Here is a 55,016-nt window from a genome sequence, read left to right as displayed (position 1 = left end):
TGGCGTCGCCTGAGAAGTGCGCCCCGTCGAACACGGCGTTGCCGGAGAAGTGCGCCCTGTAAAACCAGGCGACTCCGGAGAACTGCGCCCCGTCGAACTGGGCGTGGCCGACTTGGTGCCGACCGGTGGCGGGATCATGCAGTTGATGTAAGAGCTGCTCCAGCAGCTCACCTGAGACGGGGGTGCCGCGGTGGTCAAGGTCGCTGCCTAGATCCAGTGTACGGAGGTAGGCGGTCCGTTCATCGTCTGCTAGGTGAGCCAGGCATGCAGCGTACGGCTCTACCGTGCGGCCCCGGCAGCCGACCGGGTCGCTTCCGGGGTCCGCCCCATGTGTGCAGTACGGCCAGTCTGGCATGGGCCGCGGAAACGGCGTGCCGCGTGTCGTCATGCCCGCTGGGACGATCTGAACCGCGGCCCGGTTGCTCCAGCGCAACTTTCCCGCTCGATCTCGGGCGATCAGGATGGGATTCGCAATGCAATCTCGCGGCACCTATCACGGGGTGGGAGCTCCGAGATCGCAGGTAGTCGCATTCCGTCGGTGACCCTCACTGGCTTCGTTCACCCATCCGCCTCGCCCCGGGCGAGCTCGGCGAGGTCCCGGCCCACAGCCGTAGGAAAGGCGCCGAACTGCGGGCCGCGAAGACCCGTCGAGCCGTCGGTCGGCCGAAGACGGCCCTCACCGTCACGGAACTCGGCGAGGCGCAGGGCCTGCAGCGTCATCCGCGTCACGTAGTTGACCTTGGGAGTGAAGGCTCCGTCCGCCCCCACCTGCTCGCTCAGAGCACGCCACTGGGCGCGGGTCAGGACCGCGCGGCGCCCTGGCAGCGTGATACGCCATGTCGTCACGCCGTCGTAGTCGAGCGCGTTGGCGTCCGCGATCCGGTATCCGTCGGCGTCCGCGCGGTAGATGTAGCCCGCGTCGAGCATCGCCTTCAGCAGGCGCGTGGACACTCCATCGGGCAGGAGCCCCTTGGGGTCGCGGCAGGCCTTCTTCAGGTGGGCGGTCTCGGTACTCGTGGGGGTACGCGGTGGCACGGGCATGAAATCTCCAAGTGGGTTGGAACGTACGCGGGTCGGGGCATGCGCCCGGTGGTGCGGGTGGGGATCGGGTTCAGACCAGCAGGGCCCGGTAGGCCTGCTCGCGACAGCGGTGGCCAGCCGCGAGCGACTCGAGGTGGCGTTGACGGGCGCGGAGTTCGCGCAGCTCCCGGCGGTACATGCCGCGCTGGTAGGGGGCCTGGGCCTTCGCCGCGGCCAGTTGGAGCGCCTCGACGTCACCACGCGCGAGGTAGCGCAGGGCGAGCACACGCAGGACCGCAGAGGTGCGCTGCCGGGTGGGCCACGCCGGGCGCATCCCGGCTCGGACCCCGGTGCTGGCCCGCGCCGGCAGGTCCTCCGGCGTGGTGGGCGTGATTCCCTCCGCGACGTCCAGGTCCCAGAAGCTGTTGATGCACACGCCGTTCACCCACGGCGCATGCTCCCGCTCGTGCGTGAAGTGGTCGTTGGCGGACTGGACGTGGCCGAAGGTGACGCGCAGGCCGACCGGGACCGGGAGCGGCCGGAAGTGCTCGCGGCCGACCGTGAAGCGGCCGTTCAGCCTGTGACCCGTCACCTCGTACACCACCGTCCCGGCGACCTGGTCGTTCACCGCGACTTCCCGGACCGTGACGGCGCCCAGGGACTCGCCCTTTCCGGTGACGATCGGCACCTTCACGCCCAGCGGGTCGGCCGGCCGGACGGTCAGCGCGCGCCGTCGGATGACGCCGAGCACCTGGTTCAGGCGCGTCCGCGCCAGCTGCCGCTGTGCGGCCAGCTCGCGGATCTCGGCCTCCAGGACCTCCGCCTTGCCCGCCTCGTGCTTAGCCAGGTAGTCGCCCTCGCGCCGAGCCGCCGCAGTGATCAGCTCGGTACGGTCCGGTCGCACGGCCCAGTGCCGCACGAGCGCCCGGAGCACGCTCTCCGTACGCCGCCGCACCCCAGTGCTCAGCTCGCGCTGGACCCCGTTGTCGCGCAGGCAGGTCGCATAGCGGTCAAGGAACCAGCCTGCGGGCGGCTCGTCGGGGTTGATGCGCTTTGCCCAGCCATGAATCCGGACATTGAAGACGACCGGCTCGTCGGGGCGCGGATACGAGTAGAACGACCCATCGCCGTCGATCGGCTCGCCGTGGTCGCCGAACTGGACACGCACCGTGCTGGGCAGCAGCGTCCCATCGGCCAGCGCCTCGGGGATCACCACGAAGGTCCCCCTCAGATGGGGGCCGCGGACGGTGTACCGGACATGTCCGTGATCGAGGCGGGTCACCCGCATCGCCAGCTGGCCGACACCGGGCAGGTCCAAATCGGCGCGGACGGTGGGGAATCGGGGGATCAGGATCACTTCCAGGCAGGTAGACGGAGAAGCAGAGAACGGGCAGCGCCCGAACGGCTACGCGGCGAGCTGACCGTGCACCTTGCCGAGCCGCTGCTCGATGTCGGCCACGGCACGGCGCGCGAGGGCGAGCGCGGCGCGATGGGAGTCGAGCTGGGCGGCGTAGCTGTCCAGGAACTCTGCTGCGGCCAAACGCCGTGCGGCTGAGGTCAGTTCTGCGAGGTCACCCCGGCTTGGCCAGGCGCCGCATGCTCGCCGGGTGACGCCTATAGAGTACCGATCAATGAGCAGGCGGGCAAGTTATACGCGTCATTGCGGGTGAGGTGTGGATGCCCGCTGCGGTAGGGGAGCGTTCTCAAGGTTGGTGTGGTTCCCGGCCTCGGGCAGCGTCGCCTGATGCCTGTTCCTGCCGGGCGAGCGGGCGACGACCTGGCCGACGATCGTGCGGGGGGCCGGCGCGAGTTCGCGCGGGGCAGGGCTCACGGCGTGCGGCATGACCCTCCCTTCCAGAGCGTCCCGCGGATCGAGCAGGGCCAGGATGCGCAAGGCCAGCGCGGTCGGCACTTCGGACATCTTGATGTCCATCGACTGGGCATCGGTGCTCAGCTTGACCTCCCCCTGGGCGATAGCGGGACGCGGATCGAGACTCCGCACCCCGCCTGGCCAGTAGGACCTCTTGCGGTCGGTCGCCTCGTGCGGCGAAATGTGCCCGCGGGAGATGTTGGGCAGGACCTGCGTGAGGCGCTCGTTCATGACAACGCGGGCCTGGCGGTGGCGCTCCGCCTCGGCGGCCTCCTCAAGGGCTTCGCCGATCTTCGCCAGGTATCCGGGAAGGACGCGGCGGATGATGTCCCTGGCCAGTCGCTCGGGCGGACGGTGAGTGCCCAGGGTGATGGTGTCCGAGCTCAGGGCGGACCCCACGCCGGGGAAGATCCCGCCTACGGTCAGCCGCTCGTGGGTGTTGATCTGGTAGACGGCGATGCCGATGCCTGAGGGGTGGAGCAGCCGGACGTGGCCGAAGCGCGTCCACCCTCGTTCCACCTCATGGATCCACCGGCCGCCCTCGACCTGGAGATCGTTGAAGACGACGGCCAGGGCCTGGCCGAGGCGGTCGAACTGGGCGTGTAGTGCTGCTTCGACTTCTGTGTTGGGGATGACGGTCCTCCTTGATGGACAACTGGGAACTGGGCGGGCGTGAGAGGGGCGGCGCGGCAGGCGGTCGGCCGCGGAGTGGGCGGCTATGCGAGATCGGGAGTCTGCGCGGCGATCCGCAGGATCTCGGCGGTCTCGATCACGCTCTGGTTGTTGAGGACGAGGGCCACGTCGCCGCGACCGAATGGGGAGCGAGTCGCCGTACCGCGGACGGTGCCGCCAATGTCGAGGAGCTTGATCTCCGTGTCGCGCGGCAGGTCCTGCACTGCAGGCCACGGATCCTCGAGGCACGTGCACTCCTCGTCGTGGAAGCACTCCTCGAGCAGGTGCTCACTGATGCGCTCGTACGCCGCAGGGCTGACCGTGATGTCCGACTGCGCGCGATCGCCGTCAGATTCCGGGACGATCCGAACCGTCCCGAAGCGGGAAGTGACGCGGCTGTTGAGGGCGCCGGGCGACCGGAGGTACTGGCGTACGTCTCCGTCGCAGGCATCCGCCAGCACGGCGAGGGCGACCGTGCGGGCCGTCTCGCGCGCGTGGCCGACTCCGTCCATCGCCGCGCGGAAGGCCGCGGCGGAGGCCGCAGGCACGGCGTGGGGTTCGGGTGTGTGCATGTCTGCCTTTCGACTGTCGACCGGGAGGGGCGGGGGAGGTCAGCGGATGCCGTGGACGACCAGCCGGTCTTGGCGGAACCGCTGGATCAGAGGAAGGCGGCCACTGGCTTGGAGGAGGACCGGCAGGTCGGCAGACGCGGGCTGTCCGTCCGCGACCATGTGGGCGTAGGCGATGGCCTCGATGAACGCCGTCAGGTACGGGCGGAGGTCCGCGGTCTTACGGCGCCGCAGGAGCCTGCCCCAGGGGGTGCGCGCCTGGCCGACGTAATTCGCGTTGCGCTCCTGAACTCGCCGGAGCAGCAGGTGGCCGCGGATCAGCGAGTTGCGAGCGCGGAGGCCGACGCCGGGGCCGGGCGCACCGAGAACGCTCATGGGCAGGAGAGCGGCGGCCGCGCCGTCGACGGCAGAGGCGATGGCCTTCCAGGCGTCAACGTGGCGCGGGGGCTGGCCGGCTTGTTCGGTGCGGTGGGCAGGCCGGGAGAACGAGAAGCGGAAGTGCGGCACGGCCGATATGGCGGCGGAGCTCATCGGAGGAGTCCTTTCGGGGAGGCCAGGGCTGGGCGGGGTGAGGCGGAAGGGGGCGCCGGCCAGAAGATCGAGTGACGCGTAAAAAGTAACTTCAAGTTTCACCTGCGGTCAAGTTTTACGCGTGATACCGTGTGGTGGAGTCGCCGGGCCCTGGATTGTCAGTGGGGCCTGGCAGCATGACTGCGAGTCTTCAATCAGGAACAAACCACACGGAGTGCACATATGAACCGCAGCGATTTGGTGACCGCGCTGTCCGACCGCGCCCAGGTGACCCGCAAGGACGCCGACGCCGTACTGGCCGCGCTCGCCGAGACCGTCGGCGAGATCGTCGCGAAGGGCGACGAGAAGATCACCATCCCCGGGTTCCTCAGCTTCGAGCGCACTCACCGTGCCGCTCGCACCGGCCGCAATCCCCAGACCGGTGCCCCGCTCACCGTGCCCGCCGGGTACAGCGTGAAGGTGTCCGCGGGCTCGAAGCTCAAGGAGGCGGCGAAGGGCTAGCAGCCCTCGCCCGCCGTGCACAGTGCGGGACGGGGCGGCCCTGGCCGCCCTGTCCGGCTGTGACGCACAACTCCCGCCTTACTAAGCTCCCAAGCACTCAGGGGCACGGAGCGCCTTCCCCAGACTTCGAACCACGACCGCAAGGGCAGGAAGCATGATGGCTGGCGTACGCCTGGCCGGCTGTGACGGCTGCATCGGCTCCGACAAGCCGGGGTGGATCGTCGAGTGGGTCCAACGCGGCACCCGGATGCAGAGCGAGTGGAAGCGCTGCCCCAAGGCGTGCACCCCGCAGTCCCGGGCCGCGAAGATCGAACAGTTGCAGCGTCTGCGCGCGGAACAGCAGGCCCCCGTGCCTCAGGCCGTCGCTCCTGCGGACACGAGTACGAGCCGTTCTCCCGTTCAGGAACAGCCGGCACGCCACCTGGCCAGCCCGCGGCCGGCCCCCGCGTACCAGGGCCGCGCCCAGGGAACTCCCGCGCGTCGAGGAGGCCGCAGCGCTGCGCCTCGCTCGACCAGGACCACCGCGCCCGTGGTGAAGCGCCCCATCCGCTGGCCCGCCGTCGCCCTCGACAGCAGCACCGACGGCTGGATGCTCGACGTCGACCAGGTGCCGGCGCCCGCGGGCACGAAGCTGGCCGACTGGTTCCACTGGCTCGGCACCGGCCTGCCGCTGCGCATCGACCGGATCCACGACGCCGGTCGTCCCGGCGACGGCATGGTGTGCCTCTCGGCTGCCACGCTCAAGACCCTGGGCCTGCCCGCCTCGTTCCCGACCACCGACAAGGCCCTCGCCGCCCTCCAGAAGAAGCTGGCCACCGCCGCGAACACCGCCGGCATGGAAATCTCCGAGGAGATCGGCCCGACCTTCCAGGCCTACCGCCGCCCGGGCGCCCCGGGCGGCCTCAAGACTTCGATTCGCGTGGTGGTCGCTCCCTGGCTCGGCCAGGGCAACGAACGCCAGCAGAAGACCAGCGAGATGATCGTCCAGCTCGCCACCACCCCCGACGGCGAACTCGACGCGGCCACGCTCGCCCGCCGCGTCCGTGCGTACGTCGCCGACCTCGGAATCGCCCCCGGCATCACCCCGGCCACCACCAGCAAGCTGCTCCTGGACGCCGTCCGCCCGCGGTTTGAGCCGTACGAGAACGACCAGGGCGAGCGCCGGTACCGGCTGCGAGAGGGCGCCCTGCCCGATCAGGACACGACCATCCCCTGGGCGGCCGGCGCCCGCCACCCTCTCACCGTTCAGGCCCTCGCAAAGGGCGAGGCCGTGTGCGAGGAGGAGGACTTCAAGTGGTGGGCCAGGCCCCTCACCGAGAACGAGTCCGCCATGCCGTACGCGGTGGCCGTCGACGTGTGCGCCTCCTACCTCTCGGTCACCACGTCCCTACGCCTGCCCGTCGGCCCCCTGGAGTACGTGAGCAATCCCGCCTGGGACCCCAAGTCCCCGCCGGCGGGCCTGTGGTGGTGCGACTTCACCGCCCTGGAGGTCGAGGAGCTGCTACCGCACCCGGCCACCTTCCACGGCAGGCGCCCGACCGGCCCCGGCTGGTACGCCACCCCGACCGTCACCTACATGGCGGCCGAGTACGGCTTCGACCCGACCACCATCACCGACGCCTACCTCTCCACCCTCACCCTGCCGATCCTCAAGGAGTGGACGAACCGGCTGCGCGAGGCCTACAAGCGCGCCTACGCCGCTCTCGGACTGCGCGACGGCCAGGACCCCGAGGAGTTCCTCGCCGCGTACGCCGCGCACAAGCAGATCGACCCGGCCGACACCGAGGCCGGCGACGCCCTGATCCTCGCCACCCTCTACAAGGCGATCTACAAGGGCGGCATCGGCAAGTGGGCCGCCTCCGCGAAGTACATGGACGACGAGACCTGGATGAAGAAGGTCGTCGAGGACTGGTCCTACCGCCCCGAGCTGCGCCACCACATCATCGCCGCGGCCCGGATCGCCAACCACCGCCGCATGCGCAAGACCCTCAACAAGACCGGCCGGGCCCCCTTCGCTGTCAACGTCGACTCCCTCATGTACGCCACCGAGGAGCCCTCGGCCCTCGAGCTCCTCACCCCGCCGGAGCAGGGCAAGCCGGTCCTGGGTGTGATCCGGCTGGGCATCGGCCCGGGCCAGTTCAAGCACGAGGCCAGCATCCCGATGCCCGCGGTGCGTGAACTGATGGAGCGGGAGAACGAAGAAGACCGTGAGCATCCCGGACGGCTCACCCACCACTTCAGCACGGACGGACTGCCGCTCGCCGACGAGGACATCGACGACGCTGAGCACGATGAGGACCAGGAGGACGGCGCATGACCGGGCAGCAAGAGGGCGAGGGCCCCGGCGTCAACGGCAAGGTCAAGGAGTTCATCTTCCCCTCCCGCAAGGCGCCCGCACGATCTACCACCCAGGCCGCGCACGTCCGTGACCGCAAGTACGACGGAAGCACGGCGGCGATGGCGGCCGCGTACAACGTTTCCCCGCGCACCGTCTCCCGGTGGATCGACGGCAGCCGTACGCCCAAGAAGCACGCCGACCAGCTGAAGAAGGAAGCAACCGAAGTCCAGACCACCGAACGGGGCCGCGAGCGCCGCGCCCGCGAACTGGAACGGCGCGGCAGTGATGTCGGATCCTCCGGGATGGGCGCCACCGTCCCCCGGGTCGGCACCTTCGAGATCCGCGGCTCCAACGCGACCCGCAACCGGGACATCGGCATCGCCCTGTCGGGGAAGCAGGCCGCCGAACTGGCGCGCACCATGGACGAGGCGGAGATCAAGAAGGTCATCGGTCAGGGGATCGCCCACTACATGAACGGCGGCAGCTCCTTCGGGGGGTTCCGTGCCGACGACTTCGAGTTCGACGTCAACAGCGTCTCCTTCAAGGGCATCTAGCCCGCGCCCCGCGCTGTCAGTCCCGGCGGGCAGACTGAACTCATGGAGACGACGGTGAGCACCGACGCAGCCGCACCGCGGATAGTGCCGGCGCTGCCGACGTCCGACCCCGAACTCGGCGAGATCCGGTGGGAGCGCTGGGAGCCCGCCCTTCTGCTCACCCACCACGACCCCGGCTGCTCCACCTGCGCCTTCCCCGGCCCGCTCGCGACGGCCTTCGGGATGACCTGGTACACACCGGAGCCGACCTGGACACGCAAGGCCAGATCAGGCCCGGGCGCGCGGTCGCAGTGGGTACGCGCCCAGCCCAACTCCTACTGGTGCAACACCCATTGGGCCGTGCGGTGCCCGCAGTGCGACGAGATGCGCGTCTACCGGCGCAGCGACTGGACGGAAATCCACTACCGGCCGCCCACTACGGAGCGGGCCGTCCCGCCGACCGACGACAACGTCCTGTTCTGACGGACGGGCTCCTGGTCCGGGCCCGCGTACGGCGCCGGCCGCCGAGGACTTCGGGCGCGCGGGGGGCCTGGGCGGGCTACGGGGCGTCGTCCGGCCAGACGACCGTCGGCTTCACCCGCACAGCGCGACCGTCGATCACCGCGACACCCCACATGTCGCTCCAGTGGTTGTCGCCGATGCACTGGAAGCGCCCGCGGAACGTGTGCCCGGGGAACGCGTCGATCAGCTCCTGCAGGTCGTCGTCGAGCCGTTCGAGGCTCTCCTGGTCGTCACCGTCCGGCAGGACTCGCCGGACAGTCTGCTGCTGATCCACTTCAGGCACCTTCGAGTCCCGCTTACGCGGCACATCCAGCAGCACCGCCCGGTTTCGCTGCGGGCGCCACTCGGCGAACCGGCTGCCGTTGAACTCGGCCCAGACCAGCGGTGGTTCGATCGTGACCTGGCCGGTGACGTACGTGTCGTAACTCAGAGCGCAGCCCCGGTGGCCGCCGCAGTCCGCGGTGCGATCTGGAGATGCTGGGTGGCCTGCGCGTTCAGGGCGCGCAGCCTGGTGAGGACGGAGATGGCGTGTGCCGGTCCGTCCGCGCTGGCGAGCCAGGACGCGACGGTGGTGCCGTCCGGCAGGCCGGACAGCGTCGTGACCATGTGGTCGAGCCGGAGCACCGGGCGTCCCTGGCCGTCGCACTCGGTGTCGAGGACGCCGAGGCGGGGGACATGGCCAACGTAGTGTCCGATCTCGTCGAAGGCGTCCTGCCACAGCTCGAAGGTGGCACTCGGAGCCTGCTCAAGCAGGGCGCGGGCGAGGTCGGTTGACGTCCCCAGCGGTGCGTCGTGATTGCTGTAGGGGGCGCCCAGATCGACGGTGGTGGGTGTGCCGAGAGTCCGGCCCGAGGAAAGGCCCGCATCCCAGATGGCGTTGAGGACCGCCGGGCGGTCGGTGTCGCTCACGTCGTAGATGAACAGCTGCACTGCGGCGTAGTTGGCCAAGGTGGCTCCCGGGGCAGAGGGGACAGAGATTCGGCGGGGGTCAGGCCCCGACGAGGGCGCGACGAGCGGCCAGGGCGCGGTCGAGCAGGGCAGCCTCACCAGGGTCTACGGCGATCGGGGAGTCGCAGCTCGGTGTCGGATCGACGTCGAGGACGCCCCGTGCGGTGCCCGCCACCAACTCGGTGATCTCCTCAGGGGCGAGGTCGTGGCGGGTGAAGAGGGCCACGCCGCTCAGCGAGATGTGAAACGCGAAGGCGTCGCCGAAGATGACCTGAATGACGTTCCCGCTGGCCATGGCCTCAAAGAGTTCGTCGGTCGTGCGCTCGGTGTCGTCGAGCTCGTCGGTGTGGTGCACGTTGTCCTGTTCTCTCCGGCACGACCGCCTGCGGATCGTGCGGGTAGGGCGCGCGGTGGGTCGGCCGGAGGGGCATATGAGGGTGGCGCGAGCTCGGTGGGAGAAGAGCCCGCAGATCACATATTTTACTCAAGAATCACCAATGCGGCAAGTTTTGCGCGTCATTCGTACTGCCGGGGATTCGAAGCCGAACCACACCGAGAATCCTGCTCAAGGTGTCACGCACCGGTGTCACGCTCGCTGTCACACGCCAGGAAAACCCTGCTCTGACCAGCCAACTCCTAGCACACGGTCAGGAGGAACCGGCGACCTTGCGGGGAGCGGTGAGCACGGCGGACATGACGTCATGGAGCAGCGCGATCAGCCGCTGGCCCTCGGCAGAATCCATCGCAGCGCTCGTGCGCAGCAGGCCCGCACTGTGCACCACGGCCGGGGCGAACACCCCTCCAGGGGGTGCGACGTCAACGCCCGCGAGTCGAATCCCTTCAAGGAGCACATCGGTGGGCACCCCAGGATTTCTCAGCACGTACGCAGCGCAGGTCACCTCGGCCTCGCTGGGCACCTTCGCGCCTGACTTGAAGTCACGGAGAAGGGCTTCAAGGTGGGCCACCACGGTGGCAAGAGCCTGGGACGTCATGCAGGCAGCGTAGAGCGAAGACTCTCGGCCTCCCCTCGCAGGGCGCCGGCTCGCCGCTCACCCTCGCTCCGCGACGGAGACGCGCGTCCGTAGGTCGAGCACGAGCACGCAAAGGTCCGGGGGTAGAGCCACGCTTGCGGCCCCGCCCCCGGACCGTCGCGCCCGACCAGGCTCAGAACGAACGGTGCTGCTGGACCTTGCCCACGATGGCGCGTACGACCATGCCGAAAGCCATGCCGATCCCCAGGATGAACAGGACGCCGAACACCCGCTCAACGAGCAGATACGTACCGACCGCGGCCTGCCAGACCAACGGCAGCCCCAGACAGAGGGCCCGCACAGGGCGGAACGCGCCAGGCGACAGGCCGGGTTGCTCCGGCGGGTGCCGAAGGAGGCTGCCGCCGGATCTCTCGTAGGTGATCACGGCACCGGTCAGCAGCGGCAGCAGGATGGTGACAACAACATCGAACAAGGCGAGCACGAGACACACTCCAGGAGGTCGACGGGGCGCACGGCACAGACCGCCGGCGCCGGCCGAAGCCCCAGCGGTCAGTGACGCTCCTGACCCTGAGGGAGCAGCCCTGTGGACAGAGGCCGGCGAACCGCTCCGCGCCTACTCGCCGCGGACATGAAGGCGAAGGGCGGAGCCGACCGCACGGACGCAGGACCGGGTGTCGTCCTCGTAGGCCCCAACCGGGCTCTGGGGGTAGCCGGGCGATTCATACAGGACCTCAACGCCGCCCGGCGTGGACCGGCGGACGCGCCAACCACGGTGGTACCTCACGGCGTGGTCGATGTGGTTGCGGTGCTCGATGAGAACGTACGGTGCCACCGAGCCCTCGCCAGGGTCGGCGACGTAGTCGCCGGCGATGACGCAGTTGTAGCGCTGCAGCTTCCGCGAGAAGCCGAGCTCGGCGGGAATACCAGCCTCCTTGAGCAGTTGCCGCAGCATCCGGTCGGCACGGCACGCGCACACCGTGACGGTGCACCGCTGCGCCTCGACCCACGTCCTCAGCCTCCCGAGCGACTGGCTCATCTCGGCCATCTCGAGCTGACCGGACTCCATGAACGGATCAGCCGGCCCGTCCTCCATAGCCAGGTAGCCCTCGGTTGCCCGGCAGTCGTGCAGCGCCTCATACACCTGCTGGCGCACATGAGCGAAGCAGTCCGGGAGACGGCCCTGGGCCAGGCCGCCGAGCGGGCTGGATGCCGCGAATCCTGCTGCGACGGCAGCGGCCTGACCGCGGGTGATTACGTACAAGTAGGGCTCCTTGAGGGGCAAGACGGAAGGGCGGTCAGCAGAAGGTGGCACCGACAGGGCAACGTCAGAGGCCGGACGTCTCATCGGGTGCGCACTGCGGGGAGGCGCCCGACAGGCAGATCCGCTCGATCAACTGCATCTGCCCGGACGCCTTCTCGTCCCATTCGCACCGACGCTCCTCGCTCAGCCGGGCCAGGTTGCGGTCGACGGTGGCGAAAGGCGAGCCGGAGTTCCCCGGCCACCTGTTGCCGGTCACCGGGTCGTAGTCCATGTTCCGGTAGTCGAGCCAGTGCTGGCGATGCGCGCTGCACAACTCCTTCGGGAACCGGACCGAGTAGCGCTGGTCGGGCGGGAAGGGCTTGTTGGTGGCCAGGTGCTGCATGCGGCGCCACTGGGCGCCCTCCCACCGGAACCAGAGATCCCTGACCTCGGCGGGAACGGCAACACCCAGGAAGGTGTCAGGAGTGGCGGGATCGACGAGCAAGGTCAAACAGCTCCGTTCAGTTGGGGTTGGGCGGAATCGGCGAGGGCTGCTCAGACGCGGACGAGGCGGCCCTCGGGGCTGTGCTTGAGGTAGGGGCGCATGATCGTGGGGATGGGCTCGAAGTCGGGCTCGCCCCGCAGGGCCGCGCCCCAGCCGCCGGGACGCTGGAACTCGCGCCCGATGTACTCGGTGTAGGCGGGCGGGATGGCCTCGGTGAGCTCCTCATGGACGTCGGTCCAGTGGATGTCCATGGCCGCCTGCATCTCGGCGACGGTGCCCTTGCCGCCGCCCTTTCCGTACGCGGCGATGTACGGGCCGTCCCGGTAGACCCCGTGCCGCCACCCGCGCACCGGCCCGCGGTGCTTGAGATGGGGCAGCTGCCGGGGTTCGCCGCCCCACCAGTTGATCTCGAAGTGCCGGTGCCGGATGACACCCAGCCCGAACATCTCGCCGCACAGCGTGAGATCCCGGCGGATCGAGGCCCCGGGCACGTTCTCGATCACCCACGGCACGCCGTACCACTCGCACAGGGCACGCACCTGGGGGATCAAGTCGACGTACTCGCGGCCGCGGTTGGTGCCCTTGGTCAGCGCGGTATGGGCCTGGCACGGCGGCGAGATGTGCACCAGGTCGAACTCCTGACACATCTCGCGCATGGCGTCCAGCGCGTCCCCCTCGATGAAGCGGAAGGGGTAGCGGGGCCGGGGCTTGATATCGACACCGGTCACGTCGAAGCCCGCAAGGTGGTAGCCCATGCCGGCGCCGCCGGCGCAGCAGCAGAGGTCGAGAACGCTAGGACGACGCCCGTTCAGGTCTGGATCCACACGTGGGCGGCCCGCCGTTGACCCCGCAGACGCGGAGCCAACGCGAGCGAAAGGCGGGTGGGCGGACGTCACGTCAGACCGTTGCCCGCCGCTTGGCCATCTTGTCCCGCCGGTCGCGCTCGCCGAGGTGGGCGTCGTACTGCGTCTCGGCGTCGGGCTGCTCCCAGAATCCGTCGATGGCCTTCTCGTACTGCTTGAGGAGGTCCTCCAGGGCCCGCGGATCTGCAACGACGGCGCGGGCGGCGGGGCTCTCGAACTCGGGCCCGTACTCGGCGTACGCGTACCAGAAGCCCTCGTTCTCGGCCTTCGAGGCGAAAGCGACCAGTTCGCGGAAGTCGTAGTCGCAGAGCTGCAGTTCCTCCTGTTCGGCGTCGCCGTACTGGGCGGGTGCGAGGTGGCGGAGGACTGCACCGACGGCCTTGAGCAGGTCGGCGTTGACGAAGCCCTCGTGCTCGAAGGCGTCCAGGACCTCGAAGGGGCGCATCGCGTCGACGCGGCACAGGAGCTCGTGCTCCCCGGTGTCGACTGCGTTCCGACGGGCCTCGTCGACCAACGCAAAGAACAGCGTGCGAGCAAGAGCCTGGGGGTTCGGAGTCGTCAAAGAGATCCAATCGCAAGGGGGACAGGGTGCGTAGCAGTCGGCCACACCGACGCTGCACTTAGTAATTTACCCAACACGGATTGATCCGGCAAGTTTTACGCGTCATCTCTCGGGGTGATCGAACTGTTGACGCGAACAACTTGACTGTAGATCTAGCAATGGGTAAATTAGTGGAAACAGTCGAGCGGACGAGGAGTGACGCAGATGAAGCAGAGCCTGACCAACTACACGACCAACCGAACCCGCGCCGTGGCCATTCAGGGCCTTCGCCGCTCTGGTGCCAGCGGCAGCCACGCCAGCGGCACGCGCCGCGAGCGGGGCCGCCGCGCGGGCAAGAGCGCCGCGATCCGGTTCTCCGCATCGGCGGGCTAGGAGGCAGTCGGCCCTCAATCGGCTGCGCGCCCCTGCTCACCCGGAGGTCTCGTGAACACCCCCAACCGACTCGCCGTGACCGTGGCCTCCACCGACGGCCGCACGACCAGGATCGGCCCCATCCCCACCCGACAGCTCAGCGAGGACATGCACCACTCGCTGAGCGCCTACAGCACGCGCCCCGAGCGCGAAGGCACCACGTGCGAGATCACCGACTACGACCCGACGGTCGAGCACTTGCCTCTGCTCCCTACCACGGCGCCGGAGATCGCCGAGCTGATCAGCGATCCTCGGCAGGGATTTGAAGCACCCTTCCCGAACCTCTGGGAACGGCTTGTCGCTCAGATCGGACTGGCGGAAGGCGATGTGCTGTGGCGTCAGGCATTCGCCCTCTACGTGGACGACGAGCAGGCCCGCGAACGTCCCGCAGACCGCCTCAACGCGGCCGACGAGCTGTTCACCAACAACCTGCGGCAACGCCTCACCGAACTCGTTGCCAGTCGAGCCGGCGACGTGAGTGCAAAGGAGATCGACGACGCAGTCGTCTCCATTCAGGGCCTCGCGGCGGACTGGGCCCGGAACTACCGCTGAGCTGCGACGACCTCCAGCACTCGGCGGAACCGAGCGATCAGCTCCGACAGTTCTTCATCGAACCCCTCGGCCTCCTCCAAGGCTTCCGCCGGCAGCGAGCCCAGCGGGTCGCGACCGATCGCGGGGTGGTCGCGAAGGCGATCCGACAGCGCGTCGAGCCGCTCCATCAGCATCGCCCGCCGGCCCTGGTCGGCATCGAGCGAACGCCACCAGCGGAACCGGGCCAGCGCGTCCTCCGGCCGGGGCGGCAGCGCGCGGCGCAACTGCTCTGCCCGCTCGCAGAGCTTGTCCTGGACCAGTTCGAGCAGCGGACCGTGAATGCTGGCCAGCAGCTCCTCCGGGGCCTTCGTGGTCATCGCGACGCTCATGGTGCCCACTGTGCCAGCGCGTACTGACATGCCCTTCGATCTCGATGGTCCCGACAACGCTGCCAGGACGGGGAAGACCCCGTATGGGCCAAGGCCCGGGCCCAGACCGCGGCGAGCGCGAGCCTCGATGGCGCCGCTGGCGACTTGATCGCGAGCTGACGGCGCCGCGTCTACGCTCGCCCATGCGGGCGGCCGCCCGTCGTGAACGACGCGAACCTCATCAGCGGCCGCCCGCACCAACATGTCAGCCGGACGGCACCGCGGCGCGTACTCCTCGGTCAGTGCCGCCATGCGCCTACGCAAGGTACGGATCCAGGCCGGTGACTTCGATCTTGCGCTGATCACGGCGCCGGTCCTGGGCGCGGTCCGTGTAGAGCATCTGGAGCGGTGCGGCCGGCGGGTTGTCGAGATAGTCGGCCCAGCGGCAGCCGGACAGGTGGGGGCAATAGTCGATCTTGTTGTTGCAGATTCTGCAGAGCAGTCCTCGCACGTATCCGCTGAAGTGGTCATGATCTATGTAGACGCCCCACGCGTCACCGCACCCCGCGCACATCGGCCCGAGTGCTTTGGTCAGTTGGATGCGCTGCCGCCCTTTGGCGGTAGTCGGGTCGGCGTAGGTCGGCCAGGCGCCGAAGCCCAGGCGCCCCGGGCACCGACGTCCGTGCGGCACCTGATCGGGGTCGACCTCCTCGGCGGTGAGTTCCGTTGCCCACGCCTTCTCGACGGCGTCCCGGCCGAACAGGCCAGACGTTGCGGAGTCCAAGGCCGAGTGGCGCAGCCGACGGTCGTTCGGGTCGGGGTAGTAGGCGTTCGGCTTCCCGCTGGGAAGGATCGAGTCAATACACCGGTGGGCGACCCACGGGCGGCCGGCGTTGGTGTGTGGAACTCCGCACACCAACTTCTCGCCTAGCCGAAGATGGAAGAGGCTGTCCGAGCCGAGCACGGCTCGGGAACCGACCCAGCTCCCTGGCCCCTGATGTCGGTACCGGGCATCACACGCCATATGGTGTCGCGGGCTATCGAGGCTCTCCTCGACGTCCTCGTACGTCCAGTGCAGCGCGTGCTTCCACAGCAAGGTCTCGCGCCGGCCCTCCGGCAGCTCGTCCAAGGTCTGCGCGACCACGACGCGCACCGCGGCGGAACTCTGCGTCTCGACATCCGACTCGACGCGCTCAACCGCCGTCGGCGCCCTGCGACTGCGCAGCATGCGCCACAGCCGCGGCAGTCGGTCCAGGCGGTGAGCAGCGGGTTCGGCGTTCGAGCGCGATATGGGGCACATGGCCGCGAGATTGGCCGTCCATTCCTGTGGACAGAGGCCAGGCGACGAACGGTGGCGGTACCTCAGGGGGCTGGCCGCGACGCGCGCGGGAGGGGATCCACAGAACTGGCGACGCGTAAAACTTGACTCCATGCCTTGCGATGGGTAAATTAGGGAATGTGTTCGGGGGTGGAGCAAGCACCCCCGAACGCATCCCTCACTGCGACCAGATGGAGATCCGTGCGCAACTACGCCACCAACCAGCAGATCGGCCTTCGCCGCAACCAGTGCGACGCGACGGCGGTGTTCACCGACCGCCGTACCGGAGCGCGGGCCTATGTTCTGCTCGACGGAATCGGCGACACCAACACGGTGCGTGAGTGGACCCGCGATGCGGCCGTCCGCCTGGCGCGCGCCGCAGCACGTCGCGGTGACGCCGAGTTGGGCCTGCGGGCCGTCTACGACGGTTACGTCGCGCAGGGCGGCGGGAGGGCATCGGCCGTCGCGGTGGTCGCCGTGACCGCACCGGGCAAGCCGCTCACGGTCGCCTGGTGCGGGGACTCCCGCGCCTACCTCCTCATCGACGGCACCGCGCAGCGGCTCACCAACGACCACAACCTGCGCCGCCTCTACACCGGCGGCAGCCGCAACACGGTCACCTCCTGGCTCGGTTCCGCCTTCACGGAGGACGAGGTCAAGGAGCGCTGCGAGGGCGAGCACCCGGCGATCGAGTCCGTCACCCGCCCCGCAAGCACGGTCCGCCTGCTCCTGGCCAGCGATGGCGCCTACGAGCCGCACGAGGACGCCCAGAAGAACCTTGGCGACCTGCTGACCGGAACGCCCGGTGAGGTGGCCCGTCGCCTCACCACGACCGCCGTCCAGCAGTCGATCACCGCCACCCGCACCCAGAGGCGCCCCGAGGGCTACGCCGACAACGCGACCGTCCTGGTCGCCGACCTGAACGCCTGACCCCACGCCACCAGCAACGGAGACGCTCGCCATGGACCTGCAGCAGATCGACGGGCTTGCCGTCGACCCGGGCTTCCGCCTCAACCTCGACGGCAAGGCCCGCTTCCAGCACGAGGGGTACATCGTCGACGTCCTCGTGCGACGCCCCACGGTCGAGGAGTTCCGCGAGGGCTTCGAGTCCGACGAGGTCGTCGTCATCGGCACGGTGACGCTGGAGAAGATCGAGGTGGGCAAGGACCGCTCGGTCGCAAACGAGTACGACGGCGGCGAACTGCGGGAGGCGCTGGAGAGCGTCCTGCAGCGTGCGGTCGCGGACGCCCGGCACACGGTCGCCCGCCTGGCGGCCCGCGTCGACACGACCGACAGCAAGAGCCGCCCGGCCTAACCCTCAGCAAGAACCCCGACACCCAACTGGCCATGAAAATGAGACCTGTTGTCCGACGACGACGAGCGCACCGTGGCCGTGGACATGCGAGCACTGTCCGTGGACGGCTACGGGAGTCTCCATCGTGTCCCCCGGGGCACCCTGCTGCGCCTGGAGGAAGACGCCCTCGGCATGAGCGCCGGCCTCTGGCGCGCTAGCTGGGACTACAGCCGTGGCACCTATCCCGGCTGCCTGCGCGACCTGCAGCAGGTTGCGCAGGCCGAGACCGGGACACTCACGTCGGATGGCACACGTATCCACACCGCACGCCGTGCTGCGGACTGGACGAGCGAATTTCCCGTCCTGGTCCAGGGGTTGACGGTCGGAGACCTGCGCACCGCGCTCGACTCGATGAACCTGCCCGACGACACCCTGGTGGCCATCGGAGCCGCGACCCACCCGCAGGATTTCATCGGCTCCCCGGCCTCAGCCCGAGTCGAGACCGGATTCTACGAGCCGCACCCCGTGTCCGGATTGCTCGGTCTCGCAACCGGTGGCGCACCCGAGGCCGACGCGGACGGTGCCATCCCGCTCCACCTTCCCGCCTTGGTGCTTTACCCCACCCACTGACCCTTCGGCCACCAACAGATCGCCCGGCGTAGTCCTCCGAACTACGCCCGGAATCCCAACTGACCCGCGAAGGAGACCTGTTGTACAACGATGGCGAGACCAAGGTGGCCGTGGACGTTCGGGCGCTGTCCGTGGACGGCTACACGAATCTGCGCGACGTGGCCAGGGATTCGCTCCTGCGCCTCGCGGAGCCCGTCCTCGGCATGAAGGCAGGCCTGTGGCGCGCCGGCTGGTCCTACGGCTACGGCGACTATCCGTGCTCCGTGCGCGAGTTGGTCAGGGTCGACCCGGACCAGGCCGCAGAGCTCCTCGCCGAGGACACCCCCGTGCACGCCGCCAGCCGGGCCAGCGACTGGACGAGTGACTTCCCCGTCCTCATCCAGGGCCTGACGGTGGGAGAACTGCGCACCGTTCTGGCCACGGTCGACCTGCCGGACGCGACCCTGGTGGCCATCAAGTCCGCCGATCACCCACGCGAATTCGCCAGCTCGCCCGCCTCGACTCGCGTGGAGGTCGGCTTCTACATGCCTGCCCCCGAGTCCGGCATGTACGGCATGGCGTCCAGCGGCGGACCGGACTACGACGAGGACTGGAACATTCCCGCCCACGTCCCCGCCCTGGTGCTCTATCCCACCCACTGACCTTTCGAGGCCCAGCGGCCATCAGCGGGGCACCCAGGCTTCCCGCCTGGGCGCCCCGCTCCCGGCCGCCCGCCAACAGGTCCCGCCGCACTGCCAGCGAGCGGATCAGCCCCACGCCCTGCCCGCCACCACATCGGAGCCCCATGACCGTGTACGCCGAGATCGACCCCTGGAACCACCGCTTCATCGTGACCGCGCGCCCGAAGGGAGAGGGCTACGACCACGAGATCCACACTGATGACGACCACCGTGAGGCTCGCATTCGGCGCAACGACGAGATCGAGATCGGCGACACCGTCCTGGGCTACTTCGGCACGACCGTCCCGGTGGACACCAGCGCAGCGGCCATCGCCGAGCACGGTCCGTGCGGTGGACCGGAGTTCGGGGAGAGCTACCACTGGGGTGATTCGTACTGGGCCGACCCGAGGCCGTTCAAGCCGTGTGGCTGCGACATGTGCGACACGGAAATCGAGCGACCGACCGGCCTGCCGATGCTGGTACTCACCGTGGGATTCCCCTGGGACTGCTGCGACATTCAGCCGGCCGCCTGCTACGCCTTGATCCGGCCCTACCGGTGCCACTGCGGCTGCGACAACACCCTTGGCAAGCGCGAGGAGTACGACTGGGAGTCCTCCGTCTCCCTGCACCACCTGCGCGAGTCCGGCCGCCCGCTGCGGCCCGGCGAGGCCCTCACCACAGACTGAGGAACCCGGACCGTGACACCGAGGCGACGCGCGCAATCTCGTACACCGCGTCAGCGTGCTGCGCCGACACGCCCACGTGCGGAGCCGTGAGTGGAGTAGGCCACGGCCGGCGACGTAGTGTGCCAACTACCTGGCCCGAGCGCGGCCAGCTCTGGGCAGCTCCAGTTCCGACCCCCCGTGAGCCGCTGGCAGAGATTCCACGTTGATTTGCTTCGTAGTTGAGTTGTGGTGCATGCAGATCGTCATGTCGCCAGTGCGTCGCTGACCGGGGTCGGCAAAGGGTCGGCCCCTGCGCTCTGGAGGTGCGTCATGAACAACAACATCAACTTGCCTGCCACCGCGGCGAAGCAGCTGAGCGGCGAACGACTGGAGCGAGCAAAGCGGCGCCTTGCCGCCGAGGAGACCCTCGCCGCTCTCATCCCCGCTGCCGCGGGCCGGCAGGCCGTACTGGAATCCTTGTTCCTCAAGGCGCTGGGAATGACACCGCGAACCCCGCGGCGGCACTTCCTCGGTATCCAGGAACTGGCCTTCGACGGCGGCCAGTTGGAGATGCGCCTGGAGGGCGCGGACTGCCTGGCCCCACTCCTCGAGATGCTTCCGATGCGCGACCGGCGCCGAACGCGCCGCGGCGTACGCGAGCTGCGCGCCCGCTCCTCGGGGAGCGCGATCCTGTTCACCCTGGCCGTGACGCCGCGCGGCACCGGCTACTACGCGGCCGCGGAACATGTCGCGGCGATCCGCGTCAGCGGCCCCCGCGCCACGGACCTAACACCGTTGCTCGAGGAGTACCAGCGAACCCAGGTGGCCGCAGGCTGCACTCCGCAGTGGAATCCAGAGCTCGCCCTGGATACCCCGGTGCGTCGTGAACCCATCGAGCGGTGCCTCACCGAGCAGCATGAAGCAGCCTGCCATCTGGCCAGCAGCCTGCTGCGCCGGCCGCGCCTCTGGGACGCCCTGGCCGGACAGCAGCACGTCCACATCGGCTACGGCATGGTCGAGTACGGCCTGGACTGGACGATCGACCGCGTCGTCGCCACCGGCCACCCTGTGCACGACGAGCGGATCCGGGACGTGATGACCGACCCGCTCACCGGTCTCGCCCTCACCTCGGTTGCGCACAGCTGCACGCCCGCCCGCTGCAGCATGCAGTTCTTCCGGGACACCGAACAGCGAGACGGCTGGTCCGGCACCGTGACAGTGAACAGTCAGCCTGCCGACAGTCCAGGGCCTGAACCGACCAAGTTCGCCCCCTTGCTCGCCCTGGGCGAGGAACCTGCCCCCAGCCACCCCGCGCCCCGCTCTGACGCCATCCGGGCCGCCGACGGGCAGGTGGTCCTGCTGAGTTCGTCGGCCCATCTGCCGAGCAATCTGTCGGCTGCCCTGGTCGGCGTCGCGCAGCACACAGCCGCGGCCTGGGCCGCCGACGGCTACCGCACGGCGACGGTGACCGTCACCAACGAGCGCCTCAGCTTCGGCCCTCTGATCTACGGGACACGATGGGGCAGCAAGCCGGTGCCCCGAAACCGCCGTGCCCGGGGCGAACAAGGGAAAGCGGAGTGGACCCGCCTGCGGCTAGCCCGGCCGCCGGGCGAACTGTGGAGCACCCGACTCACCCCGGACAAAGCCTCGCTCACCCAGGGCCTGGCGGAGGCCCGCCGGCGTTTCGACCGGATCCTCGTCGTCGACGAAACACGCTTTGGCCTGCACGATCTGCGGCCCTACGCCGACTCCTTGATCCTCGTCCTCAGGCACACCCCAGTTCCCCGCGACCTGCCGTCGGCAGCCACCGACCCGATCCTGCTGCCACCCGCCGAGGCAGCATCCCGATGGCACCAGCGGGAACTCGGCTACGGCGGACAGGACACCGGCGCCGGGATCCTGCTCCTCCACCCGCCAACCGAGCCGCCGGCCGCCCCAGATGCCTTCGACGAACAAGCCGACGCGCACCTGGCCCGCTACGGGGCCCCGATCCTTGGACGGCTGCCGCTGTACGAGTCCGGCCGGACCGTGCTCGACCAGCCTGATCCAGACCAGGCGGCGAGCATGAGGAACTCGGCCGCAACGCTCGCGAGATGGCTCTGGCCCGACCCGCCCCAGCCGCAGCAGGCCTCTCCAGTGCCCGCTCTTCAACACGCCTGAGCCGCGGTCGCCCCACACCATCGCCCCCAGCGGGCCACCCGCTGGGGGAGCGACATAGAGGCAGCGCGCGGTGAACTGCCATCGGTGGTCCTGCAGTTGAGGCACCTCCGCCGAACCAGGGCATGTCGCAGCCGGACCGGCGAAGTCCAGACTCAGCTAGTCGAACCCATCCGCCGAATCTCCACCACGCCGTCGGGGAACGCCTCGGGGCCGGCGGGCGCGGGCAGCTCGATACTCATGCCGTGTCCGGCAGCTCGATCAGAAGTGCCAGCCTCAGCCGAGGGGATCTTGCTGACCCAGTACTCGACGGCGTCGGCGAGCACGTCGGCCCGGTGCCGGCGTGGCATGGCGTGGATGAGACCAAAGATCATGAATCCGCTCCGTGTTCGCAGCGCGGGGTACATGACCTTGGTTCCCTCGCGGAGTTCCTGCGGAGGATTGTGCGGCAGCGACGCGGCGAGTGCGGCGAGTACCAGCTTGTCCCCCCGCATCACCAGGCCGCTCAGCTTCTTCTGGCAGGCCGCGCAGCCAGCCAGCCGCGCAGCGATGAGCTCCGCGGCGACGCTCATGTCGGCATCATGATCCGCCCGGAACGGACCTCCCGGCGCTGGCGTGATCCCCGGCCCCGGATGGTCATGGACAGGGCGCGGCCGGCGCTGACGCCCGGCGTTCTGCTGCGTGTGGTCCTCGCCCATGCTGTGGCTCCCGCATCCGCTGACTCGCCCCCGGAGGTGATGCACTGCCAGCGTCCTGCGCCGCAGGCACCGACGGCAACCTCTGGCCAAAGCCAGCCAGCGGCTGCATCTGCGCCTCTCCGACCTCACGGTTGGCCTGGGGGACCAGGATTGTCAGAGGCGTGTTCTAGGGTTCTCCTCGGTGCAGGACGCGCACGCACCGAGACCGTCGCCTGGTGCCCACGCAGCCGGTGACTATGGTCCAAGGCTCGCCGGCGACGGCATCCGGACGGCACGTCCGGGCGAGGGCCCGCGGCGGTTAGCCCTGCCCGGCCATGGACCAACCAGCGGCGGGAGGCGTGGGGTTCCGTCGTCGGAGACAGCCATGACCAAGCACGGCAGCAACGACCTGAAGAAGCGGGCCCGCGAACTGGCAGCCGCTGAACAGATCTCCTACACGCAGGCCCTGGAACGCCTCCGCGCTGGCACCGGCACCGCCGGGGCCGCGAAGCGCCGCTCGGCTGCTGAGCGGTGGCGCCGCCACGGACAGGCCCGCCCGGGATTCCACTGGCACTTCACCGCCGGATCCAACGGCCTGCGCCTCGACGTGCCCGACGTGACCAACCGGGTGTGGGCCGACCGTCTCGCCCCGCTCGCCCTCGACAAGTGGTCCGACGCCGTACCGCGCTTCACCGCCGACCAGGAGGACCTCGTCCTCACCACCCTGCGGGAGGCGTTCGGCCGCACCGGCCGGGAAGTCGTGGAGTACGTGGACGTGGAGGTCCGCCTTGACCAGGTGGAGACCGCCGGACGCCTGGCGCTGACCTGGGCCGGACTGGGCTTGGCCCACTGCACCGAACACGAGTCGTGGACAACGCCGCGGCTGGTGGCGTGCGAGCCGGTCGCCGGCGGGCTCCTGCTGAAGGGCGAGGGTCCCCAGCGTCGTGTCACCTGGGCTCCGGGCACGGTGCTGCGGGTGAACGACATTCCCCGCCCTGCACTGAGCGAACAGCCCCAGAGCGCATACGACATCGTCGCCAGCAGCAACGACGACCCGAACGACGAACTGCGCCGCGCCGGACACACCCTGCTCGGCATGCGCTACCGCCAGGACATCCCGCCGGCCCCCGCCGATGCGGTCGAAGGCCGACCGCCGACCCTGGCCAGGGACTGGCCGGCCAGTCTGCGCAGCGTGCCCACCGACTACCCCCATGGCGGCCTCGACGACCGCCTCCACATCGACACGGACGCCGGACTCGCCTATGTCCAGCGCTCCGCGTTCGGCGGCTTCTACAGCGAATACGTGGTGCCGCTGACCACCGGACGCGCCGCCCTGATCGACGCCTACGAGGAGGCCTTCGTCCGCTCCCCGTCCGCCTACGCCACCGCCGGCACGAACCCCGAGGCCGCGGCCGCCCTGGCCGGCACCCCCTACACACCACACCACCTGTACCGGCTCCTCGGATGCCTTGCTGTCGTGGACGCGGCTGACGCCCGCGCCCTGCTCGCACGCACAGAGGACCAGTGGGCCGCGGACGGCTGGCCCCTGAACCCGGCGATCGGCCCCGTCTTCCAGCCGCACCACGAGAGCGCAGACCCCTCCAAGTGCTGGCGGGCCTCCGAGGCCGCCCGCCTGGCCGACGCCGGCATCGGCATGCCGCGCGCATACGAACTGCGCGCCGACGGCAAGCGGGTACCCAGCCTCGAGGAGGCCCTCGCCGCTGACTTGACGGTCATCACCGACGCCGGCCGCTTCGCGAACGAACTTCTTGAGAAGGCCGCAGACGCCGTCCCCGACCGCCTGGCCGCCGAACTACCTACCGCCCGCACCCACACCCGCGAGGAACTGGAGAACTGGAAGAACGACCACCGCAGCCTCTTCGGCCCGCAGGGTGAGGGCGTCTCGGTCGACCTGGTCCGCCACGACTTCACCCTGCCCGACGGGACAACGCGCTCGCTGTGGGCGATGGGTGAGGGCTGGTGGTACTACGACGAGGACGCAGACGCCGGCCATGACGTCACGATCTTCCTGTCCGAAGCCGCGGCCCGCTCCGCCTGGCGCGACGCTCGGGATGCCCACCGCGAGAGCGACCGCAAGAGCGCCGAGCCCGCCCCGGAACTGCCCTGCCCAGGACCCGCCGTACGGCACTGCGACAACTGCGGCTCCACCACGGTGAAGCCCAACGAGTTCCTGGAGCTGGGCTGGATGAGCGCCAGTCTCGGGCTCGCCTGCAGTCCGGCCTGCTACGACGACATGAGCGACGGCCCCGGCAGGCACGCACGTCGTCACCACCGGGACTAGCGGAACAGGACCCGCCGGACCGCCTCGCATCGCAAGGAGCCCGAACGGGCCGTGCCGGAGGCTCTGTTCCCCGGAGCGGGAACGCTCTGGGGAATGCCCGCACCATTCAGCGCCTGAGCACTCGTACTCAGGCACTCAGCCGATCATGATGTGATGCTTGAGGCGCACACGGCGAAGGGGGAACAGCGGTGGAGAAGACCACAAAGGCCGACGAGCTCGGCCCGGCGGGTGAGCCACGGCTCGCCCGCGGCTGGCTGGGCCTCTTGGTGAACCCGCTGCTGCGCAGGGGCTATCAGACTCCGGCTCTGGTCCTCGTCGGACTCCTGGGCGTCGGCGCGGGCTGGGCCGCTGCCTACGGGCTGCTCGCTTTCGCGGCCTCCGGGATCGCGCCGATGCCGATCGCGTTCCTGTCCGGCCTGTCCGGCGCCCTAGTGGGGATGGTGACGCTCGTCGCCGGCCTGGCCATCTTCGTCTCCGCTCCGGTGTGGATCACAGCGTCGGCCCTGGAAGGGCGCCCCAACTCGACAGCGGTGAAGTAGCGCCCGCCGGATCCCTGAGGAACTGGTGAGGGACGGGCGCCAGGACGAGCGCGGCCCTCCCGACGGACATGCCGTCCGCGCCGGCACGGAACACGTCAGGCTCTCCCGCAGCGGAGCGCCCCTTCGAGGAACGCCGCGAATTCGTCGCATTCCGCGACCTGATGCCGAAACAGCGACGCGGGCTTCTCCCCGCGTGGGTGGGCGACATGAGCGACACGATTCAGAGTCGACGACATCGCGATTTCGCCAAGGTTAGGGGATTCGTGGCAGATCCCCGACATCCGAGAATGCGCATCAAGGGCCAATAGGACAGTTGGTGCGGTTGAATGCGCAAACTCAACCATGGCCGACCGCACCGGAATTAAGGTATGGGCATGTCACGCAAAGCCATAGTCATCCTGCCCGTCTTCCTGAGCGTTGCCGCTCTCACCTCATGTTCCTCGTCATCGTCCGATGGCGCCGAGAAGGAGGAGACGGCAAGCAAGCCCATCACCAAGAAGCTTGCCCAGGCGGAACTCACGCAGGCGCTGCCCGGAGCGGGCGAGGTCCTTGAAGGCTGGGAGCCCTACAAGGAGAAGCGGGTCACCGACGAAGGCGCAGATTGCACCAAATCGGAAAGCGATTCCTCTCCCAAGGGCTGGATGCGCGGAAGTTCGGCCTGGTTCATCTACGACGGCACGACCGAGAACATGCTGGACATCGGTATTTGCCTCTACGACTCGGCGGAGACTTCCAAGCGGGCCTACGCCGTGTGGAAGGGGACCGAGTCGAGCAAGGAGAAGAACTTCAAGGAGAAGGTCGGCGACGAGGCGGTACTCGTCGTCAACCCGGGCGCGAGCGAGCGCACGCTCTACGGCTTCACCCGCTCCGGCAACATCAACATCAAGGTGCAGGTCGACGGCGCCGGCGCGGACGAGGCCGGCGTTCAGACGATCCTGGAGACCACGCTGAAGCGACTGCAGCAGGTCCAGGACGGAGACAAAGCGACGGCCACCGCTGCCGAGCAGACCAAGAACAGCTAGACGCACCGAGCGCGCGGTCAGCACATCGGACGACCGCGCGCTCGGCCGCAGGATCCAGGCGCCACAGGCTCAGCCGGGCAAGGATGGCGGCGGGGCCGCAGACCCCGGTCAGGCGGTGGGGACGGGGAGTTGGCCGTACGGCTGGCGAAGTCCCCGCGCGGTGAAGTGCTTGCGGATCAACTCGGCATCGTCGCTGCCCGCCGGCTCGGCGCGCCACAGCCGGATCCTTGCGGTCGCGCTCACCTCGGCCGCGCTCCCATCCAGCTGCATGAGGCCCGCCTCGCCCGGCACACTCACCGCCCATTGCCCGTCGGGTGCTTCGTACTCCCAGGCCAGGGCCCGGGTCATGCGTCCGGTGAGCGGGTGGTCGCGGTAGAAGCGGTCCCACTCCGCGTACGGCCACACGGGGTTCTGGACGGAGAGGCGGAGCAGCCGGCGCCGTTCGTCCTGCACGAGGGTCTCGAGCGTGCGGGCCAGGCGGCGAGCCCCGTCGACGTTGTGCTCGTAGTACTTGGCCTTGAATCCGGTGGGGGAGCGGAACGGGGAGCGGGTTCGGGTGACGGGCCGCTCGTCGTCGTACACGTCGACCCAGTCCATGGTGATCGAGTAGTCGTCGTGCAGCTGGATCACCGCTTCGAACGGCAAGTTCACCCACACCGCGCCGCCCCCTACCCAGCTCAGGCGCAGGATTCCGTCTGCGGGCAGGCCGCCGGTGGGTACGGTCCGCTCTTCGAACTGGTGGGGCGGGACGCCGAGGCGGTTCGCCGTCTTCTTCACCAGCTTCACCAGCAGCCGCTGGCTGTGCAAGCCGGGCTGGACCTCCCGGTGTAGCGTCCACAGTGCGTCCATCGCCGACAGATCCCCCAGCGCGGTGAATATCGCGGCGGCGAGCTCCGGGTCGGATTTGTAGTAGCCGTCGAGCACGAAGGCGTTCTTCCGCGCCACGGTCACCAGATCGGTGATCAGGGCGTCAAGCTGTGCCTTGTCCGCGCCCGGCCCGCCGAGATAGCCGGCCGCCAGCGCGAACCCGAACGCGAGATCGCGGGTGGGCGTCTTCTTCCCCGCGTCCAACAGCTCCTGGTAGGTCACCCGCGGATCCGTACGGTCGTGAAGCGACCCGCCCTGCGCCAGTTCCCACACCCCGGCGGCGACCAGCTCCCGAGCCCCCTCAGCCTTCAACAGGGCCTTGGTGCGCCGCTTCCACGCCACGTCCGTCTTGTGATGCCAGTCCCAGAACGTGCCGCACGCACCGAGATGCGCGACGAGCTCCCGCAAGTCCGGCGCCAAACCGGCGACCCGGTCGCGCATTCGGAGCGCCCATGCGTTGTCAGGATCCAGCAGGTCGTCTATCTGATCACCCATGCGGTGATCCTTACAGAGGCCACTGACACCCAGGGCCCGGCGAAGGACCGGGCACTTCGCACGAGGGCGCCGAGGTGGCGGCCGCGGACATCCGTGGGGTGACCGCGCTCCTGATTGCCGCGCTGGCCGCCGACGGCGCCTCTACGATCCGGGGGATGTTCCATCTAATCCGGCGCGGCTACGGCCAGCTGCTGCCCAACCTCGCCACGCTGGGAGCCGAGATCACCACCATCCCCGGAGGCCCCTGGTGCCCTGGCCAAGGTCACAGCTCCGGGGCCGTAGAGGCAGCCGGAGGCGTGGCTGCTCCGGCACCTGCTACTCGCCGACCTTCTCCAACGTTCCATTCGCTCCCGGGAGGTATCGGCGACCCGCGTTCTTCTCGATCTTGCGCGTGACTTCCTCATCGAGGCTGACGCCCTGCATCTCGGCGAGTGCCGCCAGGTACAGGAACACGTCGGCGAGTTCCTCGCCGGCGTCGGGCAGTCCCTTGCGCCAGGCCGTGAACGCCTCGCCGATCTCTGCGGTGAGAAGGCCGAACTCCAGTGGGATCTCGGTGGTGTTGAAACCCTTGGTGACCTTGTTCTCCCAGGCGAGCTTCTGAGCCTCGGCGATGTCCATGGTGTTCCCCTTGATGGTGCGTTTCGGTCTCTCGGGGAACCCTAGCGAGGCTGAGGAGCCGGGTGGGCGGTATCGGGGCGGTTGTCATCCGGTGGTGGGGGTCGCCCTCGTAGCCGTGTTGTAGACGAGTACGGGTGCGTGACTGCTCAAGGTGCGGAAGGCGCGCTGGTAGGCGTCGACGAGTTCGGTTACCTCATCCGCAGGGGGCGCGTGGCCGTCGCGGGTGTGGAGGCGGTGGCGGAGCGCGGTCGTCGGTGCGGTGAGGTGGAGGAAGACGCCGTCGCGGTGGGTGACGAGTTCGGCGAGGTCGAGGGCCTGGTTCCAGGTGAGGCGGGAGTAGCCGCGGTAGAGGGGGCCGTAGACGAGTTCGCTGACGAAGCAGCGGTCCAGGACGAGGCGGCCGGGCCGGGCGAGGAGGTCGCGATATCGGCTCATCAGGTCCTGGTGGTCTGGGGTGCGCGGGGAGTGGACGGCGTCGAAGCCGTGCTGAGTGACCAAGAGTTGGGCCAGGGTGCTTTTGCCGACACCGTCGCAGCCTTCGATCACGACGGTGCGGTGGCGCGCGATCTGGGCGACGGTCACGTCCGTATCCACGCGGTCACCTCGTCCGGGCTGCGGAGCGTCCGGTCTACGCCGTACTGGATCATCAGGTTGCGGTGGTTGGGCTCCCGGCCGGCGGCGTGGGTGTGGGTGCTGCGCGGCAGGTACGCGGCGACCGGCTGGCCGGTAGCGCAGGCGGCGCCGATCAAGAGGGCTGCTCCCGGCGGGGTCTCGGGGCCGGAGGCGTCGACGACGATGCGGCCCGCGTTGCGTGCTGTTGCCCAGTCGGCTCGGGCGGCCGTGAGGGGATCCTCGTCGTCGAAGCGGGTCGGATAGAGCGCGGTGATCCCGTGCTGGGCGAGGAGGCCCCGCAGCCCCTGGGCCGATGTGTACGGCGAGGGCTCGGCGTAGACGGCGCTCCTCGTCCGGGCCGGGATGACGGTGCGCTTGGGGGCGGGGAGTTGGAGTACGGCATCGACGCAGGTGGTGATGGCGCGCTGGACCTGGGCCCGGTTGCGGTCGGCGAAGGCCGTATAGCGCGTCTGCCCGGGATCCCCTGGGGGCACGCCGAGGCGGGGGACGCGGACAGTCCGGGTAGCGAGGGTGTCCAGGAGCGGTTCGGGGAAACAGGTACGCGGGCCGGCGGGGGTCGTGGAGTAGTCCTGGAAGTCGGTGGTCATCAAGAGGATGGGGATGCGGAGGGCTGCGGCGTAGCCGATCTCCATGCAGACACCGTCGTCCAGGCTCGGGCCGTGCACGATCGCGATCAGAGCACGCAGGGTCCGGAGCCGGTCCCGGTCGAGTTCGAACAGGCGGCGGCCTTTGACCTCAGCGACGAGGTCTTCCTCGTCGGTGTCGCAGAAGGGCAGGAAGACGTGGCCTTCGCCGACTCTGAGGGCGAGTTCGTGTGCCAGGTGGGCAGCGAGAGCGCGGTCGTGGGCGGCGAAGAGCCGGTGGGCGACGTAGTACATCGGGCCTCCTTGGTGCCGTTCAGGACGGGGACCGCCGCGGTTCGGGCAAGATCAGTGGCGTCTGAGCGGTGTGACGGCTGGCCGCCTGGACGGCCTGGTGGAGGGAGTCGCTCGGACTGAACTGTCGTGCACGGTGGGCGAGGTAGGTGCCGGCCAGGGTGTCGCCGGCTCCGGTGATCTGCCGAACGGTGACGGGAGGCGGGACAACGGCCGGCAGAGCGCGACCGTGCAACAGCACGCGGGCCGGGCGAGGTCCGTCGGTGACCACAACCTCCGGGCAGGGGCGAGTCCTGGTGACTTGGGCGAGGAGGGCGTACTCCTCCGCGTTGACGAACACTGTGGTGGCGCGGCGCAGCCAGGGGGCGGCGGCCTCGATGAGCTGCGGTGCGCTGGGGAGGTGGAAGTCCAGGCTGAAGGAGCAGCCGTGCGCGGTGAGGGCGTTCAGGACCTCTGCGACGTGCAGAGGTCGGCGGCAGCTGACGTGGAAGACATCGTGCGGGTAGTGGGCAAGCGTGCGTAGGGCGTGCTCGGTGAGGTGCTCGGCGGCGCCGTAGGCGGTGTCGACGTCGGCGACGGTGCCCTGGTCGTCGTAGTGGATGGTGAACGATGCGGAGGGCTTCGGATCGTGCCGGAGCAGGGACCAGTCCAGCGCGGGCAGGCGGGGATCGGCGGTCAGGCGGGCGAGATCGGCCCCGATGACGGAGGCGGGCGCGATCTGCTGGCCGGCGCGTGCGGCGGCTACGGACAGATGGAGCGCGGCGCCGCCGAGCTGATGGGCGGGTGGAAGGCCGGGGCGGTGGATGTGGTCGCGGGAGATGTTCCCGATCACGATGGTGCGCGGCATCGGGTGCTCCTCGGCTCAGACTTTGGTGTGCCGACAGCCGGTCAGGAGCGGGCAGATCGGGCGCCGCGGACACAGGCTGGCGTGGGGCCGGTTGAGATAGAGGCGCTTGAAGTAGATCAGCGTCAGGTGTGTCCACCAGGTCGGGGCAGCGGACGCCGGGATCGCGACGTTCTGCTCGGCGGCGAGCGCGCGCAGAGTGTCGCCATGATGAGCGACGGCGTGCTCGAGGAGACGGCGGAGCTGTTCGTGTGCGGCCGGGCCCGCGGGGAGGGTGAAGCCGAGGGCGGGCGCCAGTTTGGTGACCATGCCGGAGTCGACGGGGATGATGCCGCAGTGGTAGCCGCGGGCGTACAGCGCGGCGCACTGGGCAACTTTGAAAGAGGCGCCGTGCACGCTGCCTGCGAAGGCGTCGATGAACTTCTCGGCGTCCATGGTGGCCGGGTCGGTGCCGTCCTTCTCCCAGCGTCTCAGGGTGTCGGTGAGGGAGCGCAGGTAGGACAGGCGCGCCTCGGGCAGGCCGAGCGGGGAGACCAGGGCGCGGGCCTGGACGTCGTCGAGGTCGGCGAGAGCGTCGAAGCCGAGGGCGTCGGCTCGTCGCAGGACGGCCGCGTAGGTGTCGACCATGCGGTAGCTGACGCGGGTGGACCATCCGGCCGCCAGCATCCGCATCCGCGGCTCGGTGATCGCAAGTGGCCACCAGCGGTTGTCGTCGTGGTTGGCTTCGACCTCGGCGCGCACGTCGGGCAGGGCGCTGGCGCTGGTGACAAGGGCGAGGACCCGGTCGTCGGTGCGTCTGCCGGGCTGGGTGGTGATGGTCACGGTGCTGCTCCCGGAGGTGTCGGGCCGATGTAGGTGGCGAGCGCGAGGTTGGACGAGAGCACGGGCTTCTGTATCCGGGCCTGCAACTGCTGTACGGCGGCCAGGGTGTGCCAGCCGGTGCACGAGAGCACGAGCGCCTCGCTGTCCTCGATGGCGCGACGGGACAAGGTTCCGCATAGGTCCAAGACCTGCTGTACGGCGATATCCGGGTAGCCGTCGTCCAGGCCGAGGCTGGCGTGCTCCAGCACCGTGATGCCGCGCGCTTGGAAGGCTTCGGCCTCGGCGCGGGTGACCGCTTCCGGGTAGGGAGTGGCCAGCGCGATGTGGGCAAAGCCGCGCTGATGTAGCTGGCCGGAGAGGGCATCGAACGCGGTGACCACGCCGGGCGGCAGCGCGGGGCCGCCGGTGAATCCGGCGGACGTGCAGGCCAGCAACGTCGTTTGGAGCGGCAGGTGACGCATCGAGTCGACGGCGCCGGTCGCCGCGGCCCGCAGCCCGTGCCAGAAGGAGGCGTCGACGGCGGTGGTGCGGGAGGCCGGCACGAGCCGAGCGTAGTGGAACACCACGCCGGGCCCGCCCAGTTGAGGCAGCTCCTCCTCGACGATACGGTTCGCCCACGGCAGCAGCACGCCAACGTGTCGCGTCACCGGCTGCGGATCAGCCGGCACGTCGTGTTCCGTAGATGACGCGCGGGGCGTGGCCGGTGATGGTGACGTCTGCGGGCGTGCCGACGGGGACCGTGACGCCGCGTTCGATGATCTGGATCGCGTAGGAGCCCAGGCGGCGGAACCAGGTGCCCTTCTCGTCGACGAAGTACGAGTGAACGCCGGGGATGTCCAGGCCGGTCGGGTAGACCCGCTCCTTCATCGGCCGGTCCCAGATCTGGTCGATGTCGGCCTTCCACGTCTCGAAGTGCGTGGCGGACGGGAGGGCTCCCATGCTGCCCTCCTCCTCGGCGAGCGGGGTGCCGGGGAAGGCGCGGGCGACGCGCACGTTGGTGCGGTGGCAGAGCATTCCGGCGTCGTAGATCCGCTGCAGGGCCTTGAGGTTGGCCAGGTGCGTCAGGTGGCTCTCGCCGGGCAGGCCGTAGATCAGGTTCAGGCCGGGTAGCAGCTTTGGCAGTCCGCCCGCCCCGCGCTCGGCGCCGGCCTCGTTCACGTTCTCGACCGCGCGCATCAGGATGTCCTCGGTACAGGTCAGGGTGTTGCGTGCGATGACGGCCGGGTCGAAGGACTCGATCCCCATCGGCGCGCAGTTTCCTTCGGTGCACAGCTCGGCGACCGCGGCCGCGATGCGCTTGCCGACCGGGGCGGCCACCGCGAGCGGATCGGCATTGTCGATGTGCAGCATCTGAAGCCCGGGGCACCGCTCGCGGATGCCGCCCAGTAGGGCGCGGATCGCGTGCTCGTCGCGGCCCTGGTAGGAGAAGAAGCAGGTCTGCTGGCCGAGCCGGAAGTGGCGCACCCCGGCGGCGTACAGCTGCTCGGTCTCGGCCAGGACGTCCTCGACCGTGCGGTGGGTGACCGTCGGCGACTTGGCGGGCTCGTTGCAGAAGCGGCAGAACTCCTTGCGGGTGCACCCGCGGTACAGCTCCAGTTCTGCCACCGGCGCCCACGGCATCTGCTCGATCAGTCCGGTGAACGAGGTGCGGTCCTGATCGAGCTGTCCGTACGGCGCCGGCGCGCTGCTGCCCAGGGAGAGGGTGCCGGAGGTGACCGTGTGGGTGTGGACCGCGTCGAACAGCCCGGCCCACGAGGCCGGTTCGGCCAGGGCGTAAGTGGCCATCGGTCCGAGGAGGTAGCGGCGTCCGCGGATGCAGGCCACGGCGCGGGCGATGTCGTCGGCGTCGCCGTTAACCGCGTGCAGGTGCACCGAAGGCACCTTGTCCCCGGCGATGACGACCACCGCCTCGGCGTCGCGCAGCAGCTCCACCGCTTTGTCCCGGTTCACCGTCGCCGTGTACGTCAGCCGGTCACTCAGCGGCGGGGCCACGGCCGGCTGCCCGCCGGACAGGCACCAGCGGACATCGTCGATGGTCACGTACCGCACCTCGGCGCCGGGCCGCAGCCGGCTCAGCGCCGCGTACGCCTGGCGGACGTACGACGACAGGTACGGCGGGACCCCGAGGCCGCTGGGCTCGACGGTGTAGCAGTCCAAGATCACCATGGGGGCAGTCACTGGAACTCCCTTCCTGTCCCCGGCCCGAGGGGCCGGACGACACGACGATCGCGACGAGGAGGTTCAGGTGTACGGAACTCGCGGCAGACGGGCTGCTGCTGCCGTGTAGCGGGAGAGGATCTCGGCCGACTTGCCCAGCAGCCGCAGACTCGCCACCGGGTCTTGACCCCGGTCGGCCGCGACCTTGCGGGCATGCAGGACGGTGTTGACCGCGATGTCCTTCGCGCGGTTGTCCTCCAGGCTCTGGGCGTAGGTGGCGGCCGGTTCTGCGAGGGCTCGGATGTAGTCGCGCAGCCGATCGCGCAGGGCGTCGGCGGCCTCGCCGGTGGGGCGGCCGGCCGCCAGGCTGAAGGCGAGGTCGGCATCCAGCCGGACGTCCTGGGGATGCGGCAGCGGGGGCGTCGGCTGTGCCGCCTGGTCCATGACGGCCGCCTCCTTGGCGTGAGGGTGGGAGCGGCAGGTCCGCCGGGGATCAGAGGGTGGGACGTCACCCGGCAGGCCCGCCGCTATTAGGAGCCGCTCCGTCACGGACGCTTCCTCATCCGGCCGGTCGTGGCGTCAACTACCGTCTACCCGTGCCGACTTGAATTGCAATCGAAAGTGTGGAGCCAATTGTGGTCCAGGGAGCATCGGTATATGACTGGAGGCGAACCGGGGTCCGAACAATCTGCACCGGGGCCTACGCGGGGTGCACCGGGGGTGCCATCATCGGCGCCGAAGGTCCGGCGAGAGGTACCGGAGGGAGGCGGCTGCGTGGCGGCGAACACCGGGGCGACGTTCCTGCGGATCATGCTGGGTGCGGAACTCACCCGGCTCAGAGAGGGAGCCGGACTGTCCGGCGAGCAGGCGGCGAGAGCTGCCCACTGCGCGCCGTCGACGATCACGAACCTCGAGAAGGGTACGACCGGCTTCCGCCGCATCGGGCAGTTCACCGATCTCCTCACCGCGTACGGCGTGGACTTCGAGGGCCAGGAGCTGCTCCTCGACTGGTACAGGAACGCCAAGGGCGACGACTGGTGGACACCGAACACCTCGGTCCTGCCGTCCGGGATGCCCGTCTACCTCGGATTCGAGTCCGGGGCGAAGGTGCTGAAGCCCTGGTGCCCGAACGTCATCTACGGACTGCTGCAGACCGAGAGTTACGCCCGCGCACTGATGGAATCCGCGAAGGGCGCAGATGAGACGACCACCGACTTCATCGACGGCTCGGTGGAGGTCCGCGCGAAACGGAAGAAGCTGATCACTGAGGCCGGCGCCGAACTGTTCTGCCTGATGGACGAGTCCGCGCTGCGGAACGTTGTCGGCAACGCCGAGATCATGCGGGACCAGTACCGGCAGATCGCCGAGCTGTGCAAGCTCCCGCACGTGACCGTGCGGATCATCCCGTTCTCCGCCCCGGCCTACCGGGTCACCTCGGGAGGCTTCACGGTCCTGGACTTCGACCGCAAGGACCTCCCCGGACCGGTCGTCTCCATGAGCACCGTCACCGGCACCATGCAGGTGGTCTCGAAGCCAAAGGTGGTTAAGCAGTTCGCCCGCCGCATCGACTTCCTCGCCGGCGGAGCCCTGCCCGACCACGAGACCCCCGCTCTACTTGAACGACTCGCACGAGAGGCATGATCACCATTAACACGCACACCGACACCGGCCGCCCGTACGGCGAGTGGTTCAAGTCCTCCTACAGCAGCGAACAAGGCACCGACTGCGTAGAAGCGTGCCCCGAACCCGACGTGGTCCACATCCGCGACTCCAAGCGGAAGGCGGAGAACGGTCCGGTCCTCACCTTCCCCCAGGTCGCCTGGACTTCGTTCGCCCACCACATCACCGGCCGCGCCTCAGCGTAGGAAGAACGCCCTGTAGGGCCTGCCCCTCAGCCCACGCGATCACGAACCGCCGGGCCGTATCCGCCTGCTCGGCGGGGAGGCGTCCCGCGTTCATGCCCATATGACCTCCACAACAGGGGAGGTTGCGGGATGGCCACAGCCTTGCTTCGTCGCTCAGCGGGATTGGCTCGCAGGAGCCTGATCACGCGGCTTGGTCGGACGCGCGTGGCGCTTTGTGCGGGTCGGTCAAGTGACGGGGCAGCCGGAGCTGGAGGCGATACCCAGCGCCGAAGTGGCTGCCGCGGACATCCGTGCGGTGACCGCGCTCCTGATTGCCGCGCTCGCCGCCGACGGCACCTCTACGATCCGGGGGATATTCCATCTCCGGCGCGGCTACGGCCACCTGTTGCCCAACCTCGCCACGCTGGGAGCCGAGATCACCACCATCCCCGGAGGCACCTGATGCCCGTCCCGTTCACCGCCGATGACACCACCCGCCTCCGGGACACCTTCGACCAAGTCCTCGCCGACGGCGCCACCCCCGGCGGCGTCATCGCCTACGGCACCACCGGCGCACGGCCACAGTTCCTCAGCGCCGGCAAGGTTGCCCCCGAGTGCGGCGATGCCGACCCCGGCCAGGACACGCTCTACGACATCGCCTCTCTGACCAAGGTCGTCGCCACCTGGCCGCTGATCGGCCAGGCCCTGGACGCGGGGCTGCTCGACCTCGACGCCCCGATCCGCGACTTCCTGCCGCCGATGAACAGCGAAACCCCCAGCGCCGAGGCGACCGTCCGCCAGCTGATCGCGCACACCTCCGGACTGCGCGCCTCCACCCGCCTCGACCACTACCGCGGCGCGGACCTTCCGCTGCACGAACTCCTGTGCCGCGAACCGCTGGAAGACGCCCCTGGTCAACACCGGTACATCAACCGCGGCTACATCCTGCTCGGCCTGGCCCTCGCCCACCTCCACGGCTGCCCCCTCGACCAGCTGGGCGAGGTCCTGTGGAAGGCGCTCGGGATGGACGCCACGGTGTACGGGCCCGTCGCCCGCACTTCACAGGTCGCTCCGACCGAGCAGCGCATTCCGGGCGCACCGCGGATCTGGGGCGCCCCGCACGACGACAACGCGGGCCTGCTCGGCGGCATCGCCGGCCACGCCGGAGTCTTCTCCACGCCCGCCGACCTCGCCACGTACGCCCAGCGACTCCTTGTCGCTCACGCGGACGGCGACGAGCACGGCCTGGGCGAATGGCTGCACGCCAGCCTCGTCCCCCAGGCCCCGATCGAACCCGGGTTGGACCGCGGCCTGTCCTGGATCCTCGCCGCCGGCGGACGCGTCGCCTATCACCACGGGTTCACCGGAACCAGCCTCTACCTCGCCCCGGACACCGGCCGCTACCTCGTCATCTGCACCAACGCCGTCTACGGCGGCAACGCCCGCACCAAGATCGCGCCACTGCGGACCCTCGCACTCAAGACGGTCACCGCCACCTGACGAACAGATGCGCCACATCGGTGAGTTGCTGGCCGACGACTCCTCGTCGAGCACGGCTTCGGATGCGTCGACGTGCTCCCTGTCGAGGGACCCAAAGGCAGCCCGTACCGCACCCTGGTCATCCGCACGCGCCGTGCCGTCGGCTGAGCGGCTACCGGCGGACGAGTTCTGCGTACTCCATTGCCTCTGCGGGAGTAGGCCGCCGCATCCTGGCCACCGCCCACGCGACCAAGCCGGCCACCGCGGTCAAGGCGCCGCCCACGGCGAAGGACATCCGCGGGGCCCGCTCCAGGAGAGCGGGCAGCAGCAGCATGCTGCTCATGCTCGCCACGTGCACCTTGACCGAGTCGACGGCGAACAGCCGTAGCCGCTCCGGGCCGGGCAGACCGCCGATCTCCGCGTTCAGACAGATCGAGGTCAGTGGCACGAGCGCACTTGCGGCAGCCGCGATGACCACGACCTGGGGGAGCGTGGAGCTGAAGGCGAAAGCGGCCAGCAGCAGACCCCGGGCCGACCACACCAGGCAGTACCCGCTGGGGAACCGGCCCGGCAAAGCCACATTCCCGGTCAGCAGGTTGCCGGCCACGGCGCCGATGCCCATGGCGGACAGCACCACCGCGTACGCCCCCGCGCCGGCGTGCAGTTGGCTGGTCAGCCAGATCGGGATGCCGATGGTCAGCACCGTGGAGAAGAACTCGCCGATCCCACCCACCAGCAGCGCGCCACCGATCCGCGGATGCGCCCGCAGGACGAACAGTGCCTTCGGCGCCGCCACGTCGGCGACGCCCTTCTCGCCCGTGGGTGAAGCCGTGGACGCGAGCAATGGCGCCGCGGTGCGGCCGAGCCAGGCGAAGGCCAAGGCGGAGACGGCGAAGGTCGCAGCGTCGACCAGGAACAGCTTCTGGGCCGGCAGGAAGGCCAGCAGCACCGCGGCCGACCCCGGCCCCAGGAACCAGGTGAGCCGGTTGGAGACGTCCATCAGGCCCGTCACCTGCCGGACCTGATCCTTGTTCACCATCCCCGGGATCAGGGCCGACAGGCTCGGCCCGGTGATCGCGTCGCAGGTCCCGATTAGCACGATGACCACCAGGACACCGGTCAGGCCGATCGACTGCCACAGCCACGGCATCGCGCCGACGACGAGAACCTGCACGGCCTCCACCGCCGCGAGCGCGCGGAAGGATGCGAAGCGGGCAACCAGCTTCCGGCCGAATGTGCCGATCAGCAGGTGCGGCACCGACTCGACCACCACGACCAGGCCCATCGCGACCGCGCCGGACTTCTGCCAGGCCGTCCACGCCAGCGCGAGCGTGAAGAATCGGTCACCGAACACGGACAGCGTCTCAGCGAGCCAGAGGATCAGGACTGGACGCTGCCGCAGCAGGCTCACATAGCTCACCCGGGCGACTGTAGGGGGCCGTTGCACCTCAAGAGGCGGGTTCAGCCGCACCTCAGCCGAAGGCATGAACCGACGGTTCGACGACCGCGATCAAGCCCTTACCGCCCGGGACGCCGTGCCTGGGTGGTGCACGAAGAACTCGTAGGCGACCGGGCCTGGTTGCCCTGATCGGCTGTCACGAACATGGCGAGCGTCGTAGTTTGGCTGACGGGGTCCGGAACCGGGAAGAGGGCTGCGCATGGTCGAGTACAGGGCATCCGGCGAGCAGTTGGCCCGCGACATCGCCGAGGAGCTTCGTGGGCTTGCCCCGGATGACGTCAGTGACGGGGCGTTCATCACTCTCATGATCGCCCAGGGCGGCATCACCGCGTCCATGGCCCAGGACCGGACCCTTGTCGTTGGAACCCGCAGTCAGCGGATCGACTACGAACTTGCCCGCGCCCTGGTGTATCTGGAGTCCGTCGAGGGCCAGGACGGAGCGGTGTACGACCGGGAGACCCTCGACTGGCACGCCATGGTCCTGGAGCAGGTATCAGCCACGCCACCGCCGGCGGTCTGCCTCTGCGGTCGCCCGGCCCAGGAGTGCACCGACCGCGGCCGGATGGGGCAACTGATCGAACCCTGTGAGCGCATGGAGGAGGCCTCGCTCGGTCCGTCCCGAGGTGAGGGGTGAGCGACACTGCTGACCTGACCTCGCTCGACGCGGGGCTGCAGCCGTCGGCAGATGTGCGGCGAGCGCGGTGGCTGCTGACGGGGTACTTCGCTGCTCAGGGCGTCGTGATGGCCACGTGGGCAACGCGCCTGCCAGCCGTGAAGGAGGCTGCCGACCTCAGCCCCGGAGCCCTCTCCCTCGGGCTCCTGGCCGCCGCGCTCGGCATGGTCTCCACCCTGTTGATCAGCGGTCGAATAGCCGAGCACCATCGCGGTACGCCCCGTCTACTGGTGGGATCGGCGTGCGTGCTCGGAATGGCGCTCATCGCGCTCGGCCAGTGCCGTTCCCTCGTGTCCCTCATCGCCGCCGCGGGGCTCTTCGGCGCCGCCCAAGGGCTGCTGTTGGTGCCCATGAACGCGTCCGGGGTCGCCTGCCAAACCGGGTATGGGCGGCCCATCATGTCCACCCTTCATGGCTCCTACTCGGTGGGGGCGTTCAGCGGTGCAGGGATCTCCACCGCCACCGCAGGCCACCTCTCCCACTCCCTTGCATTCAGCGCAGTGGGTGCCACCGTGGTCGTCGCAGCACTCCTCGCAGCGCCGATCACCCTGAAGTTGCCCGACCCGCAGCCCGCGCCTGATGCTCCCGAAGCGCCCACCGTGCGCGGGAAAGTGTGGCTACTCGGTGCCATGATCGCCGCTGGGCTCATCGCCGAGGGCACCGCCTTGGACTGGTCCGCGGTCCATGTCCGCTCTCTCGGAGCCGGCGCCACGACCGCGGCCGGCGCGTACTGGCTGTACGGCGCGGGCATGGCCACGGGCAGGCTGATGGGCGACGTCCTCACCGTGCGCTTCGGCTCGACGAAGCTGCTGCGCACCGGCGCCACCGTGGCAGCTGTCGGTCTAGGGGTCGGCCTCGCCGCGACGAGCACCCCGGCTGCGGCCCCGATCGCACTGATCGGCTGGGCCCTCCTCGGCCTCGGCGTCTCCCCGATCGTGCCTCTGCTGTACTCCGCCGCGGGCTCGTACGGTCCTCGAGCCGTCGCGAGTGTGGGCACCATCGGCAACGTCGGCTTGCTGGGAGGCCCAGTGGCGATCGGAGCGATCGCCTCGACCACCACCCTGCCCCTCGCGCTCACCGTGCCGGTCCTCCTCGCCGCCGCGATCGCCGTTGGCGCCCGAGTCGTCACCACGACTCGCTGAGTAGCGTCCGCACTCTGGTCCGGCCGGAACCGACCAACCTTCGACACACGGCGTGTACGGGAGACAACAACCGTAACCACCCGGCGACTTCACACCAGACACCGACCTTGCCGCGTGCGAGTGGGCTGCAGGGGCAGTCGGGCCGACGGGCTCGCCCACGTGGTGAGCAACGGCCGCGGCCTGTTGTCAGTCCCATCAGATAACGTCTTTGCCAGGGCGCCCGAACGCCCATCCCGCTGCCGAGCGCACCCACGCTGCGCAGGCCTCGACGGGAGAAGGTCCTGCGGGATCCGGGAGTTCGCAGCTGGACGATCCGCTCTTTCCGGCGGGTGGCGTGGGTACCCCAGACCGGTTGGGAGACGATCGTGACCAAGCGCAACACCATCCAACAGCGGGCCCGGGAACTGCAGCAGGCCGACGGCATCAGCTACCTCGATGCGCTCACCCGCGTCCGAGACCAGGCGCAGCAGCCCGCCGCCGCATACGTCCTGCAGCCCACCCCCGACGAGGCCGCGGCCGGCGTCACCGCCGAGCAACTCGGGGTGCGGGCCCTGCCGCCCGGTGCCAGCCCGGCACGGCGGGCGCATGCCGAGGCCGTATGGCACCCCAGCGCCGGCGGCCAGCCGTGCCGCTGCTCGGGAACCGGTTGCCACCATGGCGCCCCGTGCGAGGCCGATTACGCGGAGGGCCTGTGCGGCGGACCGTTGCTGCACCGCGACCGCTACCCCGGCAGCATGTTCAGCCTCACCATCTGGCAGGACGTCTACCGGTGCGAGGGCTGTGGCGAAGTCTTCGACGCCTCCGTCGAGGTTCCTTCCCTGCCGTGGGGAGAGGTGCGTACCCGCGACGAGCTCGACGGCACGGAGCGGACCCTGTCCAGCGGGACCGACGACCGGGTGATCGTGCTCTACGACGGCATCCGGCACCCGAACTTCCCTGACCACCCCACACCCGAGACACCCGAGGGCGAGTTCGACGAGATCGACCCAGACCAGTACCCCACACCCGAGGACGAGTTCTCGGACCAGGCCTTCGGTGACGACGACCAGGCGGAGCCCGAGGGCGGCCTGAACGACTACCCCAGCGAAGACTTCGGCCCCGTCGGCGTCCCGGAGGAGTACGACGACCGGGGTGACGCAGACGAAGACCGCGTAGCCGGGCGTCTCTCCCTGGTCCCCGCGCTCGACCTCGACCCGCAGCCCTCAGCCACGGACTGGCCCACCGTCGAGCACCCGCCCTGGTGAGCGCCGCCGCCAGGGTCACCTGCGCCTCGCGTACCAAGGGGCCAGGCGCAACAGGCTGAGGAGGGTGCGGTGCGCCGCCGCATGGCGCTCCGCACTCCGGGCGAACGCAGCGCCGAGCGCGATCACGGCCGGAACGGCGGCGACGAGCAGGACCACGGTGCAGACCACCAGGGCGGTCGGTCCACTCGCACAGAGGCTGACCGCCACGGGTACCGCGACAGCAACTGCGGCGCGCCGCGACGATGGGCGGGATTCAGGCATGACAAGGCAGTCCTCTCCGGACTCATACGGCTGCGGGCGGTAGCGCCGCGGCTGCGGAACAGTCAGCCAGAGACCTCCCTCTGCGCCCCGGCCGGCCTCGCGGGGTTCTAAGGTCACCCCATGCCCCGAGGCGAAGTTGGCGCTGCCGACCGTGAGTTGCTCCGCCATCTCGCCGAGCGCGACCTTCAGGTCTCCCCGGCGCAATTGGAGCGGTGGCGCAGAGCCCGGCTCCTGCCCCCGCACGCCCGCCGCGGGCTGGGCCGCGGCCACGGATCAACGTCAGTCATCGCCCCGGGCACCGTGGAGATCGCCGCCGCACTGGCCCGCCACACCGCTCAGGGGCTCGATCTGCGCTGGAGCGTGCTGGGCTGGTACGCGGAGTCCGGCCGCCCGCGCCTGCCGGGCCACACTCCGGTCCCGGAACCTCCCTGGGTGCGGTACACCGCGCGCTCGTGTGGGCCGTCGCTGCCACCCCTGCGCAGCGGTTCCTCGAACAGGCTCGCTCCGCCCGCTCCGAGGAGGACATCGACGCTCTCTACGTGGAGGTCCAGCGCTACCTGGGACACGAGGCCGGCGCTCTTCCACACCCGCAGGAGCTGCGCGCCTTGTTCAACTCGCCCGCCGCCACGTCCCCGCCGCGCGGACCGGGTGGTTCCGAGGCCGTCGTGCACCTCGTCGCGGCCGCGGGGCTCGGGGTCGAGGAGCTCGGCGAGAACGTCCTGGCCGAGGTCCTCACTGCCCTCGGCCTGGGCCCGGCCGCGACACGAGCCGCCCTCGCCGACCACAGGCGCCAGGAGGCCCTGCTGGCGAGGGTGGGCCCCGCCGCGACACGGCACGACCCCCTCGCCCGGGTCAAGGAGGCCGGGGAGCAGCAGCTGGCCCAGGCCCGGCACGTCATGTACCAACTGGCCGGCGTCGGCGCCCTGTACTGGATGCACGCCCTGCTGATGCCGGACACTCCCACCCTGGCCGAACTCCGCAACGAGATCGACGAGTTGGGGGTCCACCAGATCCTGCACCAGGCCCTCATCGCCACGATGGAACCCCAGGGCGTCGCCCATGTGCTGCCCGCGTGCCTCGACGAGGGCGTCGCAGATTTCGCCGCCGACCTGCACGAACGCCTCCTTGAACGGGGTGAACGCCTGCTGGTCCTCCCGGGCCACGAACAGGACCACGAGGCGTTCAGCCGCGCCTGGCTCGCTGAGCTGCAGCACCGGGCGCAGACCGACCAGTAGGGGCCCGGCCCACCCGCCCTCGATTCCAGCGGCGCGCCGACGGCTGAGGCGGCGGACGGGCCCGAAAGATCCGCAGGCCGATGCGGGGCGCCCCTGTCCACAGCCCGGGCCGCCCACCCTCACCGCATGTCCTCAACACACTCCCATCCCGGTCACGGCCCTGCCCGACGCGCACCGGAACCCCGGCCCCGTGGCGACTACATGTCCGAGAATCCACAGCCGGGCTCGCCCGATCACCGGCAGGACCGCTGGGCCGGGTACGCCGTGCTGGCCGCGTACGTCCTGGCGCTCATCGCGGCGAACTGGGCGACGAGCCACTACGGCCTGATCCCGGTCGGATTCGGCTACACCGCGACCGCCGGCACCGTAGCGGCCGGCATCGCGCTGATGCTGCGCAACCTGATCCAGGACTACCTGGGCCGCCGCGCGGTGGTCGGCGCGATCGTGGTCGGCTCCTGCATCTCCGCGGCGACCACGGACCAGGCCGTCGCGCTGGCCTCGGCGTGCGCGGTACTCGTGTCCGAGCTGGCGGACATGTGCCTCTACACGCCGCTGCGCCGCCGCGGATGGGTACGCGCGGTGCTGCCGGCCACGCTGCTCGGGGCACTGCTCGACACCGTGGTCTTCCTGTCGATCGTGGGACTGCCGGTGTGGCCGCAGGTGCCCGGGCAGCTCGTCGGCAAGCTCTGGGCCGTCGCCATACCCGTACTCGCCGTCCTCACCTACCGTGCGGCCAGGCGTCGCTCGGCGAGCTCATGCTCTACCTGACCACTCCGTCCGGGCCCGCGGTCAGACTGGCCATGGCGGAAGGGCGACTCGGCTGGATGAACACCCCGGCCCAGGGCAACCGCCTCCCCTCAGGCCAGATATGGGCGGCCGACAACGGGAAGTTCGGAAAGGGATGGCCTGGAGTGCACCGCTGGCTTCGGTGGCTCGACGCCCATGCCGACCGGGCACCGGACTGCCTGTTCGCCGTCGCCCCAGATGTCCCGATGGACGCCGCCGCCACCCTGAAAGAGTCCGTGCCCTACCTCGAACCGATCCGCGAGCGCGGCTATCCGGCGGCCTTCGCCGCGCAGGACGGAGCCGAGGAAGTCGGAGTGCCCTGGGGCGAGTTCGACGTCCTCTTCCTGGCCGGCTCAACCGAATGGAAACTCGGGCCGGCCGCACGCCAACTGGCGGCCGACGCCCGGGAGCGCGACGTCCCGGTCCACATGGGGCGGGTCAACTCACGTAAACGGCTGCGGTACGCCGACCAGATCGGCAGCGCGACGGCGGACGGCACCTTCGTGGCCTTCGCCCCCGATGTGAACCTGGCGCGGTGCCTCAGATGGATCTCGGATCTCGACCGGGAAGCGACCCTCTTCTAGGCCGGCGAGATGGGTCTTGGACGCGGGGCTGCGCGGAGCGAGAACGGATACCGAGACGTCCGCCACACCCGCGGGCGAATCGCGGCAAACTCGCTGGTCATCGCCCTTGTGTCAGGTGAGGATGGGCTGGGTATCGCCCATCTGCAGGAAGGACGCCCATGTCCCCGCTGCCCGCGCTCACCCCCGCTCAGAGGAACGAGGCGCTTCAGAAGGCCGCCCTGGTCCGCAAGGAACGGGGCGCCGTGCTCGCCGAGTTGAAGGGCGGCCGGATCAGCCTCAAGGAAGTCCTCGACCGGCAGGACGACGTGATCGGCAAGACGCACGTCAAGAGGCTCTTGGAATCACTGCCCGGGATCGGCAAGATCCGCGCCGGCCAGCTGCTCGACGAGATCGGTATCTCGGAACGACGCCGGGTGCGCGGTCTCGGGGCGCGACAGCAGGAGAAGCTCCTCGAGCTCTTCCCTCACCAGCGTTGAGGCCGTGTCGCACGCTCTGACGGCCCACCGCCCGCATGTAGCGTCGAGCCCGCCGACAGGCCCCGGCCGGTGTCACCCCCCGAGCACCCGACCGGGGCCGACCCATGCCCCGATCTGGCGCGTGCAGGCAGTCTTGGCACCCGTCACGGCCCGCGCCACACTGCTGAACATGCCGAGGACAAACGGAGCCGACCCAGACCCTGAACAGACGGAAGAGGGCGACGTGCCCCAGGCCGGCCAGGACGACACCGGCAACGGCCACCAGGACACCGACCCTGGCCCGCTGCCCGACGACGACTGAGGACGCGAGCATGGACGCGGCCGCGCTGCGGGCACAATGCGCGGAGGAAATCGCCACCCGGTACGGGTACTTCGACGACGCCGCATGGCTGCGTGCCATCTTCGAGCAGGTGCCTCGCGAGCACTTCACCCCGGATCGAGTGTGGTGGCCGAAGAAGGGCGAGGACGGTCTGTACCCGCTCCTGGACCGGACCACTGAACCCAATCGCTGGCTGAAAGCCGTGTACCGGCCGCTCGCAGCCCTGATCACTCAGATCTCGGACGGCGAGGTCAGGCCGGAGGACGGGCCGACCGACAGCAACGACTGGACGTCGTCGATCTCCTGTCCGGCCGTCGTGGTGAACATGCTGCGCCACCTCAATCCGCAGCCCGGCGAGCGCGTGCTCGAGATCGGCACGGGCACCGGCTACTCAACCGCCCTGCTGGCCGAACGGGTTGGCCACGTGGTGAGCGTGGAGATCGACGAGGAGCTCGCCAAGCGCGCCGAGCTCCGCCTGCGCGAGCTGGGCTATGGCGACGACAGGGTGGAGGTGCACGCGGTCGACGGTGAGCACGGTTGGAAGGGCGGCGCTCCCTACGACCGGATCATCTCCGCCGTCGGTCTGGGCATGATCCCGACCGTGTGGCTGCACCTGGTCCGGCGGGGCGGGGTGATCCTCGCTCCGCTTGACACGCCGATGGGCTCCGACGCCCTCGTGCGTCTGGACGACTGCGATGGGCAAGGCTCGGGGCGGGGGCCGCTGATCACCGGCGTGCACTTCATGAGGATGCGCTCGCAGCGCGAGCGCCGGCCTTGGGCCGAGTACGGATGGCCGGAGTGGGCGGACTGGGAGGTCAGCATCGTCCAAGGCGAGCAGAGGATCCGCACCCGCGACTAGGCCCGGTCTCTGTCCACAGGCAGGCGGCAGAAGTCTGGCCGCATGAGTTCACGTACGAAAGCAGTGTCACGGCCGACGCGTAAGCCACTCGGCCACCAGCGACTTGTCTCACCTTCGGACGCCGTGCGGATCAAGGCCCGACTGACCCGCTGGATGGGGACCGACGACTTCTGGCGCGTAGCAGCCTGCGATCCTCTGTGGGAACAGGTCTTCCCCGACCAGTGGGGCGCACTCCCGCAGACCGGGCGGGAGTCGCTGCTCGCGAAAGGATGGTCGCCTGCGGAGGTCCAGCGTTCAAGTGACCTGGTGTACGCGGACCCGGCCATGTCTGACCTGGTGCTTGCCGCAGCCCACACCTTCCCCCAACAGCAGGTACAGCGCGAGGAGTTGCTGGCTCCTGATGGAATGATCGTCTTCGGCAAGCAGATCGAGGCCCGCGCCTTCATATCGAACCATCGGAGCTGGAAGAGCCTCTCTGCGGCGGCGATCAGCTGGGAGTCGGGCGAGCACGTTCTGGCCGCTGTCCTGTGGATCCCCCAGCGCCGGGGCAACGGCACCATCAACGGCGTTCGCTTCCACACCGATGGGTACATCCCGGCGGCCACCATGCTCATGCCGTGGGACAACCCGGAGGCTCCATCCGGGCTCCACCCCATCTCGCTGCTGCGCTCGCTGTCGGCGCTGTCACGACAACGGCTGACCCGCGAGGACTCTCCGAAACTCCACCAGTCGGTTCGAGGTCTGGCTCGGAGTTCAGGGATCACCCAGGAGCAGTTCCGTCGGATCTACCTGCAACGTCCTGAGGCGGCCGAGCACGAACTCGCCGCGGCCCAAGCCCACGCGGAAGGACGCACGCCGGCTGGGCATTGGGTGAGGGGGCATTGGCGCCAGCAGTACTACGCGAGCATCGACCAGCACCGCGCGACGTGGATCGAAGGATTCCCGCGCGGGGACTTTTCGCGGCCTGCCGATGATCGGCCCCGAGTGCTGATCGCACGCGGAGAACTGTGAGCAGAGCCGCCACGGCGTGCCAGAGACCGTTCCTCCCATCACGGATACCGTGCGGCCGCGCGTCCACCAAGACGCGGCCCTGGTACGCCGATCCGTATCTGCGCACGGCCGCGCGCCTATGCGCAGACGCCCGGCGCGTGGACCGTCGCCCGCGCCGGCAGCGGGGAGGCGGTCGGCATGGTGACCATCGGCCAGGACCACCGGTGCGACGGCCGCGCCGAACTCTCCTACCAGCTGCTGCCCGCGGCCTGGGGGCAGGGCCTGGGCCACGAGGCGGTCAAGGCGGCCGTCGGCTGGTGGACGAGCAGGACGCCCGCCGGCGGCCCGCTGGTGGCCGTTACCCAGAAGGCGAACACCCCCTCCCGTCGCCTGCTGGAGGCGGTCGGCATGGTGCTGGTCGACGAGTTCGAGGAGCACGGCGCGACCCAGTGCCTCTACACCCCCAACAGCCTGGGGGAAGACACCGAACTACGCTGGACCCGCCTGGCCAGCGCCCGCCAGGACGAGAGGGAACGACGACACGGTGTCCAGGCCCGGGCCACCCCGGAGGGGCAACGCCTCCCGGAGGACCTGGCGGCCCTGACGTCCGAGGAACTGGGCAGCCTGTGCCTGGCCCGCCACGGCGCCCACGGTCGCATCTGTGCCCGCGATGCCGGCCACACCCCGGAGCTCCATGTCGGCCGGGCTGCTGACGGCGCCTGGATCGCCTGGCTGACCTCCGTTGGCGCCGGCGGCGCGTAGAGCGTGACGGCGCACGCTCGGATAGGGCGGGGGCCTGCCGCGGACAGGCCAGTCTCAGGTCGCAGTCAGTTCGTGGTCGCGGGCAAGCATGGCGCGCGGCTGCGCCTGCCCGGTGTCGTGGATCAAGTCGGCATGACCAGCGGTTCGCCAGTCGCGGGGCTCTTGGCCTGGTGGGGGTGGTCGAGCAGGTGCCGTGTTGCCTGCTCAGCTTGCCAGCGTGCGGCGGCTGGGCTGGGGGCTCGGCCGCCCTTGTAGTGCACTTTCGAGCCGTCCGGGCGCTGCCAGTCGAGCGACCATCCCCAAAGTCCGACGCTCTCGGCTTGGCTCCACAAGGGGCGCCCGTCGAACGGCAGCGGGTCGACCTGGACCCAGACGAGCAGGTCCGTTCCCGGCACGGGAACTCGCACGCTTGAGCAGGCATGATCGGTTCCGGGGGCCTGCCACAACAGCACAGCCGGCGGGGTGTCCACGGACAGTTTGGCCGCGTGGGTGATCAGGTCGGCCAGGTCCCACACCAAGGCAAGCGTGAGAGCGGCCTGCTGGGGCAGCGGCCACTCAGCGGGGGCGTCCAGCAGCAGCAGGTCCACCGCGTCGCCGATCCGGTCGTCGTTCAGCCGGATCTCGGTCTCCACGTCGTGCCACGTCCGTGCCTGAAACTCGTGCTCCGTGGCTGCCTCCTCCACCAGTTCCAGGGCCAGAGCGACCATGTCGTGATCCACCGATAGCCCCATCCCTGCCTCCCGCAGTTCTTCGGGCGTCAGCTGCTCCACGAGGCCCTGGAGGTGACCAGCCACCGCCTCGCCCACGGCGCTCAGCGGGGGCAACTCAACACCCTCCCTGACCGGATGGCCCCAGAAGTGCGCCACCCGCCACAGCTTCTCCAGCTCCGACACGTCGGTCACGCCTTCGACTTGCTCGGCGAAGTCCAGAGCCGAGCCGACCAGGGCGAGGGCGGCCGGGCTCTGCTGGGCACCGCTGCGCCCGGCGAACCGGCACAGCGCCGCCGCCCGGCCCTCGACCGGACCGAGTACCTGCCCGGCCGCCTCGAACCTCTGCGTCATCGTGTCTCCTCTCGTTGCTGTAGCGGGCCGGCACCCACCGAAGGGCCCCTGTCGCCCCCGGCAGGGGAGGAGCACCGGCCGCGGTGGCGCCACGATTCGGATCAGCGGCGACCGGCGCTGCAGCCGCTGTGGTGTACGGCGGCAGGCCACCGGCCCCGGTCGAACCCCTGGGTGATGGCGGCAGTGAGGCCGGCAGCGAGCGATGAGTTGTGGCTCATAGCCATGAGCGTACCGGGGGCGGACGGGGTTCATACGCAGCAGGCGAGAGCTCAGTATTATGACGCGTAAAACTTGACCAAGATAGTTTCAAGGGGTAAATTATATGAATGCGGCGGCAGAGAGCCGACTGCACAACAGCGCGGAAGGGGCAGTGATGGAGCTGACTCAGGAGGAGGCCGCGTACGCGGCTCAGATCGTGCGTCTGGGCGCCTGCTCGCCGCACGTCCTGGCACTCAACACGGGGCGCCACGTGCAGGGCCTCAACGGGAGCGACGGCATCGCCGGTCACCTGCGGGCCGTCGAGGGCAACAAGGCCGTCATCGTGAACGGCTTCGGCGTGACCCACGTGAACGTCGGCGCCTTCATCTGGCTGGTGCACCCGCACCAGTTCACCCTCGGCGGCAAGCCCGTGAGCTGACCGGACCGACCGCCGAGCCGCGGTACCCCTCTGCCCGCGGCCCGACCCCTTCACCCGCACCGGGCGAACCCCGCCCGGTGCCAGCCCACGTGAGGAGACCCGCAGCATGCCGATCCCGAAGAGCGAGCGCACGGCCCGAGCCCTTGCCAACAAGTCCGCGGCGTGGCGCCCGCCCTCACGGCATCGCCGGACCGACAGCAGCAGAGGCGGCGTCGACTTCCCCGGCGATCCGATCGGCAGCCGCGACTACTGCTGGTGCGGCGCCCGCTACGACCACGACTGGCCCGGGAAGACCACGAACGCCCCGCACCCGACCACCTACAAGTAGCCGGAGGACCACAACAAATGAGCTCGATCCTGGCGCGAAAGCCCCGCAGTGCGACAGGTGACGTCAACGGATGGGAGCGCAGCATCTACGGGACCACCTACTGGTTCGACGCCACCCCGTACGAGGTGAAGGCCTTCCGGCTCACCGCCGACAGCGGTGAACTGGTCCGTCACTGGATCGACACGCCAGACACGATCGGCGAGTACGACCCGAATGACCCCTCGACGCGCCCCAGCCGGGGCAGATCGCCTGGACACGGCACTGGAACACCCGCAGGACCGACAGGAAGTACGTCACCCGCTGCCGCACCTGCGACAACGTCGTGGAGGTGACGCGCGAGCAGCTCGTCGACCACCACAACGCCTCGTACGGAGGCGTCCTGTGCACCAGGAGCGGCGCCGCAGCGACGCTGAAGGCCGCCCTCGTACGCGACGCCAAACTCTCCGCGCAGGAGACCGTGGCCTACAACATCACCTTCAACTGGCTCACGAGCTGCAACGGATCACTGACGACCTCCGACGGCAGCACCGAGCCGTGCCACCACCCCGTGCACATGCGGAACATGCACGCCGGACTGCGCTGGACGCTCTCCGGCTGGAAGAAGCCGTGACCTCCGCGCCCGGCGCGATCTCCGCACGCCCCGCCTACACCTGACCTTGAGGAAGTTGAATTGATCCGAGAAGACCGGTTCCTGATCTCTCGTAAGCCGTTCGCGGTCGACCTGTCCTCCGTCACCGGCGAACTCGGTCCGCACGGCGACAGGTTCTCCATCGACGGGAAGGCCGACGCCGTCTGGTTTCGCCGGCAGGACGGAGTCACCCGCGCCTGCATCGGCACGATCATGCTCTGGCGCCATCATCTGCGCGAGCCGGTGCCCCTCGACACTGCGCAGGCCATCCTGTCCGCCGACCTGGACGGCCGCTACGGCGGCGACTGCCACGGCCGCTGGGACGGCGATCGGTACTGGGGAGCCCAGGAGCCGGCAGCCATGGAGCAGCACCTCGCGATTCTGCGCCCCATGCTCGACAACTACCCGTCCCTGCCGCCGGGTTACGACGGCTGGTGGACGTTCCAGACCCCGCGACAGCCGAAGACGTCGGCCACCTAGCCCTGATCGAAGGAGTCCCCGATGGGAAGTTCAGCAACCGCGAAGCTTGTGTACGGATACGACCTGGGTGGCGACGATGCCGGCTGGAAGGTGAAGGAGAAGGGCGAGTACGGCGAGCTGAGCGCCTCTTGGTACGAGACAGACAGCGTTGAGGACGCCCTGGAGAACGCCCTCCTGGCCGCGGCCGGATTCACCGACACGTGGACCCCGGGAGACGTCGGGTACTACGAACGGCGCGGAGCGGCCCTCGAGCAGTTCGGCGTCAAGATCGTCACGTACTGCATGTTGGATTCCCCGAGCTACCTGCTCGCGGCCGGGCAGATTCGGGCCGAGGAGGACAGCACCACGGCGATCGACCTCGCTTCGCTGACCACCCGGCCGGAGCGCGAAGGATGGGACGCCAAGCTGCACACCGCCATCAAGACACTCGGCCTGACCCCGGAGCAGGCACAACCGGCCTGGCTGCTGTGCTCGATGTACAGCTGACAGGCACGCCCGACAGGAAAGGAGCCCGACGACAGGTTTCCGACACCGACGAGCTGAATGCTCAACGTCACGGCTTCCGATCCGGGATCAGTTCAGACGTGCCGCCCCTGCGCTGCTTCCCGCACGCCCAGCGATTGGCGGTCGTGCTTGTCGGCCAGTGTCTTGAGCTGGTCCGCGAAGCCGACCCAGTCCGCGGGCGGCTGGAGTTCGACGACGGCTGTCCCGTTCCAGACCGGGCCCGGGACGTGCAGCTCCCGCATCTTGCGGACCAGGTCGCGCTCCTCGTCGTCCATGGCGCGCATCCGCGACCACGGGCGCCTCCACTCGCCTCCGACAGGGGTGACGAGGTCGTGCTGCAGCAGGTGTCCCATGCGTGACTGCCACCAGTCACGCTTCCGGCGGAGCTCCTGCGCCTGGTCGATACGGTCCATGTCGGCTGCCGAGATGACGCCGTTGACGGTGATGGCTTCGAGGATCTGTTGGTGAACCTCGGTCAGGCGCGGGAGCCTCCGCTTCCTCGTCGGCGCCGTGAACGGCTCGAGCCCTGCCTCTTCGCGCAGGATCGCGTGCATCCCCGTCAGGCAGGCGGACTGGTGGAGCTCCCTCCACTCCTGCTCCCGCTCGCGCCGGTCGGCCAGACCCAGCAGGCCCGGACAGACCTGGCACAGCCTCAGGACTGCATCGGGTTCTTCGCTCTTGCTCCACTGCTCCCACCACTGGTGCCCTGTGGCGGGCAGGCGCCCGCAGAGCGCGCACCCCGTGCCGTGGAACGCACCTCCTTCCCGCAGTTCCTTCAGCGCCTTGTAGCTCGCGTGGGGGTAGACCTCCTGGTAGTCGTCGGCGCGGCCGGACACCCCGCCCAGGCCCCGGCAGTCCTCGCACAGGGCGATCGGCGAGGAGCTGCGCGGCTCGCCGGGCCGCGAGATCCGGGCGGCCGGCAACTCGCGGCGGCACCAGGAGCAACTACCGGCGGTGCCGGGCTCGGGCTTGCGGTACCGCGGCGTGGTGCGGCTGACGGTCAGGTCGCGGTCCTCCCGGAACAAGACCGTTCCCTCCTCGGCGTACGGGTGGAGCATGAACAACCGCACGGCGGTGCCCTTGCCGGCCAGGGCGAGCCTGGTGCGCCAGTGGCCATAGCCGACCATGTCGCGGACCAGGCCGGTCATGCCCGCGTCCCTGGCGGCGTCCTCCATCCGGGCCTCGGCCTTGGCCTGCTCGGTCTGGTCCGACAGCCGCGGAGACAGGTGGACGGCGAGGTCGACGTGCAGGAGCTGCTTACGGCCGGGGTCGGAGTAGGGGCCGGCGGCCCGGATTTCCTTGACCCACCACAGCGAGTCGGGGTCGGCGTTGATGTCGCGTGCCGCGGTGACGACCTTGGCGGTCAGGGCGTCGGCCTTGGCGCGGGTGACCGCCTTGCGGCCGGTGCCGCGGCCGAGCTGCACACCGTCTGCTGTGATCTTCCAGTGTCCGCCGTCTCGGTCGGCGGCGGTGGCGGAACCGGGCGCGATCAGCAGTCCCTGGTCGGCCATTGCGCCGAGGTAGGCCAGAGCCTGGGGATCGTCCATCGCGAGGTGTTCGCGGACCTCGCGCAGGGTCAGGCCCCAGGTCCCGGCGCGCTTGAGGAGGTCCCTGGTCTGCCGGGTCGGGTGGCCGAGGAACGGTGCGTCAAGGTCGAGGGCCACCTCGCCGCCGCCCGTCCCGACGCCGCCGAGCGGCACCAGTGCGGGGCGGTCGGGGTGCGCCGAGGCACGCAGCAGGTCCTCCTCGTCCTTGCGTGCCTGGTAGAGGGCGCCGCGGCGGGCACCGTCGACCCGTTCGAGGTCGGGGTTCTGCACAGTGGCGGCGAGGGCTTTCGCCTGGTCGTCGGGATCGACGGGAGCGGTCTCGTCGTCATCGCCGGGCAGGCTGAGGGAGGCGATGTCGGGCAGCATCAGCGCGAAGTGGTCCCGGCCGTCGTACGCGCTCAGCCAGGGCACGTCCCGGAGGCCGGCGCTGCGCGGGTGCACGCTAGTGACGTCGACGTTGATCCACTCGGGCTCGGCGAACGGCACACCGGGCCGGGCCCACAGGATGCGGACCTGCGTCCAGCCCCTGTCGCCGAGGTACTGCTGGGCCTGGCGGACGGCGTGAGCGGCGTGGTCCGACGGGATCCAGTGACCAAGCTCCCAGCAGTGGTCCGCATCGGCGCGCCGGGCTCCGGCGCGGTCGATCAGGAACTTCGCCATGTCCTGGCGCAGCCGGTCGCGGACCGCGGCCACGTAGTGGTTCGACGGAGCGGTGCTGCCCAGGGTCCCGGCGTCCGGCCACGTCACCGCTGCTCCGTCCCATAGGGGGAAGGTCGGCGAAGCGACGGGTGCGGCCTCGCCGGCCCCGTGGGTGATACGCGCGGCTTTCCGGTCGGCCGGCTGGGGGCCGGTCGGGGCGGAGAGAATCCGGACGGCCTCCGCACGACCGGCCGCGTCCAACACGGCTGGGAGAAGGCCTTTCTCGGCGGCGTCGACTACGCGCTCCAGGGCACGCTGGTACCCCATCCGCGTCTCGGCGTTGAGAGCCCTGGCAATGTCCTGGCGGTTGCTGATGTTCGTGCTGTTCTTCGGCGACATGACTGCTCCTGCACGCTCCGGCTCGGGCCGTCCCACCACGACCGGCGCCGGAGTGCATACAGGGCGGTCAGAGAAAGGCGGGAGCGCCAACCGTCACCACTGCATCACGCTCCCAGCGGCAGCTGGATTCACCACAGCCCGGAGGTGGGTCCGGACACGGCACGCCCGGTGACAGACGCAGGCCCGATCCTATCGCCCGCCCGGGCGGCAGACGGTGTGGTCCAGCACGTTGTGCACCAACCGAACTCTGAGAGCAGTGGTTACCCACCCTGCTGCCGGAGTGTCTCCCGCCCTGTCGGAGATCCGTTCCCGCTGGACCAAGTGCCCGATTCGTCGACGGGGCCGCCTCGGTGACGTTTCGGAAGGTGCCCCAGTGCCTCGCCCCAAGGATCACCACCACCCTGGGAATCCGCTACGACGGCTGGGCGGCCCGAAGGATGTCAAGGCAGCCCACGACTTCAGCACGGCGACCAGGCCCACGCTGTCCGTAGAGTGAGGTACGACTGCTGTGCCTCGCTTTGAACCATGGCCGTTTCCGAGCAGAGCCGGGTGAGATCGCAGGCGCGAAGGGCTTGGCCGGGAGCATGAACCCGCAAGCAAAGACGCGTAAAACTTGACCCAGAGTCTATTGATGGGTAAGTTATGCACGTCTAGGCCGTGTCCCCGGGTTACTGATTGCCGAACCGGCCGGCCTCATCGGGGCCGACCCTCCGTGTGGAGCACGGTACACCCCTCGATCTTGCTGCTGGTTCGAAGTCTCGTTCTTCACCGGTGTGTTGTAGAGCGCGGAGCGCTCCCTACAAGATCACCGATCACCTCCAACCCACATCACATACAGTAACCGGAGCGCGGAGCGCTCCGGCCCCCACCAAACCGGTTCGAGATGCGAAGCATCACGAACCAACGCCCAACTCCAGTGCGAAGCACAGGAGTTCACCCACCCACCAACCCAAGGGGCGCGGAGCGCCCCAACACCCCCCACCAGCACGGGCAACGCCCGTGCACCCCGGCCGCCGGCCGGGGCCAGCACGCCGGAGGCGTGCCAACTCCCGTGCGAAGCACGGGAGTTCACCGTACACACCCGCGAAGCGCCGCAGGCGCAGGCCCCTAACCGAAGGCCGGGGTTCACC

At 69.6% G+C, this 55,016-nt stretch carries 67 protein-coding genes (1 of these 67 running past the window's edge); 35 read left to right on the top strand and 32 right to left on the bottom strand.

Features of this window, described 5'->3' with window-relative positions; all coding sequences use genetic code 11:
• The 7 genes from OG430_RS47830 to OG430_RS47800 form a co-directional block, all read right to left on the bottom strand.
• A protein-coding gene (locus OG430_RS47830; protein ID WP_442816778.1) for a pentapeptide repeat-containing protein crosses the window boundary here: on the bottom strand, positions 1–217 show its beginning. It extends 1,331 nt beyond the left edge of the window; 217 of the gene's 1,548 nt are visible here — the first part of the coding sequence; it begins with the start codon at positions 215–217; the stop codon falls past the left edge of the window.
• A 341-nt stretch (positions 218–558) separates the two neighbouring features.
• A complete protein-coding gene (locus OG430_RS47825) occupies positions 559–1,041 on the bottom strand; it encodes a hypothetical protein (RefSeq protein WP_327359580.1) in 483 nt (160 codons plus the stop codon).
• A gap of 70 nt (positions 1,042–1,111) precedes the next feature.
• A complete protein-coding gene (locus tag OG430_RS47820) occupies positions 1,112–2,377 on the bottom strand; it encodes a hypothetical protein (protein ID WP_327359579.1) in 1,266 nt (421 codons plus the stop codon).
• 48 nt (positions 2,378–2,425) lie between these two features.
• Positions 2,426–2,560 (bottom strand): hypothetical protein, encoded by a 135-nt coding sequence (locus OG430_RS47815; RefSeq protein ID WP_327359578.1) that lies wholly within the window; start codon positions 2,558–2,560, stop codon positions 2,426–2,428.
• 117 nt (positions 2,561–2,677) lie between these two features.
• The gene (locus tag OG430_RS47810; RefSeq protein WP_327359577.1) at positions 2,678–3,409 is read right to left on the bottom strand and encodes a hypothetical protein; all 732 of its coding nucleotides are present in this window, start codon (positions 3,407–3,409) and stop codon (positions 2,678–2,680) included.
• Positions 3,410–3,606: 197 nt separating this feature from the next.
• The gene (locus OG430_RS47805) at positions 3,607–4,134 is read right to left on the bottom strand and encodes a hypothetical protein (RefSeq protein WP_327359576.1); all 528 of its coding nucleotides are present in this window, start codon (positions 4,132–4,134) and stop codon (positions 3,607–3,609) included.
• 39 nt (positions 4,135–4,173) lie between these two features.
• Positions 4,174–4,662 (bottom strand): hypothetical protein, encoded by a 489-nt coding sequence (locus tag OG430_RS47800; RefSeq protein ID WP_327359575.1) that lies wholly within the window; start codon positions 4,660–4,662, stop codon positions 4,174–4,176.
• 222 nt (positions 4,663–4,884) lie between these two features.
• Between OG430_RS47800 and OG430_RS47795 the strand changes: the two genes are divergently transcribed.
• From OG430_RS47795 to OG430_RS47780, 4 genes are all read left to right on the top strand, one after another.
• A complete protein-coding gene (locus tag OG430_RS47795) occupies positions 4,885–5,163 on the top strand; it encodes an HU family DNA-binding protein (RefSeq protein WP_327359574.1) in 279 nt (92 codons plus the stop codon).
• Between the two features lie 154 nt (positions 5,164–5,317).
• The gene (locus tag OG430_RS47790; protein ID WP_327359573.1) at positions 5,318–7,480 is read left to right on the top strand and encodes a hypothetical protein; all 2,163 of its coding nucleotides are present in this window, start codon (positions 5,318–5,320) and stop codon (positions 7,478–7,480) included.
• Entirely contained in the window at positions 7,477–8,055 is a 579-nt protein-coding gene (locus tag OG430_RS47785) for a hypothetical protein (RefSeq protein WP_327359572.1), read from the top strand. The genes OG430_RS47790 and OG430_RS47785 overlap by 4 nt, the downstream gene beginning before the upstream one ends.
• 54 nt (positions 8,056–8,109) lie before the next feature.
• Positions 8,110–8,517 carry a hypothetical protein gene (locus OG430_RS47780; RefSeq protein ID WP_327359571.1) on the top strand — a complete coding sequence of 136 codons (408 nt, stop codon included), beginning with the start codon at positions 8,110–8,112 and terminating at the stop codon, positions 8,515–8,517.
• 76 nt (positions 8,518–8,593) lie between these two features.
• On the opposite strand, the gene OG430_RS47775 is transcribed toward OG430_RS47780, so the two are convergent.
• The 9 genes from OG430_RS47775 to OG430_RS47735 all read right to left on the bottom strand — a co-directional run bounded on the left by OG430_RS47775 (position 8,594) and on the right by OG430_RS47735 (position 13,618).
• Entirely contained in the window at positions 8,594–8,938 is a 345-nt protein-coding gene (locus tag OG430_RS47775; protein WP_327359779.1) for a DUF6205 family protein, read from the bottom strand.
• A 44-nt stretch (positions 8,939–8,982) separates the two neighbouring features.
• Positions 8,983–9,504 (bottom strand): hypothetical protein, encoded by a 522-nt coding sequence (locus OG430_RS47770; RefSeq protein WP_327359570.1) that lies wholly within the window; start codon positions 9,502–9,504, stop codon positions 8,983–8,985.
• 40 nt (positions 9,505–9,544) lie between these two features.
• On the bottom strand, positions 9,545–9,859 hold the full coding sequence (locus tag OG430_RS47765) for a hypothetical protein (RefSeq protein WP_327359569.1): 315 nt from the start codon (positions 9,857–9,859) through the stop codon (positions 9,545–9,547).
• A 292-nt stretch (positions 9,860–10,151) separates the two neighbouring features.
• Positions 10,152–10,496, bottom strand: coding sequence for a hypothetical protein (locus tag OG430_RS47760; RefSeq protein ID WP_327359568.1), 345 nt, complete (start codon positions 10,494–10,496; stop codon positions 10,152–10,154).
• Positions 10,497–10,668: 172 nt separating this feature from the next.
• Positions 10,669–10,977: a hypothetical protein gene (locus OG430_RS47755; protein WP_327359567.1), complete on the bottom strand. Its 309-nt coding sequence runs from the start codon at positions 10,975–10,977 to the stop codon at positions 10,669–10,671.
• 132 nt (positions 10,978–11,109) lie between these two features.
• Positions 11,110–11,757 (bottom strand): hypothetical protein, encoded by a 648-nt coding sequence (locus OG430_RS47750; protein WP_327359566.1) that lies wholly within the window; start codon positions 11,755–11,757, stop codon positions 11,110–11,112.
• Positions 11,758–11,821: 64 nt separating this feature from the next.
• Positions 11,822–12,241, bottom strand: coding sequence for a hypothetical protein (locus OG430_RS47745; protein WP_327359565.1), 420 nt, complete (start codon positions 12,239–12,241; stop codon positions 11,822–11,824).
• Positions 12,242–12,291: 50 nt separating this feature from the next.
• On the bottom strand, positions 12,292–12,996 hold the full coding sequence (locus OG430_RS47740; protein WP_327359564.1) for a DNA methylase: 705 nt from the start codon (positions 12,994–12,996) through the stop codon (positions 12,292–12,294).
• A 142-nt stretch (positions 12,997–13,138) separates the two neighbouring features.
• Complete coding sequence (locus OG430_RS47735) at positions 13,139–13,618, bottom strand: hypothetical protein (protein WP_327359563.1); 480 nt, start codon at positions 13,616–13,618, stop codon at positions 13,139–13,141.
• A 252-nt stretch (positions 13,619–13,870) separates the two neighbouring features.
• Between OG430_RS47735 and OG430_RS47730 the strand changes: the two genes are divergently transcribed.
• Both OG430_RS47730 and OG430_RS47725 read left to right on the top strand, forming a co-directional pair.
• On the top strand, positions 13,871–14,038 hold the full coding sequence (locus OG430_RS47730) for a hypothetical protein (protein ID WP_327359561.1): 168 nt from the start codon (positions 13,871–13,873) through the stop codon (positions 14,036–14,038).
• Positions 14,039–14,089: 51 nt separating this feature from the next.
• A complete protein-coding gene (locus OG430_RS47725) occupies positions 14,090–14,629 on the top strand; it encodes a hypothetical protein (RefSeq protein WP_327359560.1) in 540 nt (179 codons plus the stop codon).
• Here OG430_RS47725 and OG430_RS47720 read toward each other — a convergent pair.
• Positions 14,620–14,997 (bottom strand): hypothetical protein, encoded by a 378-nt coding sequence (locus OG430_RS47720; RefSeq protein WP_327359559.1) that lies wholly within the window; start codon positions 14,995–14,997, stop codon positions 14,620–14,622. The two genes, OG430_RS47725 and OG430_RS47720, sit on opposite strands and share 10 nt — an antisense overlap.
• Positions 14,998–15,292: 295 nt before the next feature.
• Positions 15,293–16,276, bottom strand: coding sequence for an endonuclease domain-containing protein (locus OG430_RS47715; protein WP_327359558.1), 984 nt, complete (start codon positions 16,274–16,276; stop codon positions 15,293–15,295).
• A 219-nt stretch (positions 16,277–16,495) separates the two neighbouring features.
• Between OG430_RS47715 and OG430_RS47710 the strand changes: the two genes are divergently transcribed.
• The 6 genes from OG430_RS47710 (at position 16,496) to OG430_RS47685 (ending at position 21,702) form a co-directional block, all read left to right on the top strand.
• A complete protein-coding gene (locus OG430_RS47710) occupies positions 16,496–17,224 on the top strand; it encodes a mucin-2 (protein WP_327359556.1) in 729 nt (242 codons plus the stop codon).
• A gap of 31 nt (positions 17,225–17,255) precedes the next feature.
• Positions 17,256–17,609 carry a hypothetical protein gene (locus tag OG430_RS47705; protein ID WP_327359555.1) on the top strand — a complete coding sequence of 118 codons (354 nt, stop codon included), beginning with the start codon at positions 17,256–17,258 and terminating at the stop codon, positions 17,607–17,609.
• Between the two features lie 48 nt (positions 17,610–17,657).
• A complete protein-coding gene (locus tag OG430_RS47700) occupies positions 17,658–18,218 on the top strand; it encodes a hypothetical protein (RefSeq protein ID WP_327359554.1) in 561 nt (186 codons plus the stop codon).
• Between the two features lie 80 nt (positions 18,219–18,298).
• Positions 18,299–18,859, top strand: coding sequence for a hypothetical protein (locus OG430_RS47695; protein WP_327359553.1), 561 nt, complete (start codon positions 18,299–18,301; stop codon positions 18,857–18,859).
• Between the two features lie 143 nt (positions 18,860–19,002).
• Positions 19,003–19,563, top strand: a complete 561-nt coding sequence (locus tag OG430_RS47690) for a hypothetical protein (RefSeq protein WP_327359552.1) — start codon at positions 19,003–19,005, stop codon at positions 19,561–19,563.
• 309 nt (positions 19,564–19,872) lie between these two features.
• A complete protein-coding gene (locus tag OG430_RS47685) occupies positions 19,873–21,702 on the top strand; it encodes a hypothetical protein (RefSeq protein ID WP_327359551.1) in 1,830 nt (609 codons plus the stop codon).
• Between the two features lie 152 nt (positions 21,703–21,854).
• On the opposite strand, the gene OG430_RS47680 is transcribed toward OG430_RS47685, so the two are convergent.
• Positions 21,855–22,271, bottom strand: a complete 417-nt coding sequence (locus OG430_RS47680; RefSeq protein WP_327359550.1) for a hypothetical protein — start codon at positions 22,269–22,271, stop codon at positions 21,855–21,857.
• Between the two features lie 490 nt (positions 22,272–22,761).
• Here OG430_RS47680 and OG430_RS47675 point away from each other — a divergent pair, with 490 nt between their 5' ends.
• From OG430_RS47675 to OG430_RS47665, 3 genes are all read left to right on the top strand, one after another.
• A complete protein-coding gene (locus OG430_RS47675; RefSeq protein ID WP_327359549.1) occupies positions 22,762–24,678 on the top strand; it encodes a hypothetical protein in 1,917 nt (638 codons plus the stop codon).
• Between the two features lie 188 nt (positions 24,679–24,866).
• The gene (locus OG430_RS47670) at positions 24,867–25,217 is read left to right on the top strand and encodes a hypothetical protein (protein ID WP_327359548.1); all 351 of its coding nucleotides are present in this window, start codon (positions 24,867–24,869) and stop codon (positions 25,215–25,217) included.
• A 374-nt stretch (positions 25,218–25,591) separates the two neighbouring features.
• Positions 25,592–26,239 (top strand): hypothetical protein, encoded by a 648-nt coding sequence (locus OG430_RS47665; RefSeq protein ID WP_327359547.1) that lies wholly within the window; start codon positions 25,592–25,594, stop codon positions 26,237–26,239.
• Between the two features lie 108 nt (positions 26,240–26,347).
• Here OG430_RS47665 and OG430_RS47660 read toward each other — a convergent pair whose 3' ends face one another.
• The 9 genes from OG430_RS47660 to OG430_RS47620 all read right to left on the bottom strand — a co-directional run bounded on the left by OG430_RS47660 (position 26,348) and on the right by OG430_RS47620 (position 33,994).
• Complete coding sequence (locus OG430_RS47660; RefSeq protein WP_327359546.1) at positions 26,348–27,601, bottom strand: DUF4132 domain-containing protein; 1,254 nt, start codon at positions 27,599–27,601, stop codon at positions 26,348–26,350.
• 315 nt (positions 27,602–27,916) lie between these two features.
• Complete coding sequence (locus OG430_RS47655) at positions 27,917–28,219, bottom strand: hypothetical protein (RefSeq protein WP_327359545.1); 303 nt, start codon at positions 28,217–28,219, stop codon at positions 27,917–27,919.
• Between the two features lie 84 nt (positions 28,220–28,303).
• Positions 28,304–28,813, bottom strand: coding sequence for a hypothetical protein (locus OG430_RS47650; RefSeq protein ID WP_327359544.1), 510 nt, complete (start codon positions 28,811–28,813; stop codon positions 28,304–28,306).
• The gene (locus OG430_RS47645; protein WP_327359542.1) at positions 28,798–29,730 is read right to left on the bottom strand and encodes a nucleoside 2-deoxyribosyltransferase; all 933 of its coding nucleotides are present in this window, start codon (positions 29,728–29,730) and stop codon (positions 28,798–28,800) included. The genes OG430_RS47650 and OG430_RS47645 overlap by 16 nt, the downstream gene beginning before the upstream one ends.
• Positions 29,731–29,749: 19 nt before the next feature.
• Positions 29,750–30,574, bottom strand: a complete 825-nt coding sequence (locus OG430_RS47640; protein WP_327359541.1) for a carbohydrate kinase family protein — start codon at positions 30,572–30,574, stop codon at positions 29,750–29,752.
• Between the two features lie 15 nt (positions 30,575–30,589).
• Entirely contained in the window at positions 30,590–31,393 is an 804-nt protein-coding gene (locus OG430_RS47635; RefSeq protein WP_327359540.1) for a hypothetical protein, read from the bottom strand.
• The gene (locus tag OG430_RS47630) at positions 31,390–32,040 is read right to left on the bottom strand and encodes a hypothetical protein (RefSeq protein ID WP_327359539.1); all 651 of its coding nucleotides are present in this window, start codon (positions 32,038–32,040) and stop codon (positions 31,390–31,392) included. The genes OG430_RS47635 and OG430_RS47630 overlap by 4 nt, the downstream gene beginning before the upstream one ends.
• A 10-nt stretch (positions 32,041–32,050) precedes the next feature.
• Positions 32,051–33,571, bottom strand: a complete 1,521-nt coding sequence (locus OG430_RS47625) for a radical SAM protein (protein WP_327359537.1) — start codon at positions 33,569–33,571, stop codon at positions 32,051–32,053.
• Positions 33,572–33,634: 63 nt separating this feature from the next.
• Positions 33,635–33,994 carry a hypothetical protein gene (locus tag OG430_RS47620; protein ID WP_327359536.1) on the bottom strand — a complete coding sequence of 120 codons (360 nt, stop codon included), beginning with the start codon at positions 33,992–33,994 and terminating at the stop codon, positions 33,635–33,637.
• 330 nt (positions 33,995–34,324) lie between these two features.
• On the opposite strand from OG430_RS47620, the gene OG430_RS47615 reads away from it, so the two are divergent.
• From OG430_RS47615 to OG430_RS47600, 4 genes are all read left to right on the top strand, one after another.
• Entirely contained in the window at positions 34,325–35,191 is an 867-nt protein-coding gene (locus tag OG430_RS47615) for a helix-turn-helix domain-containing protein (protein WP_327359535.1), read from the top strand.
• Positions 35,188–35,415 (top strand): DUF397 domain-containing protein, encoded by a 228-nt coding sequence (locus tag OG430_RS47610; RefSeq protein WP_327359534.1) that lies wholly within the window; start codon positions 35,188–35,190, stop codon positions 35,413–35,415. Before OG430_RS47615 ends, OG430_RS47610 begins: the two co-directional genes overlap by 4 nt.
• 229 nt (positions 35,416–35,644) lie before the next feature.
• Positions 35,645–35,857 carry a hypothetical protein gene (locus OG430_RS47605; protein WP_327359533.1) on the top strand — a complete coding sequence of 71 codons (213 nt, stop codon included), beginning with the start codon at positions 35,645–35,647 and terminating at the stop codon, positions 35,855–35,857.
• A complete protein-coding gene (locus OG430_RS47600) occupies positions 35,857–36,894 on the top strand; it encodes a serine hydrolase domain-containing protein (RefSeq protein WP_327359532.1) in 1,038 nt (345 codons plus the stop codon). Before OG430_RS47605 ends, OG430_RS47600 begins: the two co-directional genes overlap by 1 nt.
• A 151-nt stretch (positions 36,895–37,045) precedes the next feature.
• Here OG430_RS47600 and OG430_RS47595 read toward each other — a convergent pair whose 3' ends face one another.
• On the bottom strand, positions 37,046–38,293 hold the full coding sequence (locus tag OG430_RS47595; protein ID WP_327359531.1) for an MFS transporter: 1,248 nt from the start codon (positions 38,291–38,293) through the stop codon (positions 37,046–37,048).
• Between the two features lie 238 nt (positions 38,294–38,531).
• Here OG430_RS47595 and OG430_RS47590 point away from each other — a divergent pair, with 238 nt between their 5' ends.
• The 3 genes from OG430_RS47590 to OG430_RS47580 all read left to right on the top strand — a co-directional run bounded on the left by OG430_RS47590 (position 38,532) and on the right by OG430_RS47580 (position 41,391).
• Positions 38,532–38,966, top strand: coding sequence for a hypothetical protein (locus tag OG430_RS47590; protein WP_327359530.1), 435 nt, complete (start codon positions 38,532–38,534; stop codon positions 38,964–38,966).
• The gene (locus tag OG430_RS47585; RefSeq protein ID WP_327359528.1) at positions 38,963–40,147 is read left to right on the top strand and encodes an MFS transporter; all 1,185 of its coding nucleotides are present in this window, start codon (positions 38,963–38,965) and stop codon (positions 40,145–40,147) included. The genes OG430_RS47590 and OG430_RS47585 overlap by 4 nt, the downstream gene beginning before the upstream one ends.
• A gap of 365 nt (positions 40,148–40,512) precedes the next feature.
• On the top strand, positions 40,513–41,391 hold the full coding sequence (locus OG430_RS47580; RefSeq protein ID WP_327359527.1) for a hypothetical protein: 879 nt from the start codon (positions 40,513–40,515) through the stop codon (positions 41,389–41,391).
• A gap of 15 nt (positions 41,392–41,406) precedes the next feature.
• Here the strand turns inward: OG430_RS47580 and OG430_RS47575 are convergent, their stop codons facing one another.
• Positions 41,407–41,652, bottom strand: coding sequence for a hypothetical protein (locus OG430_RS47575; protein WP_327359526.1), 246 nt, complete (start codon positions 41,650–41,652; stop codon positions 41,407–41,409).
• A gap of 452 nt (positions 41,653–42,104) precedes the next feature.
• Between OG430_RS47575 and OG430_RS47570 the strand changes: the two genes are divergently transcribed.
• From OG430_RS47570 to OG430_RS47535, 8 genes are all read left to right on the top strand, one after another.
• Complete coding sequence (locus OG430_RS47570; protein ID WP_327359524.1) at positions 42,105–42,887, top strand: hypothetical protein; 783 nt, start codon at positions 42,105–42,107, stop codon at positions 42,885–42,887.
• A gap of 201 nt (positions 42,888–43,088) precedes the next feature.
• Positions 43,089–43,655 (top strand): VUT family protein, encoded by a 567-nt coding sequence (locus OG430_RS47565; protein WP_327359523.1) that lies wholly within the window; start codon positions 43,089–43,091, stop codon positions 43,653–43,655.
• Positions 43,656–43,687: 32 nt separating this feature from the next.
• Positions 43,688–44,257 carry a hypothetical protein gene (locus OG430_RS47560; protein WP_327359522.1) on the top strand — a complete coding sequence of 190 codons (570 nt, stop codon included), beginning with the start codon at positions 43,688–43,690 and terminating at the stop codon, positions 44,255–44,257.
• Between the two features lie 158 nt (positions 44,258–44,415).
• The gene (mihF, locus tag OG430_RS47555) at positions 44,416–44,733 is read left to right on the top strand and encodes an integration host factor, actinobacterial type (protein ID WP_327359521.1); all 318 of its coding nucleotides are present in this window, start codon (positions 44,416–44,418) and stop codon (positions 44,731–44,733) included.
• Between the two features lie 169 nt (positions 44,734–44,902).
• Complete coding sequence (locus OG430_RS47550; protein ID WP_327359519.1) at positions 44,903–45,034, top strand: hypothetical protein; 132 nt, start codon at positions 44,903–44,905, stop codon at positions 45,032–45,034.
• A 10-nt stretch (positions 45,035–45,044) separates the two neighbouring features.
• Positions 45,045–45,911 carry an rRNA adenine N-6-methyltransferase family protein gene (locus tag OG430_RS47545; RefSeq protein ID WP_327359518.1) on the top strand — a complete coding sequence of 289 codons (867 nt, stop codon included), beginning with the start codon at positions 45,045–45,047 and terminating at the stop codon, positions 45,909–45,911.
• 123 nt (positions 45,912–46,034) lie between these two features.
• Positions 46,035–46,922 carry a hypothetical protein gene (locus OG430_RS47540; RefSeq protein WP_327359517.1) on the top strand — a complete coding sequence of 296 codons (888 nt, stop codon included), beginning with the start codon at positions 46,035–46,037 and terminating at the stop codon, positions 46,920–46,922.
• Positions 46,923–47,012: 90 nt separating this feature from the next.
• The gene (locus tag OG430_RS47535; protein WP_327359778.1) at positions 47,013–47,663 is read left to right on the top strand and encodes a GNAT family N-acetyltransferase; all 651 of its coding nucleotides are present in this window, start codon (positions 47,013–47,015) and stop codon (positions 47,661–47,663) included.
• 122 nt (positions 47,664–47,785) lie between these two features.
• Here OG430_RS47535 and OG430_RS47530 read toward each other — a convergent pair whose 3' ends face one another.
• Complete coding sequence (locus OG430_RS47530; RefSeq protein WP_327359516.1) at positions 47,786–48,724, bottom strand: hypothetical protein; 939 nt, start codon at positions 48,722–48,724, stop codon at positions 47,786–47,788.
• Positions 48,725–49,097: 373 nt separating this feature from the next.
• On the opposite strand from OG430_RS47530, the gene OG430_RS47525 reads away from it, so the two are divergent.
• The 5 genes from OG430_RS47525 to OG430_RS47505 all read left to right on the top strand — a co-directional run bounded on the left by OG430_RS47525 (position 49,098) and on the right by OG430_RS47505 (position 51,283).
• Positions 49,098–49,361 carry a hypothetical protein gene (locus OG430_RS47525; protein WP_327359515.1) on the top strand — a complete coding sequence of 88 codons (264 nt, stop codon included), beginning with the start codon at positions 49,098–49,100 and terminating at the stop codon, positions 49,359–49,361.
• Positions 49,362–49,467: 106 nt separating this feature from the next.
• Positions 49,468–49,689: a hypothetical protein gene (locus OG430_RS47520; RefSeq protein ID WP_327359514.1), complete on the top strand. Its 222-nt coding sequence runs from the start codon at positions 49,468–49,470 to the stop codon at positions 49,687–49,689.
• Positions 49,690–50,017: 328 nt separating this feature from the next.
• Positions 50,018–50,299: a hypothetical protein gene (locus OG430_RS47515; RefSeq protein WP_327359513.1), complete on the top strand. Its 282-nt coding sequence runs from the start codon at positions 50,018–50,020 to the stop codon at positions 50,297–50,299.
• Between the two features lie 60 nt (positions 50,300–50,359).
• The gene (locus tag OG430_RS47510) at positions 50,360–50,797 is read left to right on the top strand and encodes a hypothetical protein (RefSeq protein WP_327359512.1); all 438 of its coding nucleotides are present in this window, start codon (positions 50,360–50,362) and stop codon (positions 50,795–50,797) included.
• Between the two features lie 21 nt (positions 50,798–50,818).
• Positions 50,819–51,283, top strand: a complete 465-nt coding sequence (locus tag OG430_RS47505) for a hypothetical protein (RefSeq protein ID WP_327359511.1) — start codon at positions 50,819–50,821, stop codon at positions 51,281–51,283.
• 92 nt (positions 51,284–51,375) lie between these two features.
• Here the strand turns inward: OG430_RS47505 and OG430_RS47500 are convergent, their stop codons facing one another.
• Positions 51,376–53,886 carry a hypothetical protein gene (locus tag OG430_RS47500; RefSeq protein ID WP_327359510.1) on the bottom strand — a complete coding sequence of 837 codons (2,511 nt, stop codon included), beginning with the start codon at positions 53,884–53,886 and terminating at the stop codon, positions 51,376–51,378.
• Between the last annotated feature and the right edge of the window lie 1,130 nt (positions 53,887–55,016).

It is taken from the genome of Streptomyces sp. NBC_01304 (assembly GCF_035975855.1).
Classification (GTDB): domain Bacteria; phylum Actinomycetota; class Actinomycetes; order Streptomycetales; family Streptomycetaceae; genus Streptomyces.
Note: the sequence above shows the minus strand (reverse complement) of the source record. Positions and strands in the feature narration are given on the sequence as shown.

Excerpts from the sequence above, each read along its gene's own strand:
- OG430_RS47500 (WP_327359510.1), bottom strand. The coding sequence starts at position 53,886 with ATGTCGCCGAAGAACAGCACGAACATCAGCAACCGCCAGGACATTGCC.
- OG430_RS47600 (WP_327359532.1), top strand. The coding sequence starts at position 35,857 with ATGCCCGTCCCGTTCACCGCCGATGACACCACCCGCCTCCGGGACACC.
- OG430_RS47760 (WP_327359568.1), bottom strand. The coding sequence starts at position 10,496 with ATGACGTCCCAGGCTCTTGCCACCGTGGTGGCCCACCTTGAAGCCCTT.
- OG430_RS47665 (WP_327359547.1), top strand. The coding sequence starts at position 25,592 with ATGTCACGCAAAGCCATAGTCATCCTGCCCGTCTTCCTGAGCGTTGCC.
- OG430_RS47525 (WP_327359515.1), top strand. The coding sequence starts at position 49,098 with ATGGAGCTGACTCAGGAGGAGGCCGCGTACGCGGCTCAGATCGTGCGT.
- OG430_RS47530 (WP_327359516.1), bottom strand. The coding sequence starts at position 48,724 with ATGACGCAGAGGTTCGAGGCGGCCGGGCAGGTACTCGGTCCGGTCGAG.
- OG430_RS47505 (WP_327359511.1), top strand. The coding sequence starts at position 50,819 with ATGGGAAGTTCAGCAACCGCGAAGCTTGTGTACGGATACGACCTGGGT.
- OG430_RS47645 (WP_327359542.1), bottom strand. The coding sequence starts at position 29,730 with ATGTACTACGTCGCCCACCGGCTCTTCGCCGCCCACGACCGCGCTCTC.
- OG430_RS47825 (WP_327359580.1), bottom strand. The coding sequence starts at position 1,041 with ATGCCCGTGCCACCGCGTACCCCCACGAGTACCGAGACCGCCCACCTG.
- OG430_RS47685 (WP_327359551.1), top strand. The coding sequence starts at position 19,873 with ATGAACAACAACATCAACTTGCCTGCCACCGCGGCGAAGCAGCTGAGC.
- OG430_RS47610 (WP_327359534.1), top strand. The coding sequence starts at position 35,188 with ATGATCACCATTAACACGCACACCGACACCGGCCGCCCGTACGGCGAG.
- OG430_RS47740 (WP_327359564.1), bottom strand. The coding sequence starts at position 12,996 with ATGGGCTACCACCTTGCGGGCTTCGACGTGACCGGTGTCGATATCAAG.
- OG430_RS47720 (WP_327359559.1), bottom strand. The coding sequence starts at position 14,997 with ATGAGCGTCGCGATGACCACGAAGGCCCCGGAGGAGCTGCTGGCCAGC.
- OG430_RS47660 (WP_327359546.1), bottom strand. The coding sequence starts at position 27,601 with ATGGGTGATCAGATAGACGACCTGCTGGATCCTGACAACGCATGGGCG.
- OG430_RS47590 (WP_327359530.1), top strand. The coding sequence starts at position 38,532 with ATGGTCGAGTACAGGGCATCCGGCGAGCAGTTGGCCCGCGACATCGCC.
- OG430_RS47575 (WP_327359526.1), bottom strand. The coding sequence starts at position 41,652 with ATGCCTGAATCCCGCCCATCGTCGCGGCGCGCCGCAGTTGCTGTCGCG.
- OG430_RS47680 (WP_327359550.1), bottom strand. The coding sequence starts at position 22,271 with ATGAGCGTCGCCGCGGAGCTCATCGCTGCGCGGCTGGCTGGCTGCGCG.
- OG430_RS47560 (WP_327359522.1), top strand. The coding sequence starts at position 43,688 with ATGGCGGAAGGGCGACTCGGCTGGATGAACACCCCGGCCCAGGGCAAC.
- OG430_RS47705 (WP_327359555.1), top strand. The coding sequence starts at position 17,256 with ATGGACCTGCAGCAGATCGACGGGCTTGCCGTCGACCCGGGCTTCCGC.
- OG430_RS47805 (WP_327359576.1), bottom strand. The coding sequence starts at position 4,134 with ATGCACACACCCGAACCCCACGCCGTGCCTGCGGCCTCCGCCGCGGCC.
- OG430_RS47620 (WP_327359536.1), bottom strand. The coding sequence starts at position 33,994 with ATGGACCAGGCGGCACAGCCGACGCCCCCGCTGCCGCATCCCCAGGAC.
- OG430_RS47545 (WP_327359518.1), top strand. The coding sequence starts at position 45,045 with ATGGACGCGGCCGCGCTGCGGGCACAATGCGCGGAGGAAATCGCCACC.
- OG430_RS47800 (WP_327359575.1), bottom strand. The coding sequence starts at position 4,662 with ATGAGCTCCGCCGCCATATCGGCCGTGCCGCACTTCCGCTTCTCGTTC.
- OG430_RS47550 (WP_327359519.1), top strand. The coding sequence starts at position 44,903 with ATGCCGAGGACAAACGGAGCCGACCCAGACCCTGAACAGACGGAAGAG.
- OG430_RS47785 (WP_327359572.1), top strand. The coding sequence starts at position 7,477 with ATGACCGGGCAGCAAGAGGGCGAGGGCCCCGGCGTCAACGGCAAGGTC.
- OG430_RS47565 (WP_327359523.1), top strand. The coding sequence starts at position 43,089 with ATGTCCGAGAATCCACAGCCGGGCTCGCCCGATCACCGGCAGGACCGC.
- OG430_RS47715 (WP_327359558.1), bottom strand. The coding sequence starts at position 16,276 with ATGTGCCCCATATCGCGCTCGAACGCCGAACCCGCTGCTCACCGCCTG.
- OG430_RS47795 (WP_327359574.1), top strand. The coding sequence starts at position 4,885 with ATGAACCGCAGCGATTTGGTGACCGCGCTGTCCGACCGCGCCCAGGTG.
- OG430_RS47690 (WP_327359552.1), top strand. The coding sequence starts at position 19,003 with ATGACCGTGTACGCCGAGATCGACCCCTGGAACCACCGCTTCATCGTG.
- OG430_RS47790 (WP_327359573.1), top strand. The coding sequence starts at position 5,318 with ATGATGGCTGGCGTACGCCTGGCCGGCTGTGACGGCTGCATCGGCTCC.
- OG430_RS47730 (WP_327359561.1), top strand. The coding sequence starts at position 13,871 with ATGAAGCAGAGCCTGACCAACTACACGACCAACCGAACCCGCGCCGTG.
- OG430_RS47655 (WP_327359545.1), bottom strand. The coding sequence starts at position 28,219 with ATGGACATCGCCGAGGCTCAGAAGCTCGCCTGGGAGAACAAGGTCACC.
- OG430_RS47520 (WP_327359514.1), top strand. The coding sequence starts at position 49,468 with ATGCCGATCCCGAAGAGCGAGCGCACGGCCCGAGCCCTTGCCAACAAG.
- OG430_RS47640 (WP_327359541.1), bottom strand. The coding sequence starts at position 30,574 with ATGCCGCGCACCATCGTGATCGGGAACATCTCCCGCGACCACATCCAC.
- mihF (WP_327359521.1), top strand. The coding sequence starts at position 44,416 with ATGTCCCCGCTGCCCGCGCTCACCCCCGCTCAGAGGAACGAGGCGCTT.
- OG430_RS47675 (WP_327359549.1), top strand. The coding sequence starts at position 22,762 with ATGACCAAGCACGGCAGCAACGACCTGAAGAAGCGGGCCCGCGAACTG.